The organism is Verrucomicrobiia bacterium (genome assembly GCA_035574275.1).
Taxonomy (GTDB): domain Bacteria; phylum Zixibacteria; class MSB-5A5; order DSPP01; family DSPP01; genus DSPP01.
On sequence record DATLYY010000064.1, the window covers coordinates 115,344 to 158,644 of the forward strand.

Here is a 43,301-nt window from a genome sequence, read left to right on the forward strand (position 1 = left end):
TGTTCTTATACTCGCCCTCTTCTTGGCCAATTTCCGCACCACCTTCATCTCGCTGACCGCCATGCCGCTCTCCTTGATATTTGCGGTTTTTGTGATGAAACTTTTGGACATCACTATCAACACGATGACCTTGGGAGGAATGGCGATTGCCGTGGGGGCCATCGTGGACGATGCCATCATTGACGTGGAAAATGTCTTCCGCCGTTTGAAAGAGAATGCCGCCCGCCCGGAAGGGGAAAGAAAACCGCTTATGCTCGTCATCTTTGAGGCCTCCAAGGAAATCCGCGCCTCCATCGTCATCGCCACGTTAATCATTATGGTCGTTTTTATCCCCCTCTTTTTCTTAAGCGGAGTGGAAGGGCGGCTTTTGCGCCCTTTGGGGATTGCCTACCTCACCGCCATAGCGGCTTCCTTGGTGGTCGCCTTAACCGTCACACCGGCTCTTTGTTCCTATCTTTTGACCGAAAAGACCTTTGGCCGGGCACCAAAAGACGGCTTTGTTCTGCGGTATCTCAAGCAACTTTACGGAGGAACGCTCGACTTTGTGTTGCGAAAACCAAAGGTCGTTTTGGGTGGAGCGGCACTGGCACTGACCGGTTCGCTTGTCTTTCTCCCGTTTTTGGGACGGGCTTTCCTGCCGGAGTTCAACGAAGGGGCATTTGTAATCAGCGTGGTAACTCTCCCGGGTACATCGTTGGCGGAATCCAATAGAATCGGCAACTTGGCGGAAGGCATCCTGCTTACCCATCCCGCCATTCAATCCACCGCCCGGCGCACCGGCCGGGCGGAGCTGGATGAACACGCCCAAGGGGCGAATGTCTCGGAAATAGAAGCCCGTTTTGAGTTAAAAGGCCGGACAAGAGAAAAGCTGTCGGAAGAGCTGCGCCGGGCCTTGAGCGTTCTTCCCGGCACCCACATCACCATCGGCCAGCCCTTGGGGCACCGCATCGACCATATGCTCTCCGGGACGCGGGCCAACATCGCGGTGAAAATCTTCGGCCCGGATCTGCACCGGCTGCGCTTTCTGGGGGAGCAGGTCCGCCGGGAAATGGAGCAGGTTTCCGGCGCGGCCGACTTGGCCGTGGAGCAGCAGACCGACGTTCCGCAAATTCGCTTGAAGGTTAATCGACCGGCCATGGCCCGCTACGGAATGAGTGTGGCGGATTTGGCCGAGGCGGTGGACGTGGCCTTCAACGGCCACGTGGTTTCACAGGTTCTGGAAGGGCAGCAAGTGTTTGATTTGCTGGTGCGGTTCGACGAAAACAGCCGGGGAAGTTTGGATAAAATCCGCCAGGCCCGGTTCTCCACTCCGACCGGCGTCAATGTGCCGATTACCGAGTTGGCGGCCATCACTTCGGAAAAGGGGCCGAACACGGTGAGTCGGGAAAACGTGCAGCGTAAAATTGTGGTTCAGGCCAACGTCTCCGGACGCGACCTGCGCGGGGTGGTGGATGACATTCGTGTCCGGATTGGCAAAAACGTCCGTTTGCCGGAAGGATACTTCGTCGAATACGGTGGCCAGTTCGAAAGCGAGCGGGAGGCCACGCGCATCATCACCTTGCTTTCTCTGGCGGCCATACTCATCATCGGCCTGCTCTTATACATAGAGTTCAATTCCTTCTGGACGCCGCTTTTAATTATGGTCAATCTTCCGCTGGCTTTGATTGGGGGAATTGTAGCCGTCTTTCTAAGCGGCGGGATAATCAGTGTCGCTTCCCTCATAGGATTCATTACCCTTTTTGGGATTGCCACCCGCAACGGCATCCTTATGGTTTCCCATTATTATCATCTTTTGGCGGAAGGAAAATCGCTGGAGGAAACCATCCGCCAGGGATCGATGGAGCGCCTAAGCCCGGTTTTGATGACCGCCCTGGCCGCCGGTCTGGCCTTGATACCGTTGGCGTTGGCGGGGGATAAACCGGGAAACGAAATTCAAGCCCCGCTGGCGGTCGTCGTTTTGGGCGGTCTTTTAAGCTCCACCACCTTGAATCAAATTGTAATTCCGGCTTTGTTTTATAAGTACGGTCGTCTTGATCGATTGTCTTCTTCCGCTTAACTTTGCTTTAAGGGTTGCATCCGCTTTATATTCACGGGGTGAAGGAGAAAGTCGAAACCAAGGCGGTCGCCACCAACCGCAAGGCGTTCCATCTGTATCATATTGAAGACAAACTGGAGGTCGGGATGGTTCTGGGCGGCACGGAGGTAAAATCCCTGCGGGCGGGGAAGGCGAACATGTCGGACGCCTACGCTATGATTGAGGAGGGGGAGCTCTGGCTTTATAATTTGCACATCTCCCCCTATGAGGCGGGTAACCGGGCCAATCCGGACCCGGTCCGCAAGCGGAAACTTCTGGCCCACAAGCGGGAAATTCAAAAACTTTTTGCCAAGGCCGCCCAAAAGGGATATACGCTCGTTCCCCTGCGCATCTATTTCTCCGAGGGACGGGCCAAGCTGGAGCTGGGGGTGGGGGTGGGAAAGAAACTTTTCGACCGCCGGGAAGCTATAAAAGAAAGGGATTTGCGCCGAGAAGAAGAAAGGGAGAGAAGAGGTAGAAGAGCATGAAAAAAGTTGCCCTATTGGCATTTGTGACCCTTTTCGCCGGCGGGGCTGTCTTGGCTGGCGAAGTCGAGTTTCAAAGGGGAGACCAGCGGGCCAAAATCCAGTCCGTCCGGCAGGGAGAGATGGACTATCTTTTGCTGAACGACCTTGCCTCTGCTTTGGGGGGGCAGACCAGCTTCGACCCGCCAAGCCAGAAGGCGACCTTCACGCTCGGCGGCCACACTCTCGAAATCACCGTTTTCTCCCCCTTCGTGGTGCTGGACAAAGTCACCTACAACCTGTCGTTTCCCCCCGTATTCGACCAGGGAACTTTCTGGCTGCCGGCGGTCACAACCATCCCGGTTTTGGAAAAAATGTGCGGCGGGCGGCTTTACTATTCCGAAAATGACAAGCTGCTGCGGCTGGAGGAGGCCGCCTCCAACATTCTGGATGTTTACGTCTCCCGCAAGCAGAACGGCACCCTTCTGGAAATCGTGACCGCCGAGGGGATGCAGGCCGAGACCTATCTTTCCTACCCCTGGCTCAACGTCACCATCTTCGGCGGGCGGCTCGTTCCCTCTGATTTCGACGGCCGGAAATTTCCCCCTTTGATTGCGGAAGTGCGTGCCTACCAGTTTGACAACTCGGCCCAGCTCGCTTTCCGGCTGGCCCGCGCCATCGGCAACTACCGCCAAACGCTGGCCACCGACCCCTTCCGGGTGCAGGTGGCGATGGAGGACACGGCCCAGATCGCCGAAACCTACATTCCTCCCACTCCACCGCCCAAGCCGAAACAACAAGCCCTGGCGCCGGTCATTAAAAAAATCGTGGTGGACGCCGGGCACGGGGGGGAGGATTTCGGCGCGATCGGCAAAAAGAAGACCAAGGAGAAGGATGTCTGTCTGGCAATTGCCCACAAACTGAAAAATATCCTGTTGGACGACGGCCGCTTTGAAGTGATCATGACCCGCGTGGACGATACCTTCATCCCGCTCGGTGACAGGACCAAAATCGCCAACGACGCCGGGGCGGATTTGTTCATCTCCATCCACGCCAACGCCAACCGGAAGCGCCACATCGCCGGCGTTACCACCTATTTTTTGGACGTGGCCCGCAACGACGAGGCCCGCGCCCTCGCGGTGGCGGAAAACGCTTCCATTCGCTTCGAGCAGGAGGAGGAAGAGGACTTCGAGGCGATGGATGATTTGTCTTTTATCTTGCTGGACATGGTGCAGAACGAGCATCAAAAGGAATCGGAGGAACTTTCCAAGCTGATTCAACGGGAGCTGGCCGATTCCCTTTTCATTCCGGACCGCGGCGTTGACCAAGCCGGATTCTTCGTTTTGAACCGGGCCTACATGCCCGCGGTTTTGGTGGAGACCGCCTTCATCTCCAACCCGGACGAGGAAAAACTGCTTCGCAAAAAGGAGTTTCAGGAAAAAATCGCCCGCGGCATTTACCGGGGGATACTGGCCTTCAAAGGAAAGGTCGAAAGACAGACGCCGTAAAAAACAGAGATTGGAGATTGGAAATTAGATTCCTACAACCGCGCGCCTGCCAAAAGGAGGGTGGTTTTTTTGCGACATTGCAGAGGAAAGGTTTGTAATGACAGAAAAAAGTAAACCAATTGGCGTCTTTGACTCCGGCATTGGCGGACTTACGGTCACCGCCGAACTGTTCCGGCAACTGCCGGAGGAAAAAATCATCTACTTCGGCGACACCGGCCGTTATCCCTACGGCGTGCGCAGCCAGCCGGTCATCCAGCGCTTTTCCCGGCAGGCGGTCCGCTTCCTTCTGGAAAAGGAAGCCAAGTTGGTTGTCGTGGCCTGCAACACCGCCACGGCAATGGCCTTGGAAGTTTTGCAGTCGGAATTCTCCGTCCCCATCATCGGGGTGGTGGAACCGGGCTCCCGCGCCGCTGTGGCCGCCTCCAAAAACCGCAAAGTCGGCGTCATCGGCACCTTGGGAACCATCCGCTCCGGCTCCTACGAACGGACGATAAAGCGGGCGGCCCCGGATATTCACATCTTTTCCCTCCCCTGCCCGCTTTTTGTGCCGCTGGCGGAGGAGGGGTTTGCCGACCATCGGGCCACGCTGCTTATCGCCGAGGATTATCTTGCCGCTTTCAAAAAACAGGGGGTGGATACGCTTGTTCTGGGCTGCACGCATTATCCGCTTTTGAAAAAGGTAATTGGCCAGGTGATGGGGCCCTCCGTCCGCCTGGTCGATTCCGCCGAGGAAACGGCGCGGGAAGTGAAGCAAGCGCTTGCCCGTTTGAATCTGTTGCGCCCGGACGGCCACCCGCAGCCGGAATACTACGTCTCCGACACGCCGGACAAATTCGTGGAAGTAAGCCAGCGCTTTTTGGGGGACAAAATCAGCCGGGCGGAGCTTGTCGACATTGAAAGGTACTCCGGCCAGCCGAAAACGGCGGTGATTGTATGAAGAAACTGTTTCTGGCCACCGGCAACGAGGACAAAATGAAAGAGATTTCCGCTCTTCTTTTGGACCTGCCCATCGAGTTGAAAACCTTCCGGGATTTTCCAGAACTGCCGGAAGTAGAGGAGACCGGCGCCACGCTCCGGGAAAACGCCTTCTTGAAGGCCCGCGCCTATTACTTGGCCACCGGGCTGCCGACCTTGGCGGACGACACAGGGCTGGAAATTGACGCCTTGGGGGGGGAGCCGGGGGTGTATTCCTCCCGCTTTGCCGGGCCGGAGGCGAGCTACGCCGAAAACGTGGCCAAAGTTTTGAGTTTTATGCAGGGAATCCGGGCCAAGGAGCGGAAGGCCCGCTTTCGGGCGGTCATCGCCATGGTTTTTTCCCCGACCGACGAGCGGTTTGTAGAGGGGCGGCTGGAGGGCTCCATCACCGTGGTTCCCATCGGCGCCGGCGGCTTTGGCTACGACCCGATTTTCTATGTGCCGGAGCTGGAAAGAACCTTGGCGGAGCTTTCGTTGGAGCAGAAGAACCGCATTTCCCACCGGGCCCGGGCTTTGGAAAAAGCCAAGCCGATTTTGGCCGAGTGGGCCAGAGATCCCGTACAAAACCCAGCGTAACCCTTTCATCAATGGAAAGGCAATTCGGCTTGACTTCCCTTTTGCCTTCGGTTTCCTTTAATGGCACGGTTCGACGCCGCGGCCGGTGTTTCCATTTATTTACCCCATCTGGTCCTCCGGCAGGCGGCGCCGGCCTAAAATTTCGGGGTGTGGCGCAGCCTGGTAGCGCACCTGCTTTGGGAGCAGGGTGTCGGAGGTTCAAATCCTCTCACCCCGAATTGAAGCAGGGATTAGGGATCAGGGATTAGAGAGTAGTGAAATGCCAAAGATAAATACGTATAAAGACCTGTTGGTTTGGCAGATGTCGCACGAATTGGCCAAAGAAGTCTTGGATGCTTGCGAGAAACTGAATGGCAGCGTTACCGCCAAAGAAATCGCCGGCCAAATGATTCGCTCATCCACATCCGTTCCCGCCAATATTGCGGAAGGGTTCGGTGGTCGAATTGGAAAAGAATATGTCAGTTTCCTGTTTCAGGCCCGGCGGTCTTTGACCGAAACGGATTACTGGATTTTGCTGGCTGCCGAACGGGGTTTGATTGACAAGAATAAAGCTGAGAAGTTGCAATCCGGTTATCTTGAACTGACCAAAATGCTGAACGCCATAATTCGTAAAATCGGAGAACGGGAAAGGAGGTAGTCGTTTTTCACTAATCCCTTATCCCCAATCCCTGATCCCTGTCTTAAAAACGCCCCCGTAGCTCAGGCGGATAGAGCAACTGCCTTCTAAGCAGTGGGTCGGCCGTTCGAATCGGCCCGGGGGTAAAAATTCAAAAGCCCCGTCCCTCCGGACGGGGCTTTCGTTTTTCATAGGGGCGAGGCATGCCCCGCCCTTACCTATCTTTCTTAGAAATCCGCTCCGAAGGAGAAGTAATGCCGCGGGGAGGAGGTTCGGTCGAAATCGGTCTTCCAGGCCATGTCCCAGCGCAACACGAACAATCCCAGATTCACGCGAGCCCCGAAGCCGAACCCGGACTTCAAATCCTTCAAACGGCTCCCTTCAAATTCCAAGGTGTTCGGGTCATCCGCGCCGGAAAAGGGCTGGAAGGCCTGTCCCTTGTTCCAGGCGGCGCCCGCATCCAAAAACATCACACCCTCTATTCGGCTCAAAATCATCGCCAGGGGAAAACGGGTCTGAAGCTGATCCACGAACGGGAAGCGGAACTCCAGATTGCTCAAAAAGTAGCGGTTGCCGGAAAGCTCGTAATAGTCAATCCCGCGCAGGGGGGTCACGACGCTCGAAGCGTAGAACCCTTCCGGCGTGTAGGCGAGTTGGTTGTCCACCGAGCTGGTAATCTGGTTGGTGGCGCCGCCGAGGAAGAACAGCTTGGGGGTTTGTCCGTAGGAGGCCCCGCCCGCCAGCCGGAAAACGAAATTGTACCGTTTCCAGAACTTCCAGTACTTGCGAAAATCCCCTTCATACGCGCTGTAGGAAATCCCCTTGTTGGCGGCCTTCGGCGCGTACTCGGCGGAAAGAATGTAGCGGTGGCCGTTGGTCGGCCCCACAATGCCCCATAGCACCACGTCGGAAACCAGCGAAAGATTCCCAACAATGAGCTGTCGGCTGCCGTCGTCAAACGGCGGGTCAAAATACTCCCGGTCAAAATTCAGGGCCGAAAGGGAGAGCTGGGCGCGGGTAAACTTTGAGAAAGGATAAGCGGCCTGCGCCAACGCCCCGTATACCTTGTCGGAAAAAAGCCGGTCGGAGGAGCCGATGGCGGATTGGTTGTCGATGTAGAAATTCTTGTAATACAAAACCCCCGCGCCGTACTCAATCCGCTTCTTGCTGTAGTTGTAGAAAAGCTGGAAGTTGGACTGGTCGATGGAGTTGAGCAAATCGGTCGCCAAAAAGAACTGGTGATCCCCCATCACGTCGGTCACGTACAGAATCGACTGCCCGCGCAGCCCAAAGAAAGTGTCGTACGAAAGCCCCCCCGCCACCACATCCGGCGCAAAGCGGGGGCTGTACTTTTTCTGCTTGTACTCCCCGTCCGGCAGCTTGGCCACTGCCGCAATACTGTCCCGGACCCGGTTGGTTACAAGGGTTGAATCGGTGGCGGAAGCGGCGGCGCTATCGGGCAAAGCCGCCAGGTCCTTGACTTCCGCTTTGGCAGTGTCTGCGGCTTGCGCGGTATCCTTCCTGTCCGGTTCGGCGGTGAAGACAAAGGAGCGGAAGGGGTCATCCTTTTTGACCTGGGTCGTGTCCTCCGTTTCGGCCGTGTCGGATGAGGCGGATGTTTTTGCTTCCTTATCCTCTTCCTTGGCCGCCTTTATCCGGGCCACAGCGGAGTCCCTTTCTTCCTGATCGAAGACGTAAAAGGGAGCGTTCTCCCGGCGGCTTTTGACAAAGTGGGTCAGCGGCAGCTCCTCCCCCGGTTTGGTGAGCGGCTTGGGATCTTTCAAAACAAAGATGTCGAATCCCCCCTTGTAAAAACAGGCAAATGCCAACCGGTCGCCGTCCTTCGACCAGCTCGGGTTGAAACAGCCGGTCAGAACGTTGGTCACCGGATAGGACTTCAGGCTGTCCATATCCATCACGTAAATGTTGTCCACCCCGGAAGGGTTGGCGGTGTAGGCCAGCCGTTTGCCGTCCGGCGAGAAAACCGGGCTTCGGTTGTTGGTGCCGTTCTTGGTCAAGGGGGTAATTGTGCCGGTCTCCGCGTCCCATTTAAAGAGGTTGTAGTAGCCGTACTTGAAGCTGTGGTGGTTGTAGGGATGGCCGTTTTCCACCGCCCGGTCGGAGGCGAAGACAATCGATTTCCCGTCCGGGCTGTAGGTCGGGTCGTAGTCTCCAAAGGCGTCGTTCGTCACCTGCGAAAGGGCGCCGGTCGCCAGATTGACTTCATACAGGTTGGTCTGTCCCGCTTTCATCCCAACGAAGACAATCTTGGAACCGTCCGGTGAATAGGCCGGCGAATAAAGCCCGTCCATCCCGAACTTGTAACGTTTATCCACGCCCCCTTTCACTTTGAAAATGGTGAGCGCGTCCTCCCCCTTGCTTTTGGTCACCAACGCGATTTTGGACCCGTCCGGCGACCAGGAAAGCCCCGAAACGTAGGAATGCAGCGACTCCAAATCGCCGGAGCGTTCCCCTTTCAGGATCTTTTTTATCCGCTTCCCGTCCGCCGCCGAAATCAGATACACTTCGGTGAAGTCGGAGCGATCGGTGAAAATGGCGATCTCGTTGCCGGTGGGGGAAAAGGAGGGGCGCTCGTTGAAATTCGAGCCGTCCTTTTCGTGATTGGTCAATTGCTTGGCAAACTCCCGCGGCTCTTTCCTTTGGTTCAGCTCCGGCCAATAGATTTTCTTTTGGGCCTTCACCCACTCGTCGTTGAAGGCGGACATCGACTGCCCGATGGCGGCCTTCAGCGCCCGGTCCATCGACAAATTGACCTTCCCCTTGGAGATAATCTCGGAAATCTTCTCCTCCCCATACTTTTGCGCGAGGTAAGTCAGAGCGGACTGCCCCTGCTTGTAGGCCAGAAAGCCGCCGACGTATTCCAAGGGCTGCAGATAGTTGTTTATGGTGGCGTCCCGCAAGACCATGTCGGCGAAGGGGTCCATCCCATAGCGGGAGGAGTACTCGGCATACCCCTCCGCAAACCACAAGGGAATTCTAAAGAAGGCCTGGCGCGAGAGAATCGAGCCGAAGGGGTTGGCGAAAAGCATGTCGAAAATCATGGCGTGCGTGAGCTCGTGATGCAGCACGTGGCGGAAATCCTCGTAGTTCCCCATAAAGGGCAAAACTACCCGGTTTTTGAACGACTCGGTGAACCCCCCCACCCCTTCTTCAATCAGCTCCGGCGTGACGTTGGTCTGCTGAAAGTCGTTATGGGACAAAAAAAGGATGACCGGCACCCGTTTACGGACGTCGTAGTTCAAGCTTTTGCGCACCTGCACGTAGGCGGACTCCAAAGAGGAGGCCGCAAATTTGGCCAGTTCGTAGCCGTTTTGGTAGTAGTAGATGTCGAAGTGTTCGGTCTGGATGTAATGCCAGTCGAACTTTTTGTAGTGAACCTTGTTTTTGCCGAAGTAGGTTTCCTGGGCGGATCCGATGGCAAAGGGGAAGCAGAGGGCGGCGGCGAGTGCGAGGGTGCGAAAAAGCTTCATTCGGTCATCTCCTTTTTTGGCCTGCCCTCAAAATCGCAACCGGTATGCCGTCTTTGTCCCTTTGTAAGTCGTTGAAATCCATTTCGCTATCTTTTTAACACCCTGCAAAGCCGGTTCGTTCCCGCACCCGAATATGCAAAACTTCGCTTATTGGAATATACGCTTTAAGGCTTACTTTGATAGCGTTTTTGGGGTCAGTCGGCCCGGGCCCGTTTGATTTCGGCCCCGAGATGGGAAAGTTTTTCTTCTATTCTGTGGTAGCCGCGGTCGACGTGATACACCCGCAAAATCTCCGATTTCCCTTCCGCCGCCAACGCCGCCACCACCAAGCCTGCGCCAGCCCGTATGTCGGAGGCCATTACGGTCGCCCCCTTGAGCGTTTCGACCCCGGTGATGGTCGCCTCATCGTGGGCGATTTCAATCTTCGCCCCCAGCCGGGCCAGTTCGGGAGCGTGGGTGAAGCGGTCCTCGAACACCGTTTCCCTAAGATGGCTGGTGCCGCTGGCCACCGTAGCCAAGGACATCATCTGGGCCTGCAAATCGGTGGGGAATCCCGGATAAGGGAACGTGACCACGTTGAAGGCCTTCAGACGGGCAGGGCCTTTGGCCTTGATGGCGTTTTTGTTTATTTCGAGGTGCACCCCCATCTCCGCCAGCTTGATTAAAACCATGTGCAAATGAGTCGGGCAAAGATTGGTCAATTCCACGTACCCGCCGGTGGCGGCGGCGGCGGTCAAAAAAGTCCCGGCCTCCAGCCGGTCCGGAATCACTTTGTGTTCGGCCGGCTCCAGTTTTTTGACCCCGGTGATGGTTATCTGCGTGGTTCCGGCCCCTTCGATTTTGGCCCCCATCTTGTTCAAAAAATTGGCCAAATCCACCACTTCCGGATCGCAGGCGGCGTTGATGATGGTTGTCTTTCCCTTGGCCAGAACGGCGCCGGTGATGATGTTTTCCGTGCCGGTGTGCGTCGGCCGGTCGAAAAAGATGGTGGCGCCGGAAAGTTCCTTTGCCTCGCCGATGACGTAGCCCGACTCTTCCTCGAATTTCGCCCCCATCCGGGAAAAGCCGTACAGGTGCAGATTGACCGGCCGCTGTCCCAACACGCACCCGCCGGGCAGCGAAACTTTGGCCTTGCCAAACCGGCCAAGCAGGGGCCCCAATACGAGGAAGGAGGCCCGCATCTTGCGCACCAGCTCATACGGCGCCTCCGTCTTGCTGACCCCGGAAGCATCCACGGAAAGCCGCTTGTGGGATAAATCCTTCTCCACTTTGGCTCCCAGATGCTCCATCACCTGCACCATCGTGGAAACGTCGGCCAGATCGGGAACGTTTTCGATGACGCACGTTCCCTTGTCCAAAAGTAACGAGGCGGCCAGAACCGGCAAAACGGCGTTCTTGGAGCCGTCGATTTCCACCGAGCCGGAAAGCTTCTTTTTGCCGAAAATTACAAACTTGTCCATGAGTTAATTGTTTTTGCGAAGCGTTTTTTGAAAGCCCTTGATTTTCACAGAAAAAGGAAGTTATCAAACATCGATTCAAAGTCAAGCCGCGCCCGCAAAAAAAATGCTAACGGATGATTTCCGCATACAGCCGGTCAAATTTTTCCGCCAGTTTTTCCGGGGAGAATTTTTCCGTATACGTCCGATGGCCTCTTTTCCCCATCCTCTGTCTCAAATCGGCATCGGCAAGCAGTTTTTTGAATGCGTGGGCCATTTCATCCGGATTATCGGGATCCGCAAGAAATCCGTTTTCGCCATCCGTGACGATGTCGGAAATCCCCCCCGAACGGGCCGCCACCACCGGTTTTTGAAAAAGAAAAGACTCGACCAAAACGAGGCCAAACCCCTCGTTTCTGGAAACAAGGGTCACAATTTCCGCCGCTTGGTAAAGCTTGCCCAATTTTGCAGGGGGCATTGAAGGCAGAAATTCCACCTTTTTTTCCAAATCCAGATTCCGCGCTTTGTTTTTCAGTTCCGCCTCCTTCGGCCCGCTACCAACGATTAAGAGCTTTGCCTCCGGAAATTCATTTGCTACCCGGACAAACGCTTCCAAAAGCATGCCCAGGTTTTTTTGCTCAATCAGCCGGGCCGGGCAGAGAATTATTTTTCCGGTTGCGTCCGCTTTTGGCTCTCTTTGCAGAACCTCTGGGTCGATGGGCATTGGAATTACTGCGATTTTCGACTCGGTTTCCGGGAAAAGGGAGACAAGTTCGTTTTTTAGAAAGCTTGAAACGACCGTAATTTTGGCTGCTCGGCCGAAAACCCGTTTGGCCCGGCCGCGCAAAAAGCCGCTTTTTTTCAAGAGCATCAAATCGGTGCCGTGCAGGGTGACGAGATAAGGCGTTTTCGAAAAAAAGGAATTCCAAAAGGCCACCACCCCGCCGGGTATCCACCAATGGGCATGCAGGAGGGCCGGTTTTTCCTTTTTGACCAGTTTTCTGGTTTTGAAAAAGAAGGCGGCCAGAAAGAAAAGAAACAGGATTTTGTAAAAAAAGCTTTTCTGCACCCGCTCGGCCATATCCCCCATATACGCCAGGGTCTCCCATTTTTCAAAGAAGTAGCGAAAACGGGAGATCTTGACTTTCCCCAACTCCTCTTCCGCCGCCAGACCGGTGGCGTGGGGCAGAAGAATGTGGATATCCCAGCTTTTTTTTGCGAGTTCTTGCGCCAGCGTGTTGATGTAATGGGAGAGCTCTTCCGATTTGAAGCGGAAAAAAGAATGACTTAGAAAAAGTACTTTTTTCCCCGGCACGGGCTTCTTGTCCGCTTTACCGGCCCGTTTCCGGTTTCAATGTCGGCGCCATCGCCACCTTCGCATACTTGGGGAAATTCAAAAGTTTCAAGCGGTGCAGCCGGTACTGCAAAAGCACCCAGAGAATGCCGAGCCCATACTTGACCGATTTCCAAAAACCGATGGAGGAGGCCTCCTTGAAATAGCGGGTCGGAATCGGCACTTCCCCAATCCGGTATTTCCCGGCCACGCACTGCACGATGATTTCCGAGTCGAAAACAAAATCGTCGGAGTTCAACTCCAAAGGCAAACTGGAGAGCAATTGCCGGCTGTAGGCCCGGAATCCGGAGTGGTATTCGCTCAACTGGTACCCCAGAACGATGTTGGCGAGGGTGGTGAGAAATATATTGGCGAAGAACTTCCAGTACGGCATCCCGCCTTCGAGCGCTCCCTTGCGGAAGAACATCCGCGAGCCGAAAACGGCGTCCGCTTTCCCCTCCAGAATCGGGGCGATGAGGCCGGGGATGTAGGTCGGGTCGTACTGGTAATCGGGATGCACCATCACTACCACGTCGGCCCCCCGTTTGACGGCCTCGGCATAGCAGGTTTTCTGGTTGCCGCCGTACCCCCGGTTTTTTTCGTGGCGGATGACCACCAGCCCCAGTTTTTCGGCCAGTGCCACGGTTCCATCCCGGCTGCAGTCATCCACCAGAATTATCTCATCCACCCAATCCCGCGGAATGTCCGCCACCGTCCGCTCGAGTGTCCGCTCGGCGTTGTAAGCCGGCAGAACGGCGGTGACCTTTTTGCTTTTATCCCTTCTTTCCAACATACCATTCCATCTGGTCGCCGAAATTGAGCGGCAGCATCAATTTTTTTAAAGACCGGTTCTTGCCCAGCTTTTCCATAAAAGCAAGATAACCCCCCAGCCGGTAAAAAAAATAGGCGGCTGAAAAATAGCGGGTGTGGGTTCTTTTCTCCACGACCCGAAAACCGGTTTCCGTAAGAATTTTCTCCAGCGTTTTGGGGGAGAAGTAAAAAAGATGCCCCGGGAGAATCGCGTACCACTTCTCCTTGGTCCGTTTCGCTGCAAAGCTTTCGATGTTGGGAGTGGTCAATACAAAAACGCCGTTCGGTTTTAAGATTTTTGTGACTTCCGAAAGAACTTGTCTTGGATCCGTCAAATGCTCGATGACATCCAGCATCGTTATGGCGTCAAAACTCTCCGGTTTCCAATTCAGCTTCTCCAGCGGCTGGTTGTAAATGGAAAGCCCGAACGTTTTTTCCGCATGCTCTTTTGACCATTTTGAGAACTCGATGCCCGCCGTCTCCCATCCCCGGCCTTTCGCCTCCGCCAAAAAAAAACCGGCCGAGCTGCCGATGTCCAAAATTTTCCCCTTGTTTGTAAGCCGTTCGATTCGTTCCAGAATTTTTCGCGACGCCTTCCGCCGTCCAGTTTCTTCTTCAAGATAAGTCGGGTCTGACTTGCTCGGTATGGCGGCAAACGCCTCCCGTTCCGCCTTCGCAAGCATCCAAAGCCCGCAATTTGGGCAGGCGTAGAGGTTTCCATGCCTGCCGGTGCGGTTTTCGGTGATGGCGTAGCTTTCCTCCTCCGGTTTGGTGGTGGACGGGTATCGCAGTTCGACCGGCGAGGCGCAGAGGTAACAAAGCTCCAGCGGGGAGGAAGCCATTACGAAGTTTTAGGGGGAAGTTCCAATAGATACAGCGTGCCGCCCGCCACCGGATAGGCCTTCAGAACCTTCGATTTTGCCAAAACGTCCGGATAGGTTTCCTGAAAAAATTGCGCCTCCCAACCCCCTTGAAAAATCAAAAGATGGGTCACCGGAAAGCGCTCCAAAACCTTTTCTTTGTGCAAATAGATCTGCATCGGCAAAGCCCTCACCGGCGCTTCAATCGTGGCGGAGGAAGACCACGGCCCCGCAACCATGCTACCCGTCGGCAGGTTCCTCAAATCCCGCGAAAGCTCCACTTCCTGATAGGTTTTGTTCTTCGACCAGCGGTTGTACTGCGAAAAATCGGAAATTATGCCAAAGAAGAGCAGAACGAGCACGAGAACCCGCGCGGGGAAAACCGAAACACCGGACTTTTTCGCTAGCTTCGAGCTTAACCACCACCACAATCCTAATCCTACGACGCCGACAATTACTGCTTGAGTGAGCAGCTTGCCGTAATTTTGCACTGTTTTCAAAAGGTCTTCAAACCAGATCTGCGGACTGGCGCTGAAGGTATCCACCAGCCCCGTAAAACTCGGATAATTGTTCAGCATAAAAGCGTACCAGGTGTAAAGCAGGTTGAAACTGAAAAGAATTACCAGGGGGGCTTTCAAAAGCAGGCCTGTTGCGGTTGGCTGGGCCGGCTTGAATCCCTCCTGCCAGAGTTCGACCGCCTTCAAGCTGGCCCAGAAAATCGTCGGCAAAAGAAAAATCATCTGGTACCGCAGGGGATGATAATTGGTTAGTGAGAGCATTATCGTTCCCGTGCAATAGCCCGCGAAAATGATAAACTTAAGCGAATTTTTTTCTTTCAGCCTGTCCCTAATATCCCCCACCCAAGCCAAAAGCCCCCAACAGGCGAGAAGAAAGACGATGGGTGCCCGGGCCGAAAGCCTGTCCCCTGTGCCGAGCGTAACAATGTTGCGGATGAAAACCCAGATATCCTCCGGCTTTCCCCCCGCCGATTCAATGGTGTTCGCCTTCACCATCAGCCGCGCCGGATAACCGAAGGGCAGAATAATTGTCAATACCCAGACAATTGGGCCGATGAGAAACCCGCTGGCAAAAAACAAAAGCGGCTTCCACCCCTTTTCCTTCAAGGGGGAGTCCGGCACGAAAAATTTTTGCCTTAATGCTTCGGCCACCAACACCGGCGCGAAAAAAAGCCCTGAAAGTTTGACAAAGAATATCGCCACGGAGGCGGAAAGCCCGGCCAAAAGAAACTGCCAGTTTTTGCGGGCCGGCAGCGTCCAGAAAAAAATCGAAAGCAGAACAAAAAACATCATCGTGGACTCTTCCAAAGCCAAGCGGTTCTGCATTATCCATAGAAAGTTGGTTGATGCAAGCAGGCTTCCCAAAAGCCCGGCCTTCGTGCCGCCTTCCCGTTTCAAAATGAAGAAGGTGAGAAGAATCGTCCCCAACCCGAAAAGCACGGAGATCATTCGTGCTTGGGAGAATCCGAAGCCGAAGAGCTTGAAATTGACGAACATTATCACGGAGAAAAGAGGGGAGACCGCCATCCGGAAAAAATCATCCAAAAGCCATCGTCCAAAAAGAACTTTATTCTTGGCGTTTTGCACCATAAACCCCTCGTCCGTATAGGGGGACAGGCTCCAGGTCAAATCCCGCGGAGCGTCGGCGGTCAAGCCGTTTATTCGCAGGAGAAATCCTACGAGAAGTATGAACCCCAAAAGAAGCCCTGCGGTTTTCGGAGAGATTTCTCTTGCCTGCGCCGATGAAACCGGACGAGCGGACTTGGGCTTTTTTTCGGCCATCGCGCCAGAATATAAGGGGGCAAGATAGAAGTCAAAGCGAAGAATTTTAACCGCAAGTAGGACCACTTCCTGAAAACTGCTTGACTTCTTTGCTTTCGGCATTAAGTTCCAACCGGTTCCTTTAAACCGGTCCTGTGAGGCCGGAAAGGAAAAGAATGCAGAAGGAAAGTCCCGTTTTAGACGAACGCCAAGTGGGCCGCGTATTGGCCCGGATTTCCCACGAAATTTCGGAACGCAACGCCGGCGCCAAAAATCTGGTTGTCGTCGGCATCCAAACCCGCGGCGCCCTTTTAGCCCGAAGATTAGCCAAACTGCTTTCCGAACTGGAAGGGCTTAAAGTTCCGGTTGGGGAAATGGACATCACCTTCTACCGCGACGACATCGAAACCCGCCCCGACCGACCGGTAGTCAAAAAAACCCACATTCCGTTCTCCATCGACGACAAAATCGTCATTTTGGTCGATGACGTTTTGTTCACCGGTCGCACGGTGCGCGCCGCCTTGGATGAACTGATCGATTTCGGCCGCCCCAAAGCGGTGCAGTTGGCCGTCTTGGTCGATCGCGGTCACCGGGAGCTGCCCATTCGCGCCGACTACGTCGGCAAAAACATTCCTACTTCCCAATTGCAGGAAATAATCGTCCGGGTCAAAGAGGCCGACCGGCAGGATTCGGTAACGCTGGCGGACAAAAAGAAGGGGCGGAAGTGAAAAAGTTTCCCCACAAACATCTTTTGGGACTGGAAGGATTGACGCGGGAAGAAATCGAGTTTGTGCTCGATACCGCCGTCACCTTCAAAGAGGTTCTGGAACGCCCGATTAAAAAAGTTCCCACCCTGCGGGGGTTGACCATCGTCAATCTCTTCTACGAGGCCTCCACCCGCACCCGCATCTCCTTCGAACTGGCCCAAAAGCGGCTCTCCGCCGACACGGTGAACTTCTCCCCCTCCGGCTCCTCGGTCAAAAAAGGGGAAACCTTGAAGGACACCGTGCGGAATTTGGAGGCGATGAAAATCGATATGGTGGTGGTACGCCACGCCTCCTCCGGCGTGCCGTACTTTTTGACCCGGTGTTTGGAATCCTCCATCATCAACGCCGGAGACGGCGCTCACGAACATCCGACGCAGGGGCTTCTGGACCTCTATACGATACGGGAAAAATACGGCAAAGTGGAGGGGCTGCGGGTCGTCATCGTCGGCGACGTCAAGCACAGCCGGGTGGCGCGCTCCAACATCTGGGGACTGAAGGCGATGGGGGCCTCCGTCGCCGTTTGCGGGCCTTCCACCCTTCTGCCGGTGGAAATGGAAAAAATGGGGGTCGAGGTTTACACCGATTTGAACAAAGCCCTCTGGGGCGCCGACGTGGTCAATGTTTTGCGTCTGCAACTGGAGCGTATGGAACGCGGCTTTCTCCCCACCCTGCGGGAATATTCCCGCTTGTTTGGTATTAACAAGGAACGGCTGGCTCTCTTGAACAAAAACTACACGATTATGCACCCCGGCCCGATCAACCGCGGCGTGGAAATTACCCCGGAAGTGGCCGACTCGCCGGAGTCGGTGATTTTGGCACAGGTCACCAACGGCGTCGCCGTGCGGATGGCCGTTCTGTATCTTCTCTCCGGCCAGCAGGAGGAAGCGGTTGCCTAAGAAATTAAAGAAAGAGGAAGGGCTTCCCCGCACCCCGGCGATCATCGCCGGCGGCCGCATCGTCGACCCCGCCTCCGGCATCGACCGGCCCGGCGACGTTTATCTCGAGAGCGGCAAAATCGCCCGGCTGGAATTTTCCAAACTCCTTTCAAAAAAATCGATTCAATCGTTCGGTTCGAGGGCGCTGGATGCTTCCGGGTTGGTCGTTTCCCCCGGGTTCGTCGATTTGCACGTTCATCTGCGCGAACCGGGCCGGGAGGATGAAGAAACGATTGTCTCCGGGACGAAGGCCGCAGCAGCGGGCGGTTTCACCTCCGTTTGCTGCATGCCGAATACCGACCCGCCGTTGGACAATCAGGAAAACATCCGCTTCGTTTTGGAACAGGCCCGCTTTGCTTACGCGCGGGTGTATCCCACCGGCTGCATTACCCAGGGGCGCGGGGGGGAGAAGATTGCCGAAATCGGGGATTTGTATGCGGCCGGGGCGGTGGCGGTCACCGATGACGGTTCGCCGGTGATGGATGCCTCCGTGATGCGCCTCGCTTTCGAGTATTCCAAAATGTTCGGCATCCCGGTTGTACAGCATGCCGAGGATATGAACCTCTCGCACGGCGGGATCATGCACGAGGGGTTTGTCTCCACCGTTCTGGGAATGCGGGGCATCCCGGCGGCGGCCGAAGAGGTCATCGTCGCCCGGGATTTGAAGCTTTTGGAAAGTTTCGGTGGCCGTTTGCACATCGCCCATCTTTCCACCGCCGGGGCGTTGGAACTCGTGCGGGAGGCGAAGAGAAAAAAACTGTCGGTCAGTTGCGAGGTCACGCCCCATCATTTGACCTTGACCGATGAGGAAATAAAAAAAAGTTTTAATCCCAACCTGCGGGTCAATCCCCCGGTGCGTTCCAAAAAGGATGTGGAAGCGCTGCGCGAAGGGTTGATTGACGGCACCATCGACGCCATCGCCACCGACCACGCCCCTCATTCCCGGGAGGAAAAGGAAGTGGAATTCGACGCCGCCCCCAACGGAATGATCGGCTTGGAAACCGCCTTCGGCATCGTTATGACTGAACTCGTGGCCAAAGGATATCTCTCGCTCGTGCAGGCCGTCGAAAAGCTTACTGCAGGGCCGGCAAAGGTTTTCGGTCTTTCGGGTGGCCGGTTGAAAGCCGGCCATCCCGCCGACCTCACCCTTTTCGACCCCAACCAAGGCTGGACGTATCGCGCGGCGGAAGGGTACTCCAAATCGATCAACTCCCCCTTCGACGGCTGGAGCTTCAAGGGCAAAATCGTCTCCACGTTGATGAACGGGAAAGTGATTTATCCATTTGAATCAAAATTAGAGGTCACGCCCCTCGGCCCACAGGACAAAATAAAAATCCGGGTTTCCGGAAGAAAAAAACAGAAAAAAAGATAAAACCCGCCGGGTAGCCCGGAGCCCCCGCTCCGGGTGGTATCGCATTAACGGAAGGAGGGAACCTGAACGCCGCTCACCTGCACCTGATAACCAATCATTTCCCCGTCGTCGGCACCCTTATCGCTTTTCTCGTTCTGCTTCTGGGCTGGGCGGGCAAAAAATCGGCCGTGCAAAAAACCGCCCTGCTTTTGTTCGTCTTCATCGGGCTCGTTTCCATCCTCGTTTACGTCTCCGGAACCGGCGCGGAGGAGATCATCGAAAAATTCCCGGGCATCTCCGAACGGGCCATCGAAGAGCACGAAGAATCGGCCGTCGTCACGCTGATTTTTATCGAGCTTCTGGCTGTGGCCGCTCTTATGGGTTTCGCCCTTTTCGGCCGCCGGGAAAACCTGCCGGGAGGATTTCTTTTGACCGTCGTGATTTTGACGGTTGTCGCAGGGATTCTGACTGCCAACACCTCCAATCTCGGCGGCAAAATCCGCCACCCGCAGGAAATGGGAGGAACTTTGCCTTCTGGCGAAGAACCAGAGACGGAGCAAAAAGAATAAAAAAACCGGAGGGCGCCGACCCGCCCTCCAGCCACTTTATCCGCCCGGTTCTTTTTTTTCTTGGAAGAACCGGCCGTTTTTAACCGTTTTACTCCATTCCTAACTGCAATTTTAATACCGGCTTAGCAGAAAACCGTCTTTATAAATAGACCCAAAACAGCCCCGCAACCCATTTAACTGCAACAAGATAGATGGCACACTTCATGCTTTCCAATTTTCCCGCGAAAAACCCCTTTGCATGGTGCAAATCCCCGCCAAAACTGTCGGCTTTCGGCAATAGTTAATCCGGTTTAGACTTTCTTTAGCTCATAGCTTTTCGCCGATTTTCGCCCTTTGGAAAAGGGCCAGTAAGCAATTTGTAAAAAGCGCCCGCCTCCCGAGATTCCGGCGTTGACAAAGAATGGGGCGTTTTTTACCTTGAAAATTTTGGAGCGAAAACTGGATGGCAAATTCGGAACAACTTCGCAACATCGGGATAGTCGGACACGGCGGGAGCGGAAAGACCTCCCTTGCGGAGGCGTTTTTGTTTTCCGCCAAGGCCACCACCCGGCTCGGGCGGGTGGATGAAGGGAATACCACGTCCGATTACGCCGCCGACGAGGTGGCCCGCAAAATCTCCATCTCCGCGGCGCTTCTGCATTTCGACTGGCAGGGGTGCAAGTTCAATTTGGTCGATATGCCCGGCTACGCCGATTTCATCGGCGAAGTGGCGGGCGGGCTTTCCGTCTGTGAAACGGCTCTAATTTCCGTCAACACCCAGGCGGGGCTGGAAGTCGGCGTGGAGCAGGTTCTGAAATACGCCGAGCGGTACAAAACGGCCAAAATTTTCTTCTTCAACAAACTGGACAAGGAACACACCGACTTTTACAAAACGCTGGAGCAGTTCAAAACGCACTATGGGAACGGCGTTTTGCCCTTCTTCTTGCCCATCGGCGCCGGGCCGAACTTTAAAGGGGTTATCGACGTTTTAGCCAACAAGGCCTTCAGTTACGAAGGGGGGCAGACCAAAGAGATTCCCATCCCCGCTTCGGAGGCCGGAAAAGTGGACGAAGCCCGGCAAAAAATTCTGGAAGCGGCGGCGGAATCGGACGACACACTTCTGGAAAAATTCTTCGATTCCGGCACGCTCACCGACGATGAACTGAAAGGCGGATTGCATCACGGCATAAAAGAGGGTAAAATCATACCGGTTTTGTGCGGCTCGGCCGCCAATTTGACCGGCATTGCCCAGGCCTTGGATTTTCTGGCGAACTATGCGCCGGCCCCCAGCGACTTTCCGGTAGTGGAAGGGACGCTTCCCGGCACGCCTCAAAAAATCGAACGCAAGACGCTGGCCTCGGAGCCGTTGTCCGCCCGGATTTTCAAAACCGTATCTGAACCGCATTTGGGGGAGCTATCATTTTTTCGCGTCTATTCCGGCAAGGTCGCCCCCGGCAACGACGTTTTCAACGCCAACCGCCAGACCAGCGAGCGAATCGGGCAGATTTATTTGATGAACGGGAAGGAACGCAAGGAGATAGGGGAGGTCGCGGCCGGTGATTTGGGGGCGTTCGTTAAGTTGAAAACGAGTCACACCGGCGATACTTTGTGCGACAAAAAAGCCCCCATTTTACTCCCGCCTTTGGAATTTCCCAAGCCGGTCATCAATCTGGCCGTCGTCCCCAAGCGGAAGGAGGACGAGGAGAAAATGGCCGTGGGGTTTGCCCGCCTGCACGAAGAGGACCCCACTTTCAACATGGCCTACGACGGAGAGATTCACCAAAACATTGTCCACGGGCAGGGGGAGCTGCATTTGGAAGTGATCACCGACCGGCTGAAACGGAAGTTCGGCATCGAAGTGGAATTAATCAAACCCCGCATCCCCTACCGCGAGACGATAAAGGCCCGCGCCGAGGTGCAGGGGAAGCACAAAAAGCAGTCCGGCGGCCGGGGGCAGTATGGCGACGTTTGGTTGCGCATCGAGCCCCTAAAACGCGGCGAGGGGTTCCAGTTCATCGACGAGGTGGTCGGCGGGGTGGTTCCCTCCAAGTACATTCCCTCGGTGGAAAAGGGGGTCATCGAGGCGATGCACGAAGGGGCCTTGGCGGGATATCCCGTGGTGGACGTGAAGGTCACCATTTACGACGGAAGCTACCACACGGTGGACTCCTCGGACATCGCCTTCAAAATCGCCGGGTCGCTCGCCTTTCGCACCGGGTTTATGCAGTGCCGGCCGGTGCTTTTGGAGCCGATTTACAACGTCGAAGTGGTGGTCCCAAGCGAATATATGGGGGACGTGATGGGGGATCTCTCCGCCCGGCGGGGAAAGATTTCCGGGATGGAGGCGGACGGCGGCTTTGAAAAAATACGGGCGCAGGTGCCGCTGGCGGATTTGTACAAGTATTCCACGGCGCTCCGCTCGCTCACCCAGGGGCGCGGCTACCACACCCGCAGCTTTTCCCACTACGAAGAAGTCCCGCGGGAAACCGCCGAAAAAGTCATCAAAGAATCCCAGGCCGAAAAAACCAACGGGAAATAAACCTCCCCTCCCTCGGCTCTCTCTCGGGACAAGTTAATCCCTTCCTTCGTAAGAAGGGTACAAAAAGAGCACCGTTCACTCCAAAGTTGCTGTGAATTTGGCAATTTTGCTTTCCCCGTGCTGGAACCCTATTGTTCGGAGGGGATTTTTTTGCCAAACAGCGTATAGAGCACTGGAAGAACGAGCAAGGTCAATGCCGTGGAGGTGAGGATACCACCGATGACCACGGTCGCCAGGGGCCGTTGAACTTCCGCGCCCACGCCGGAGGAAAGGGCCATCGGAATAAAGCCGAAGGCGGCCACCAAAGCGGTCATCAAAACGGGGCGCAGGCGGCTTTCGGCCCCCTCGCGCACCGCGGCGGACAGTTCCAGTCCCTCCGAGCGGAGGCGTTTGATTGTGGAGATCAGAACCAGCCCGTTTAACACGGCGACGCCGGAAAGGGCGATAAAGCCGACCCCCGCGGATATGGAAAAAGGCATTCCGCGGAGGGCCAAGGCTGCCACCCCGCCAACAACGGCCAGCGGCACGCCGGTGAAAATCAGAAGCGCATCCCGCACCGATTTGTACGTCCAGTACAGAAGTCCGAATATCAGAAGCAGCGCAAACGGCACCACCAAGGCGAGCCGGGATTTGGCCCGTTCCAAGTTTTCGAACTGTCCGCCGAAGCGGACGAAATATCCCTCGGGCAGTTCAATTTCTTTCTCAATTCTTCGGCGCAGTTCATCCACGAACGAACCAACGTCCCTGCCCCGCACGTTGGTTTGAACGACGATACGGCGCTTGCTCCACTCGCGGGTGATGGTGGAGCGGCCAGGGGAAAGGTTCGGCCTGGTCACCCGATCCAAGGTGACCAGTTCGCCGGTGGCGGCCTTAATCGGAATCCGCTGGATGTCCTCCGGCGAGCGCCGGTAGGATTCGTTCAAGCGGAGGGCCAAATCGAAGCGGCGCTGGCCTTCGTACACTTCGCCGACTTTGATGCCGCCAAAGCTTTCCACCACGTCCAGCACTTCGCGGGAAGAAAGGCCGAAGCGGGAGAGCCGCTCCCGGTCCACAGCTATTTGCAATTGAGGCTGGCCGGTCAACTGCTCCACGGAAACATCGGCGCTTCCCCTTACGTTTTCCGTCAAGCGGGCAATCTCTTCCGCCTTTTGCTCCAAGATGGCCAGGTCATCGCCAAAAATTTTGATTCCCACATCAGCCCGGATTCCGGCAATCATTTCGTTCACCCGCATTTCAATCGGCTGGGTGAAGATTCGATTCGCCCCGGGGAGATCTGCGAGCTCTTCGTCCATCGCCGCAACCAGCTCCGCTTGGTTTTTTGCTTTTTTCCATTTATCCCGATGGGTAAGGGTGATAAAAACGTCCGAAAGCTCCAAGCCCATCGGGTCGGTGGCCAGCTCGGCCGTGCCCGTGCGGGTCCAGATATGCTCGATTTCATCCGGGAATTCTTCCAAAAGGATCTTTTCAATCCGACTGCCATAGTCCACGGACTGCTCCAGCGAAACGCCGGCCAGGCGCACGACGTTAATGGCAATTGTCCCCTCACTCAAACGGGGGACAAACTCGGCTCCCAGTAATAAGAAAACGATAATGCCCACCGCCAGCAGAGCTGCGGCGGAAGCCAGAACGGCGCGCCCGTGCGCCAGCGCCCAGTTGAGAGCGGGGCGATACAACAGTTTTAACCATTCGACCAAACGGGGTTCCGATTCGCGCACATTTTTGCCAAGGAAGGCGGCAATCAAGGCAGGAATGACGGTGAAAGAAAGAAGAAGCGAACCGGCCAGAACAAAGGTGACGGTCAAAGCCATCGGGCGGAAGAGTTTTCCCTCCACCCCCTGCAGAGTAAGGATGGGGAGGTAGACGATAATGATTATCAACTCGCCAAAAAGGGTCGGTTTGCGCACTTCCAAAATGGCGTCGCGAATAACTTCAAGACGAGACGGGGCGGCGCCCGCTTGGGAAAGGCGACGAACGGCGTTTTCGACCTGAATCACGGAATTGTCCACTGCCAAGCCGAAGTCAATGGCGCCTAGGCTCATCAAGCTGCCGGTAATTCCGGCCCGCGACATCAAATCAAACGCAAAAAGCAACGAGAGGGGAATGGAGGAGGCGACGATGAGCCCGGCCCGGATGTTGCCGAGAAAGGCAAAAAGTATGGCGACCACCAAAACCGCGCCAAAAAAGAGGTTGTGTTCGACCGTTTTCAGCACATGATTGACAAGGTCCATGCGCTGGTAAACAGGTTTGACCACCACGCCTTCCGGCAGGGAGGTTTTGATTTCATCCAGACGACGGGCCAGTTTTTGGGTGACTTCCTTCGGATTCTGGCCGGTCAGCATAAAACCCAATCCCAAGACCGCCTCGCCTGCTCCATCATAGGTGGTTGCTCCCCGGCGCAACTCGTGGCCTATGACCACATCGGCGAAATCCCGGATGCGAATGGGCACCCCTTTGCGCGTTTCCATGACCAGTTCTTCAATTTCCTCCCTTTGGCTGACCATACCCAACCCACGCACCAACGTTTGCTCCCCCGCTTTGATCATCTGGCCGCCGGGGACGTTGCCCAGATTTTCGCGAAGTTTGACGGTAACGGTTGACAAAGAAATGCCGTACTGAGCCAGGCGGTTCGGGTCAACCAAAACATGATACTGTTTCTCATAGCCGCCCCAGGTGTTGACTTCCGCAACACCCGGCACGGATTGAAGCTGGGGTTTTATTATCCAATCCTGAATGGTGCGAAGTTCGGTTGGGTCTGCGGTTCTGCCCACGACGACATAGTGGAAGATTTCCCCGAGACCGGTGGAGATGGGCCCCAACTGGGGGGGCGGGACGCCATCCGGAAGCTCGACGCCGACCAACCGTTCGGCCGTCTGCTGGCGGGCTAAATAAAGGTTGGTTTCGTCACTGAAAATGAGAGTAACCTGTGAGAGGCCGTATTTAGAAATAGAACGGACTTCGGTAAGCCCGGACAGGCCGGCAAGCCGTCTTTCCAGAGGGAAGGTAATCTGGCGCTCCATTTCCTCCGGCGCCCAACCGGGAGCTGAGACGTTCACCTGCACCAAAACCGGCGTGGTATCCGGAAAAGCGTCGAACGGAAGCCGCCAAAGCGCCACCAATCCGGCAATGACCAATAGTCCAGCCAAACAAAGAACAAAAAACCGCTGGTGAATGGTAAATTCTATGAGCCGCTTGAGCATGCTGCTTTACGACGTCGGCTCGATACCGCAACAACCAGCGCCGATGTTGCTTTTTTTCAGTTCGGTTTTCAACAAATAGCTCCCCTTAACCACCACCGGTTCGCCCGGCTTAAGACCGCCCGCCACGCGGTAATGCTCCGGGTCGGCCGGTTCGATTTCCACCTTGCGGGGACGGTAGCGGTCCGGTGATTCCTCCACGAACACCACGTTGCAGCAGCCCTCCCATTGAACAGCGTCTTTGGGTACCACCACGGATTTGGTTTCCGAGCGAGTGTAGATGACCGCCCGGCCGAAGCGCCCAGGGGGGAGTTCATTGAAAGCGGAAGTCATTTTAGCCCGCACTTTGCCGGTGCGGGTCTCCGAATCCAGAAAACGGGCCACCCAGACGACTTTTCCCTGACTGGTTTGCCGGCCGGTGGCATCGGTCAGAAATTCCAGTTTTTGTCCGACTTTTATCTTACTTAGTTCCTCTTCCCGAACTTGCGCTTCCAGCCAAACCGAATTGCCGCTGGAAAGCAGGGCCAGGGCCGTTCCGGCGGGAAGAAGATTTCCCAGAGAAGCTTTGCGTTCCATAAACACCCCGCTTTTTTGGGCGCGCAAAAAGAATTTGGAAGTTATTGAACGACTTGCGGCGAGCGATTCAACTTCTGCTGTGGTCAGGCCGGCCGAACGCAAGAGTCCTTCGGCCCGGGCCAAGCTGGCGCGGGTTTCTTCGGCTTTGGCCTCACTCATTTCAAACGCGCTGGCGCTTACCAGATTTTTTTGTTTCAGTTGTTCCATTCGCTTCTGTTCCTTTTCCTGTACCGACCAGGCGGCGCGGGCTTCCAAAAGTTCGGCTTTCAAACCCGGCATATCTGGGGATTCCAATTCAGCCAGGATTTGGCCTTCCTCAACGGCATCCCCCGGTTTGGCCAGCCAGCGGGTTACCAGAGCAGGCACGGTAGTCGTTTGGATGGTGGTTTGGGTCTCGTCAAAGACAATTTCCGCCGGAGCTTCCACGGCGGGCGCAGTCTCGGCAGACAACGCCGGTTCGACGGTCAGCCCCGCGCGTTGGGCCGTTTGCACAGAGGCGAACTGGATGATGGCGCCGTCCGTGGCGCAACTGGTCTTGTTTTTCGGAAAGAAAATGGAAACCTCTGATTCCATATCCAACTGAAGCAATGCAGCCGGAGGCGGCTCCTGCGGAAATTTCAAATCCGGATTGCATAAGCGGCAATGGGATTCCGGCAGGGCGTGCTCCGCGCACCAATCGTTTTTAGCCTTGAAGGTTTCCATCAATTGCGGATGGCATTTGGTGCATTCCGACTCCGGCACGCGGTGTTCAGCGCACCAGTCGGCCATCCCGGACGGGATGGAGGAAGCGGCAACGCCGGATTTCTCCGGTGCGGACGACTCGTTCGTTTGGCCGGACCATTTCATGACCGCTACGGTAGCGACCACAGCAAAGACCACAAGGCCGGTTAGGCCGATAAATTTTTTAAGCATGACAAACTCCTTTCAAATTCAAAACCATTCCACGGTTGAAATACACTAAAACCGTGCAAGCAATTAACGGTAAAGGCCAAGCGTTCAAGCGAACGCCCGAATCAAGGACTACTTAGAAAGCCGGATTAGGCCTTGGGAGGGTGATAGATGGAGCGGAAGCTGGATTGGTTAGAGAATACTAAGTCCTGTAGTGAAATCTCTTGTTGAATTGGAGTGTGTTCAATGGATTCATAATTCCCGGAAGTAAATAGGAAATGGCCGCAGCAAAGGCCGCAGTCCTTGTTACCTGTATCCGAAACAGGGGAGGCAGGCCCATCCGTGCAGCCGTCCGACTGGCAAATGGCAATTGAAGTTTTTTCCATCGGGCAAAAACAGAAGAGGCCCTCCCCCAACCAAAGGGCTGCCATTACAAGAATCAGAAAAGCCCGCTTCGTCATCTTGCATACAAAATAAGTCAACCTCCTCGGAAGTCAACCTTAAAGTTTTACAATATTCTTGAACTTCGTGGAGAGATGGCCGGTGGAATTGCGGGCGTCGAAGATAAGACAACCTAATCCCCCCCTGTGAAAAAAGTTGCTATTTCGAAATTCGGGGTTATATTTTTGGGGAACTGTAGAGGAAGGGGGAAAGGACAGGTTATGAAAAAAGGTCTTTTGTTTTTAACGGGTATGCTCATTTTTGCGAGCGCCTTCGGCCAGCCAAAACCCACCGGTTTCGGGGATTTGAACCAGAAGCTGGTTTTCACCCCGGGGGCGGGACTAATTTTTCCCGTCGGGGATTTTGACAACGCCAACGATATGGGATTCTCGCTCGGCGGCGGGCTGGAATACTTTGTCTCCTCCCGTTTGGCGCTTTCGGCCAACTACGCCTATCAATCCTTTGGCGACCCGGCTCTGGGAGTGAACGGCGAAAGCTTTCACTTTCTGGGATTGGGGGCGCGCGGGCTGCTCTTCAAGGATGCACGGCTGAACCCGTACATCCGGCTGGCAGGGGGGCTGTACCAGGCCTCCGGGGCCTCCAAGGCGGGTATCAACGGCGGGCCGGGAATTTTGTACCGGGCCTCCGAAAACGTCGGGCTCTGGGCGGAAGGGAACGCCCATATGATTTTTGACTATGCTGCCGGCCCGGCCTCCAACACGGCCCATTTTCTGGGGGTCTCCGCCGGGTTGATGCTGACGATCCCCACCGGCAGGCAGAAATCGCAGGCGATCCGCCGCAAACCGGGAGAGCCGCCGCCGACGGCCATCAAGGAGGAAAAACGGCAGGAACCGGGGGTCTTGGCGCCGGCCGGAGAACCAGAGATGGAACTTGCGCCGGTCTATTTCGATTTCGACAAATACCATCTGCGCTCCGACGCGAAAGAGACGCTGGAGAGAAACCTTGAAATTTTGCGGCAAAATCCCGGCTGGAAAATCGAACTGGAAGGACACTGCGACGAAATCGGCACGGAAGAGTACAACATCAGTTTGGGCTGGAAGCGGGCCGAAGTGGTGCGGGAGTTTTTGGTCCAATCCGGCCTCGAACGGGACCGCTTCGCCACCATCTCCTACGGCAAAATGCGCCCGGCCTCGCTCGGGCTGGATGAGGCCGCCCGCTCCAAAAACCGCCGGGTGGAATTCAAAATCGTCGCCCGGTAGGGGTATCTTTTTGTTTCCCGGTATTTGCGGGGCGAACCGCCGGTTCACCTCTTTTTATTTGCCTTCCTCCCCGTATCGGGAAGAGGGGGAGGCGGTTAACCCCTCCCCAAAAAAGGGGTTGCCTTTTTGGAATTAAGGCGTATTTTTGCCAGACCTTGAACAGAGGAGGAGGAGATATGAGAAAAATTGTGTTAACGGTTCTGGCTGTGCTCTTGGTTTTTGCGGCGTTTGCGACCGCCAAGCCGAGGCCGTCCGGCTTCGGGACTTTGGACAAGACTTTGGTCGTCACGCCGACGGGCGGGCTGCTGTTTCCCACCGGCGATTTTGACAACGGTGCGGACATGGGCTTTTTGGCGGGGGGGAACCTGGAATACTTCGTCAATCCCCGGGCGGCCCTTTCGCTCAATCTGGCCTATCATTCATTCGGCGCCCCCACGGGGGTGCCCGACGGGGCCGATTTCTTTTTGATCGGCGGCGGCGCCCGCGGCCTGCTTTTTGACGACGCCAAAATCAACCCCTACGGGCGGGTGGCCGGCGGGCTCTACCAGGGGAACGACGAATCGAACGTCGGGGTGAACTTCGGGGCGGGGGCGCTCATCCGCTCCAGCAAAACGCTCGGCTTTTTTGCCGAGGGGGCCCTGCATTTCGTCTTTGGCGTCGGCACCGGGGCCAGCACCACGGTCAACTTTCTCGGTTTTACCGGCGGACTGGTCTTGACCATTCCCACCGGGAATTAGGAGTGCAAAAGCGCAAACCGTCTTTCTCCGGATGCGGGGGAAGACGGTTTCTTTTTTGATGCTCTACGGCGGCTTTCTTTGCTGCGGGTTTGAAGGGCTCTCCGTCCCGGCCGGTTTCGCCCGGTTCCTCCGGGAGAAAAAACCGGGCGGGGTGATTCTGTTTGCCCGCAACTACGAATCCCCGGCCCAGTTGAAGACCCTCTCGGCCGAACTGAAATCCTTCTCCGATACCCCTCCACTCATCATGGTGGATCAAGAGGGGGGGATGGTCGTCCGCTTCAAGGAGGGGTTTCCGGAACTGCCGCCCGCCCGCGCCTTCGGCGAAGGGCGGGATTTTGCCGGCCTTTCGGCCGCCTGCCGCCGGACGGCGGAGGCGTTGAAAGCCGCCGGGGTGGATATGAATCTTTCCCCGGTGGTGGACGTGGTCACCGATCCGAAAAACGAATATCTGAAACCCCGCACCTTCGCCGACGATCCGTTTCTTGTTTCCCAGATGGCCGCCTCGGCCATCGAGGCCTTCCACGCGGGCGGGGTTTTGACCTGCGCCAAGCATTTTGTCGCCTTGGGGGATTCGGCCAAAGACCCGCACCAGATTCTGCCGCAGTCGAACGCGTCGAAGGAGCAACTGGAGGTGGTTTTCTTCCCCCCTTTTCGTGCCGCGGTGGAAGCAGGGGTGGACTCGTTGATGTCCACCCATATCCGCGTCCCGGCTTTGGATGAAACCGTTCCGGTGGTCTTTTCCCGGACCGCCCTATCTCTGGCGCGGGTGGTTTTGGGTTTTGAAGGGCCGATTTTGTCCGATGACTTGGAAATGGGGGCCATCGCCGAAAGCTGGGGGGTGCCGGAAGCGGCCGTTTTGGCCCTTTCGGCCGGGAATGATATGGCTTTGGTCTGCCACTCCCTCGAGCAACAGGAGGGAGCTTTGGAAAAGATTGCCAAAGAGGCGGAAAAAAACGATGCTTTTGCCCGCCAGCTAACGGTCAGCCAAAAACGGTTGGAAGCCCTTCGGGCTAAACGAAGAGTATGAGTGCGCTTTTCGAACTGCTCCGGAATATAAACGCCGGCCGGAAAGTGGTTGGGTTGGGACTCATGTCCGGCACTTCGGCGGACGGGCTGGATTTGGCTTTGGTTGAGTTTTCCCCAAAAAAAACCCCCCGGTTTTTAAAGGGGAAAACGTATCCCTATCCGGCGGGCGTTCGGAAAAAAATATTGGAGTTTCAACAAACCCGCCAAATTTTTCCCGAAGAAGCGATTCTGTTTTCTCAATTTTTGGGAGAGGTCTGGGCCGGGTTGGTCAAGCGATTTTTGGCCGCAACCAAAGCTTTACGTCCGGACTTTGTCGCCTCCCACGGCCAGACCATCCGCCACCTTCCTGAATTTCGAAAATTTTTGGGAAAGCGGCTGCGGGGAAGCTGGCAGACCGGAGAAGCGGAGGTATTGGCCAAAAAATTGGGGCTCGTCGTCGTTTCCGATTTCCGCGCCGGCGACGTCGCCCTGGGGGGCTCCGGCGCGCCGTTGATGCCGCACGTACACCGGCATCTTTTCTCTTCCCCTAAAAAAGTTCGCGCCGTTTTGAATATCGGCGGCCTCGCCAATCTGACCTTTTTGGGGAAGAAATCGTTCTGGGCCTCGGATACCGGCCCGGGGAACTGCCTTTCCGATTACTTGGCGCAAAAGTTCTACGGGCTTTCCTGCGACGTTCGCGGCCGGAAAGCGGAGCAGGGAAGGGTATCGGAAAAACTTTTGGCCGCCTTGAAGGGAAACCGGTTCTTTCCCCGCCCGTTCCCCAAATCGACCGGCCGGGAGGATTTTTCTGCAAAATGGCTGGAGGGGATTTTGAGAAGTTTTCAAGGAATGAAAAAGGAAGACGTGCTGGCCACCATCGGGACCCTGACCACCTGGGGGGTGGCGGAAGCGCTCCGGCGCAACGCCCGCGAAAAATTGGGCGAAGTGTATCTGGCCGGCGGCGGGGCCGAAAATCTTTTTTTCTTAAACCAGTTGCAAAAAAACCTTCCCGGTGTTTCCTTGCACCCCGCCGGGGATTTGGGTTGGCCGGAGGAGAGCCTGGAAGCGGCCGGGTTCGCCCTCCTCGGCTGGTGGTGTCTCGCAGGCGTAAAAATTGGAGAGACCCCGGTTACCGGGGCTAAAAAGAGAGGCGTTTTGGGAAAGGTCTCGCAGGCATGAAGAAAATCACTTTGATACTTGGTTCCACGGCTCTTTTGGCATTCCTTGCGGGCTGCGGCAAGCCCCCCCGGATAGAAGAAAAACCGACCCCGGAAATCGCGGAGTTCGTCAAAGTCCGGCTGCCGGTAACGGGCGACCGTTTTGATGTCCGATCCGGCGGGGGATGGATTTTTCAATTGCACCGGGCCGACTCCTCCGAGGCCTGGTTCGAAACCGATTCCTATTTCCAAATCGGCCGCGGCAAACAATTCCTCTGGTTGAAGGAAAACGGCCAAAAGGATTTCGACTCCAACGTAGTCTGGACGCTTATGCGCCCCAGAAAGGAAGGCCAATTTATTCAATTTGACGGCCGAAACTACCGCGGAGAGTTCTGGGTGACCCTCGATTCGTTTGCCAACATCATCCTGGTCAACAAGCTCGGTCTGGAAGATTACATTAAAGGGGTGCTTCCCCCGGAAATCGGCAAGCGCCCGGCCAAGGAAATCGAGGTTTTGAAGGCGCAGGCGGTGGCGGCCCGCACCTACACGCTCTCCCATCTCGGCCAATATCCCGGCAAGCCTTGGGATATGGAAGCAGATTCGCGCGATCAGGTCTACTCCGGAATGGAAGCGGAAGACCCGGTCTGCTCGCGGGCGGTGGAGGAGACCGCCGGGGAGGCCGCCACCTTCGGGGGAAAATTCATCAACGCCTACTACCACTCCACCTGCGGCGGCAAGACCGACTACATCTCCTCGGTCTGGCCCCACAAGCCGCAGGAGTCCTATCTCGTTCCGGCCGATGACGACACTTTCTGCCTCTGGTCAAAAAACTTCTACTGGCGGGAGGGGCTTTCCCAGCGCTGGCTGGTGGATAAAATCTCGGCCTTCCTGAAGCAGCACGGCCGTCCGGAACTGGACAAGATCGCCCCGGTTGTCGATCTGGCCATCACCGAGCGGAACAGTTCCGGGCGGGTCCGGATTTTGACGGTGAAAACGGAGAAGGAGAGTTATCCCCTTCTGGCCGATTCCATCCGCTGGGCCTTGGGGCGGCCCTCCTCCCCCAGTGCGCAGGCGATTCTCCCCTCCACCCTTTTCGACGTGGAAACGTTCCGCTCCCGTGAGGAAATCCTGGACAGCGCCGTCATCACCGGCCGGGGAGCCGGGCACGGCATTGGGATGTGCCAGACGGGGGCCATCGGCCGGGCCCGCGCCGGGCAAAGCTACAAGCAAATTCTGGAGCATTATTACCCCGGCATCCGTCTGGAACGGGTGCGCCGCTTCGGCAGCCGGTAAAGGTTAATCCTTTAAATCTTTAAAGAGGCGGGCTTAGGCCCGCCTCTTTTTTCATGGAGAAGTAGAGGGGAGGGGGTTGGCCCTTTTCCGCAATTGCACCCATAAAACCAGACCGAAGGCAAACAGCAAAATCGCCATCCACTGGTTGTAGGTCCAATGCGGGGCGCCCAAATTCAAATACATCTCCGGTTCGTACGAACGGATAAACTCGATGAAGAAACGGAAAAGCGAATCGGCCATCAGCAAAATCGAGAAACCCGATCCGTCGAATTTTTTCCGTTTGTTGTGCCAGACCAGAAATCCGAACAGGATCAAACCGAAAAGGGAACTGTAAAGCTGGGTCGGGTGAATCGCCTGGGCGCCGAACTCGGCGTCCGGTATGGAGCCGGGGGGAAAAGTGACCCCCCAGGGGAGCGCGGTCGGCGTGCCGTAGCAGCAGCCGTTCAAAAAACAGCCGATGCGGGTCAAAAAAATGCCGAAGGCCACGGTCGGGGCAAAAATATCGGCCGTTTTCCAGAAGGGGAGCTTGACTTTGTGCATGTAGTAAAAACCGGCCGCCGTGGCCAAAATGACGCCGGTGTACAAATTCAACCCGGCAATGCCAAAGGTGCCGCTCTGGAAGGGGTTGAACGTGGCCGTCCAGTTCCCCTTGAACTCCTCGAGATGAAAAAGCACGTACCCCAGCCGCGCTCCGACGATTCCCGCGGCGATTACCAGAAAAGCAAGATTGGAAAGGGCGTTTACGTCCAGCCCCTCCTTGGCTCCCCAGCGGCGGATGAAGTAAAGCCCGATAAAAAAGGAGGCGGCCAAGGCCAGCCCGTAGGTGCGCAGGGCAAAGGGGCCGATGTGAAACAGTTCAGGACACATGCGGCCTCGAATAAAAGCTTTTGAGCCAGCGATTGGCAAGCCCGAAAGCGGCGGGAGCGATGGCCAGCCCGACGGCGACGTCCGAAACGTAATGAAACCGGCCGTACACCGTCCCCACCGCCAGACCCATCACAAAGGGAAGCAGAATCCAAAACCAGGTTTTGGCTCCGCGGTACAAGCACATCAAAACCAGAACGGCGACCGCCACGTGGCTGGAGGGCATGCAGCCGCCGTGAATGGCTCCTTTATCAATAACGAATTTTACAAGATGATAAAAGAGCGGGCCCTCGATTGGGGGTGGATGCAGATGAGGAATGTGATAGCGGGGCCCTTCCACCGGATAGAGCAAAAACAAAGCGTAGGAGATGAAAAACCCAATGGAGACGGAAAGCACCAGTTGCTGAAAGGCCTCCGTTTTCCGGTTGGCCCAGAGAATCAAGGCCCCCAGGGGGATGATAAAATAGTAGGAGAAATACCCCGCCATAAAAATTTCGGTCAGCCAGGCGTTGGCCCGCTCGGCCATCCATACGGAGGGGATTACGCCAGTCAGGTTGTACTCGAAATCAATAAGCTGCGCATCGAACCAGCGGTCGGTGAAAAGATGGACCAGATAGCCGGTCTCCTCATATAGAAAAGTGAATAGCAGAATCAGATACCCCCAGCGCAAAAGCCCCTTCAGGCCGGTTGCGCTTTCCTTCAAGGTGGCGGCCATAAGCAAAACGAGGCCGACCATGGCGCCGTGAAAGACCAAAAACCACCCCCAGTTGGGTAGCCGCTGATGGAAAAGCAGAATGGATACGCTCAAAAAGCCGAGATAGGCGAACAGCCCCCAGTCGATGGGGAGGAGGTAAAACCGTTTCCGCACCGGTTTTTGAATTTCCTTTTCCGTTACGGGCTGGCTAATCGCCGGCTCCAGTTTGGACTCCTTCCACCACCACGGTGATTTCCCCCTTGGGGGGATGACCCGAATAATATTCGACGAGTGTGCTCAACTCTCCGGTTCTGGTTTCCTCAAATTTCTTGGTCAGCTCCCGGGCCACGGCCGCGCGGCGATTGCCGAGGGATTGTTTCAACTCCTCGAGAAATTTCACAAGCCGGTAGGGGGACTCAAAAAAAACAAGCGTGGCGTCCAGTTCCCGCAGGGCTTCCAGCCGTTTTCTACGCTTTCCCGGTTTTTTGGGCAAAAACCCCTCGAACAAGAAACGGTTAGTCGGAAGACCCGAGGTTGTCAATGCTGCGAGGACAGCCGAAGGGCCGGGGACGGCGTAGACCGGGATTTCGTTTTGATGGCAGGCGTGCACCAGAACAAAACCGGGGTCGGAAACCCCCGGGGTGCCGGCGTCGGAAACCAGGGCGACGTTTTTCCCTTCCTTCAAAAGCTCCAGAATTTCCGGAGCTCTTTTTTCTTCATTCTGCTCGTGAAAAGAAATCAGTTTGGCTTTGATTCCAAGCCGGGCCAAAAGCCGGCCGGTATGGCGGGTGTCCTCGGCGGCGACGACGTCCGACTCTTTCAGAATTCGTTCAGCTCGATGGGTCAAATCTTCGAGATTGCCGATGGGGGTGGCGACCAAAAAAAGCGCCACCTACCGGCTCCAGTCGCGGGAGAGCTGAAAATCAATCCCCACCGTGCGGCGGGAAAGCTTGGCAATCGTGGGCAAGGCCCTCTTGTACTGGCTGGCGGCCACAATCTTTTCAATTTTCTTCACCGTTTCGGCTGGAAATCCGGCCTCGATGATTTCATCCGCGCGCCAACGTTCGTCCACCAGCAAATACAGTATCTGGTCAGCCAGCTCGTAGGTGAATCCGAGTTCCCCTTCCACCGTTTGCCCGGCCCACAAATCGGCCGAGGGTTTTTTCTTCAAAACGCTTTCCGGCACTCCCAAATAGGTCGCCAGCTGCCGCTCCTGTGTTTTGTACAAATCCCCCAGCGGATTTATCGAAGAAGCGGAATCCCCGAACCAGGTGCTGTAGCCCAGCATCGCTTCGCTTTTGTTGGAAGTTCCTATGACCAAGGCCCTTTCCTTCTGCGACTGGTCAAAAAGGATAATCATCCGGCAGCGGGCCATCACGTTCCCCCGGCGGACTTTGTCCGCCTCCGGCACCTGCTCCAAATAGGCATCCACCATGGCCGTAATCTCGATTTTCTGGCTTTTGATGCCGGTTTTTTTCACCACTTCCTCGGCGTCCGTGATGGAATGGGGACTGGAGGTCTTGTACGGCATCATAATTCCCAAAACGTTTTCCGGCCCGTACGCTTTGGCTGCCAGAAAAGCGGAAACGGAGGAATCCAGCCCGCCGGAAAGCCCGACCACCCCCTTGGAAAAGCCGAATTTCCCCGCTTCCCGTTTTAGAAAATCGACCAAAAATCCGGCCACAAAGACCGGGTCGATGGTCAAATCCACTTTCATCTTTTCACCTTGCGGCGTTTAGGGGCAGTTTTTTCTCTGGATAGTTTTGGAGGCTGCGCGGAGTGGTTGCCGCCCCGGATGCGCAGAAGCTCGTTTATGGCAAAATCCAGTTTTTCATCCCGGAGAAGCGGAGTCCGCAGGCGCGCCCGGCGCACTTTGCCGAGCGAGATTTCGGCCGTCTGCAGCGCTTCCTCGAAGTAGGGAAGCTTCATTTCCGGCTTGCCGGCCGGGTCTATGATTTCCGAGCCCCCCCAGAACCCGACGCCGTCCTCAAAGCCGACCCGGTTGGCGAAAATCCAGTAGAACCCGTGCAAATCGGAGTAAAACCGGTTCATTTTTTCCCAGATGGCGGAAGAGCCCATCCGGGCTTTTTCCTCCAGCCCGCGTGCCGTGCCGTTGGCGATGTTGGCCACCAAGATGGCGCCGTCCAGCATCAAAAGATACGGGCAAAACGAATGCCAGGCCTCCTCGCAGATTAAAAGGCCAAATCGCCCGAAGCGGGTGTTGAAGGCCGAAAGGGTGGTGCCTTCGCCGAAAAAGCGCCCCTCATCGAACATCCCGTAGGTGGGCAGAAATACCTTGCGGTGCATATGGACAATTTTGCCGCCATCCGCAAAACAGGCGGAGTTGTAATAGACGAAAGAAGGGTCTTCCTCCGCCAAGCCAAAAATGACGGCTATTTTTTCCGAGGCCTTCAGTATTTTCTGGATTTCCGGAGAATTTTTCCGCAAAGCCACTTCCGGCACCATATCCTTGAGCAGATAACCGGTGAGCGAAAGCTCCGGAAAAACCACCAAATCGGCCCCTTCGCTTTGGGCTTTGCCTATGGTTTCCAGATGCAGCTCCAGATTCGACTTCACGTCCCCCAGCTTGGGGGCAATCTGGGCCAGGGCGATTTTGACTTTGTCCGCCACGGCTCTAATATATGCTTCTTGCCGGGGATTGACAAAAGCCCCTTTGCCTCCTTTGTTTGGATGCAAACTAAAATAGAGAGTTTGCCTCGGTTGACGGTGTTATGAGAAAACAAATACTGATTTTGGTGGGTTTGAGTTGCCTTCTCTGCATCGCTTTGCCGATGTTTGGTGCTACCGCTCTCCCCGATGCGGAAAAAAGAGGGCAGGACAGTTTGCGGGCAGTGAGAGCACTGGCGCTTGTCAATTTTTACTCCCTTAATCCTGAAGTTCGCGTCGAGATTAATCCTGTAACTGGCGTTCCCGAAGACATGTGGGGAGATATTTCTCGGTATCAAACCAAATCTGACCCGGTCGAAGCGGCTTATGAGTTTTTTGAGCAAAACAAAGAGCTTTACGGAATAAACAATCTCCGGGAGGAACTAAAGCTTAAAGGAAAGGCCATGGACCAGTATGGAGGGATGGTCGAGTTCAAACAGCTTTATAAGGGGGTGGAAGTTAATCAAAGTTCCCTTCGCGCCTACTACACGCCTTCGGGAAAACTTAAAGGGATTATGGGCGGTTTTGCCCAGATTTCTGAACTTTCCCCCACCCCTACCATCGATTCCCTTTCGGCCATTGGGATAGTGAAAAGGGATTTGAACTATTCAGATGAAGAGGAAAGAAAAATAAAGGAATTATATGAGAGGCAATCAATTGGAGGAATAAAAATAGAGCGGTCGCTTCCTTCTGCCGCGCTCACGGTAAAACCGCTTGACGGAAAATATCATCTGGTTTGGGTGGTTCAGGTTCAAAAGGGGTATTTTGGCGACTGGCAGTATCTGATAGATGCGCATTCCGGCGATATTTTAGGCAAGGGGAATTGGGCGGAGGGGGAGCGTCATCCAAGGAGTTCTTCTCCGTGGGATAGTTCAGGTGCGCAGCGGCGAAAGAATATGGCTCCTGCGCCCAAGCCGGTTCCAGAAAAAGAAGTTCCCATTTTCAAGGCGGACAGCGCCCGGCCCATTCCGGAACTTCAGTTAAATAAACAAGATAACACTCCCGGGACTAAAAACCCGAGCGTATCGCCCCAGCCGGACATTTCCTCACCAACCCCGGTGCCGATTCGCAAGGGGAGTGGCCAGCTTTCCCCGTGTCAAGACCCCCGAATTTAGGACGCTTTTTCCAGCAGTTGTTCGTATCGTTCTCTGAACAACAGGGGCGGCATTTTGAGGGCGGAGTGGATTCGGGTGTGGTTGTATTGCCAGAGCAGGCGATCCTTGTAACCCTTGCACCTCCGATATGAACTGCGACAATCAGCCCCCTCCCGGTCCGGCGGATTTGGTAATTTTGCTGTGGAACCTCTATACGGGAGGCAACCCGCCAGGCGCTGGCTGCCCGCCGCCGTAGCGATTTTATCTCGACAAAAAGTAGATACCAGGTTTTAGACGGTTCCCAGTTCGGGGATTGACAAATGCCCTTCCGCCCCGTAGCTTTTGGCCAACCTAAAGAAAAGGAGTAGGGTATGGCTTCGGTGAACAAGGTGATTTTAATCGGCAATTTGGGGAAGGACCCGGATTTACGCTACACCCCGTCCGGGCAGGCGGTGGCCACTTTTTCTTTGGCCACCAACGACCGTTACAAGGACAAGGACGGACAGATGGTGGAGCGGGCGGAGTGGCACAACATCGTGGTCTGGGGAAAACAGGCGGAAACCGCCAAGGAGTATTTGAAAAAAGGGCGCCAGATTTTTGTGGAGGGGCGGATTTCCTACCGCACCTACGACGACCGGGAGGGGAACAAGCGCTACATCACCGAGGTGGTGGCCCAGCGCATCCAGTTTTTGGGACGGCGGGAAGAGGCGCCGGAGACCGTCCCCGCCGAGCCGGATATGGAAGCGCCGGGAACAGAAGAAGAGAACCTTCCCTTCTAAATGTTTTTGCTTAAAAAGCCGGTCTCGTCCAGTGTCTGGATTGGGCTGGCTTTGTTTTTTGTTTCCTTCGGGATTTATTGCGCCACGCTGGCCCGTACGGTTGGCTTTATCGATTCCGGCGAGCTGGCATGGGCCTCCGCCACGCTCGGCATCCCCCATCCCACCGGCTACCCGCTCTATACGTTATTAACCTACCTTTTCGTTTCGGCCCTTCCTTTTCTTGAGCCGATTGTGGCCATCAATCTTTTCTCCGCTCTTATTGTCTCCGCCGCGACGGTCGGTTTTTTTTTGTTTTAACTAATTTACAAACCGAGCTGGACTGGAAAAGAGAGGCCGCCGCGGGACTCGTTGCGCTCGCCGCCGCCACGTCTCCCATCTGGTGGTCGCAGGCCACCGGCAACGAGGTGTACGGGCTTAATCTTTTCTTTGTCACCCTCGTTTTTTTGCTTCTATTCCAGTTGTTAAAGGGAAACCACTTACCCCGGAATTTTCTTTTGCTCGCCTATATCTTGGGGCTGGCTTTCACCAACCATTTGCAAATCGTGCTTCTGTTTCCCACTTTGCTTTTACTCTTTCTCTTTCATCGTGGGTCGTGGGAGCTGAACCTGCGGAGTTGGATTTTGGCGGGTTTTCTGTTCTTCCTTGGGCTTTTGACCTATCTCTATTTGCCCATCCGCTCCGCAGCGGGCCCGCTCGCGGATTGGGGCGCGACTTCCGATTGGGGGAACTTCCTCCGCCACATCACCGGCTGGCAGTACCGGGTCTATATATTCGACATTCCGTTCGACCAAATGGTGGAGAACGGAATGGCCGCCCTTGGCACTGTTGCCACCCAGCTCAAATGGCCGCTTTGGATTTTATTTGCAGGATTGTTCTTCGTCCGGTTGCCGAACCGAAAAGTCCTGCTTCCCCTGCTGCTTTATCCGGTCATCATCCTCGTCTACAACGCCGGCTATGCCATTCCGGACATCGATTTTTACTACCTGCCGGTGATTTTTTGCCTCTTTATATTGGCCGGGGCTGGAGTTTTCGGATGGTTCTCCTATTTTTCAAAATTAAAAGAAGGGAAAGGAAAAGCCATAGCGGCCTTTTTGATTTTCCTTTCGGCTTCGACGGCTTATGCCGCCTTTTCCAATTGGGGAAGCGCCGACCAGTCCAAAAACCGATTTGCCCAAGAAGTAGTGGAAAATATTTACGCCTCGGCGCCGGATGGCGGGCTGGTTTTCACCGCGCAATGGGATCATTACTCCCCGTGGCTCTACAACCATTTTGCTCTGGGAAAAAGGCCGGATTTGAAAATACTGAATGTCAATCTGACCAACCGCTCCTGGTATCTCGATTTCCTTGCGCGCGCCCTGCCGGAAACCGTCGAGGGATTGGAGTCGAAAATGGATGCCTACCGCGCCATGGTGCGGGATTTTGAAACCGGAAGACCGATCGACACGACCCAAATCGAAGGTTTGCGCCAGACGATTCTTGCTTCCATGCTGCGCAAAGGTTACGCCTCCGGCCCGGTTTATTTCGACGTTGGCACGGGTTTCGACTCCGCGGCGGGCTGGTTTATGGCCCCGGAAGGGGCGCTTTTCCGGGCGTACGACCGGCCGGGTTATTATCCTTTTGAAACTCCGCCGCTCGGCTTTTCCCGGACGGAGTTTGCCGGCCTGCCGGAGGAGAAAATCATCCGCCGGGAAGTGGAAAGCTTGAACTGGATTTTGAATCTGCGGAAAAACTACGAAAAGATTTTCGGGCCTAAATCGCCTGCGGGAGATACAAGGAACCGGCCTTGAGCCAGGCCAGTTCCTTTTTATTGCCGAAATCCTCGGCGATTTTCAAAACCCAAAGCCGCAAAAGCTTGTAGTCGGCGGAAATTTCCGCCACGAGCGTATCGGCAATCTCCACCGCGCGCCAGGCGGGCTGGGGGGAAAACTCGACGCACAGAACATTCCCGGCCAGATTGGTCAGATACTCCTCCCCCTCGCGGCTGGCCGGAACGGGGAAAAAGGCGCGGGAGCGGCAGAGTTTCTGCGGCGGGAAAAGGCGCGGAACGGCCAGCCAGTTCTCCTTCGCTTGGCGGACTTCGATGTGCGCCAGCTCCCCCTTTTCGTCCAATTCGATCGACATCCGCTCCGCCTCCAGCGAATAGTGGAAACGTTTTCGGGGGCGGAAGGCGATTCCCAAAATCCCCTCGTGCGCCTCGTAAAAGCCGCGCGCCTCGGGAACGAACCAGCTCCCGCAAAAGGAGATTTGAAACGGCTTCATTTTTTGCGCAGTACGGAAAGCCGGTCTTTGGCCCGGCGGGACTCGGTGGAGGTGGGATACTGGTCGGAAAGCATGTCGTAGTAGCGGATGGCGATAGGGGGGTCTTTTTTCTCAAAAAGCTGGGCCGCCTTGAAAAGGGAGGTTGGGGCTTTTTCACTCCTTGGAAAATTCTGATAAACCAGCAAATACCGCCCCACGGCGGAGTCGGCCATCCCCTTGTTGTTGTACGCCTCCCCGATCCAGAAATGGCAGTTGGGGCCCAGTTCGGAATTCGGAAAGGTGGCCAGAAACTCCGCAAACCCGGCGATGGCCAGATCATACTTCCCCCGGCGGAAGTCCATAAAGGCGTTGTCGTAGAGCTGCTTGGGGTCCACCCCCGGGCTTGAGGAGCCGGGGCTGGTGGGGTCGTTCCCCTTAATCAGTGAATCGGGGGGGGGGCGCAAATTCTGCAAACGGGCGCGGAATTCCTCCCAGTTTTTGAACAGGTAATCGAACCGCCCGTTCACATCCTCCACCCGCCCGCTCACCACCTCCAGCTTGCGGGAAAGGTCGCGGATGGAGCTTTTCAGCTCGGCCCCCAGCTTTTGGTTTTCCTCCAGCTGGGCCTGATACGCCTTTTCCAAAGCCGCCGCTTTTTTCTGCAAATCGGCGTTGGCCTGCTTCAAGCTGTCCAGCTTGACGTCCATTGTATTCACCTGCCCCGGCGAAACGCAACCGGAGAGGGCCAGCGCCGCGGCGGCGGCCATCGAAAAGAGAAAAAAACGCGCGGACATCTACCGGTTCACAAACTCGGCGCGGCGGTTCTGCTGCCAGGAGGTCTCGTCATGCCCGAAGGCGACCGGGCGCTCCTTGCCGTAGGAGACCGTGGAAATCCGGCTGCCGTCTATGCCCAAATCCATCAAGTACTGCCGGGCGGCGGCGGCGCGGCGTTCGCCGAGCGCGAGGTTGTATTCCACCGTCCCCCGCTCGTCGCAGTGCCCTTCTATCAGAATCCGCATGTTGGGGTTGGCCTTCAGCACGCGGGCATTTTGCTCCAGTGCCGATTTGGCGTCGTCGCGGATGTAGTAGCGGTCGAAATCGAAATAAATTTTTTGAAAGCCCGACGGGGTCGGCTCTTCCGAAACTTCGCCGCTCGGAATCCGGCCGGAAGTATCCTGCGGCTCGGTGCGGGTTTCGGTTTGCGGGGCCGGTTTATCCGTCACGGGCTGGGCTTTTTTGCCGCAGCCGGAAACGTAGAATCCCATCACGGTAATCCCCAAAAGCAACAGTCCGATTCGCTTCATTATTCCCTCCATTATTTTGTTATACCCGTCTTGTACCGGTCAATATCCTTATATATATCGGCAAGTTACACAGCCGAAATTTAGGGCGAAAATTTATTTTTCCGCTCCCGGCGTAAAGAAAGCCGCCGAGGGAAAATTTGTCAATAGAAATCGGCGTTCTCCAAAAATCCCTTTGACAGGCCGGCCGGTTTGGATATTCTTCCACACGGGAACTTTATGGCGTCGGAATCGAACACCGGGAAGGAATTCACCGGGCCGCTCGGCCCGGACGCTCTTCTTCAATACCAGAGCGGCTCCATCGTCAGCCGGATGCTCTTAAAAAAGCCCTCCGGCACGGTGACCGCCTTTGCCTTTGATGAGGGGGAAGGACTAAGCGAGCACACCACCCCCTACGAGGCGCTCCTCATAATCCTCGACGGGCAGGCGGAGGTCACCATCGCCGGAACGGCGCACACGGTCAACTCCGGTGAAATGATTCTGCTCCCTGCGGGCATTCCCCACGCCGTCAAGGCGCTTAGCCGCTTCAAGATGCTCCTCGTAATGATTAAAGCGTAATGTTTGATAGGGGCGAGGCATGCCTCGCCCTTACAAAAACGAAGGGATTTTAGTTGCGAATTTGCGGAGAAAATAAAAAAAGCTCCCTGTGATTTTGGGGGCCTGCAAAATCGGGGGGATTTTGCAGGGGAAAATGCAACCTCTCCCTGACCCTCTCCTAAGAGGAGAGGGGACAAGACATTTGCTTTTAAGGGAAGGGAGGGGCGGAGCGTACGATCCGCCCCCTTTTTCCTTTCCTTTTTTGACCCTTTTGGCTGCCCTTGGGTCTTTGGGCTTTGGGTTCGCGGGATTGGGCGGCATGTGAAGGGGAGGCGCCACCTTCCCTTCAGTTCTATTGGGTTGGCGGCCTTTTAAAGAGGCCGCTGCCCTGCGCCGTTTACGCGGCGCTTTGGTGTTCTATTCCGGCTTTTTTTGGTTGGGCCGTCCGCCCCAAGCCCGGAACGGGCGGCGGCTTTTGCCGACGGGCCTTTTGGGCGCGCCTTATGGTGGCAAGCCGATGGAATGGCTTGGCCTCAGGGGCCGGGTGGAACTGCC

The 43,301-nt window shown here is 55.7% G+C and carries 38 protein-coding genes and 2 tRNA genes (1 of these 40 only partly in view); 23 read left to right on the forward strand and 17 right to left on the reverse strand.

What is annotated here, in order from left to right; genetic code table 11:
* From VNL73_09075 to VNL73_09110, 8 genes are all read left to right on the forward strand, one after another.
* Window positions 1–2,056: the 3' portion of an efflux RND transporter permease subunit gene (locus VNL73_09075; GenBank protein ID HXF49557.1), read on the forward strand. Its footprint begins 1,040 nt before the window's first position; 2,056 of the gene's 3,096 nt are visible here — the last part of the coding sequence; its start codon lies beyond the left edge, outside the window; the stop codon is at window positions 2,054–2,056.
* A gap of 14 nt (window positions 2,057–2,070) precedes the next feature.
* The gene (gene smpB / locus VNL73_09080) at window positions 2,071–2,562 is read left to right on the forward strand and encodes an SsrA-binding protein SmpB (protein ID HXF49558.1); all 492 of its coding nucleotides are present in this window, start codon (window positions 2,071–2,073) and stop codon (window positions 2,560–2,562) included.
* The gene (locus tag VNL73_09085) at window positions 2,559–4,046 is read left to right on the forward strand and encodes an N-acetylmuramoyl-L-alanine amidase (GenBank protein HXF49559.1); all 1,488 of its coding nucleotides are present in this window, start codon (window positions 2,559–2,561) and stop codon (window positions 4,044–4,046) included. The genes smpB and VNL73_09085 overlap by 4 nt, the downstream gene beginning before the upstream one ends.
* Before the next feature lie 97 nt (window positions 4,047–4,143).
* Window positions 4,144–4,983, forward strand: coding sequence for a glutamate racemase (gene murI / locus VNL73_09090; GenBank protein HXF49560.1), 840 nt, complete (start codon window positions 4,144–4,146; stop codon window positions 4,981–4,983).
* Window positions 4,980–5,597 carry an XTP/dITP diphosphatase gene (locus VNL73_09095; GenBank protein HXF49561.1) on the forward strand — a complete coding sequence of 206 codons (618 nt, stop codon included), beginning with the start codon at window positions 4,980–4,982 and terminating at the stop codon, window positions 5,595–5,597. The genes murI and VNL73_09095 overlap by 4 nt, the downstream gene beginning before the upstream one ends.
* Before the next feature lie 143 nt (window positions 5,598–5,740).
* Window positions 5,741–5,814, forward strand: a tRNA-Pro gene (locus VNL73_09100).
* 42 nt (window positions 5,815–5,856) lie between these two features.
* The gene (locus VNL73_09105) at window positions 5,857–6,234 is read left to right on the forward strand and encodes a four helix bundle protein (GenBank protein HXF49562.1); all 378 of its coding nucleotides are present in this window, start codon (window positions 5,857–5,859) and stop codon (window positions 6,232–6,234) included.
* A 51-nt stretch (window positions 6,235–6,285) separates the two neighbouring features.
* A tRNA-Arg gene (locus VNL73_09110) sits at window positions 6,286–6,359 on the forward strand.
* Window positions 6,360–6,440: 81 nt separating this feature from the next.
* On the opposite strand, the gene VNL73_09115 is transcribed toward VNL73_09110, so the two are convergent.
* The 6 genes from VNL73_09115 to VNL73_09140 all read right to left on the reverse strand — a co-directional run bounded on the left by VNL73_09115 (window position 6,441) and on the right by VNL73_09140 (window position 15,942).
* Entirely contained in the window at window positions 6,441–9,704 is a 3,264-nt protein-coding gene (locus VNL73_09115) for a BamA/TamA family outer membrane protein (GenBank protein ID HXF49563.1), read from the reverse strand.
* Between the two features lie 194 nt (window positions 9,705–9,898).
* Window positions 9,899–11,164: a UDP-N-acetylglucosamine 1-carboxyvinyltransferase gene (gene murA / locus VNL73_09120; GenBank protein ID HXF49564.1), complete on the reverse strand. Its 1,266-nt coding sequence runs from the start codon at window positions 11,162–11,164 to the stop codon at window positions 9,899–9,901.
* Window positions 11,165–11,270: 106 nt separating this feature from the next.
* A complete protein-coding gene (locus VNL73_09125) occupies window positions 11,271–12,455 on the reverse strand; it encodes a glycosyltransferase family 4 protein (protein HXF49565.1) in 1,185 nt (394 codons plus the stop codon).
* A gap of 16 nt (window positions 12,456–12,471) precedes the next feature.
* Entirely contained in the window at window positions 12,472–13,266 is a 795-nt protein-coding gene (locus tag VNL73_09130) for a glycosyltransferase family 2 protein (GenBank protein HXF49566.1), read from the reverse strand.
* On the reverse strand, window positions 13,247–14,125 hold the full coding sequence (locus VNL73_09135) for a class I SAM-dependent methyltransferase (GenBank protein HXF49567.1): 879 nt from the start codon (window positions 14,123–14,125) through the stop codon (window positions 13,247–13,249). Before VNL73_09135 ends, VNL73_09130 begins: the two co-directional genes overlap by 20 nt.
* On the reverse strand, window positions 14,125–15,942 hold the full coding sequence (locus VNL73_09140) for a glycosyltransferase family 39 protein (GenBank protein HXF49568.1): 1,818 nt from the start codon (window positions 15,940–15,942) through the stop codon (window positions 14,125–14,127). The genes VNL73_09135 and VNL73_09140 overlap by 1 nt, the downstream gene beginning before the upstream one ends.
* A 155-nt stretch (window positions 15,943–16,097) precedes the next feature.
* On the opposite strand from VNL73_09140, the gene pyrR reads away from it, so the two are divergent.
* From pyrR to VNL73_09155, 3 genes are read left to right on the forward strand one after another with little or no spacing between them, the layout of a single operon-like run.
* The gene (gene pyrR, locus VNL73_09145) at window positions 16,098–16,649 is read left to right on the forward strand and encodes a bifunctional pyr operon transcriptional regulator/uracil phosphoribosyltransferase PyrR (GenBank protein HXF49569.1); all 552 of its coding nucleotides are present in this window, start codon (window positions 16,098–16,100) and stop codon (window positions 16,647–16,649) included.
* A complete protein-coding gene (locus VNL73_09150; GenBank protein HXF49570.1) occupies window positions 16,646–17,584 on the forward strand; it encodes an aspartate carbamoyltransferase catalytic subunit in 939 nt (312 codons plus the stop codon). Before pyrR ends, VNL73_09150 begins: the two co-directional genes overlap by 4 nt.
* Window positions 17,577–18,995 carry a dihydroorotase gene (locus VNL73_09155; protein HXF49571.1) on the forward strand — a complete coding sequence of 473 codons (1,419 nt, stop codon included), beginning with the start codon at window positions 17,577–17,579 and terminating at the stop codon, window positions 18,993–18,995. Before VNL73_09150 ends, VNL73_09155 begins: the two co-directional genes overlap by 8 nt.
* Window positions 18,996–19,039: 44 nt before the next feature.
* Here the strand turns inward: VNL73_09155 and VNL73_09160 are convergent, their stop codons facing one another.
* Entirely contained in the window at window positions 19,040–19,168 is a 129-nt protein-coding gene (locus VNL73_09160; GenBank protein HXF49572.1) for a hypothetical protein, read from the reverse strand.
* Between VNL73_09160 and VNL73_09165 the strand changes: the two genes are divergently transcribed.
* Together VNL73_09165 and fusA are read left to right on the forward strand one after the other, a co-directional pair.
* Entirely contained in the window at window positions 19,163–19,543 is a 381-nt protein-coding gene (locus VNL73_09165; protein HXF49573.1) for a hypothetical protein, read from the forward strand. The genes VNL73_09160 and VNL73_09165 overlap by 6 nt on opposite strands.
* Before the next feature lie 442 nt (window positions 19,544–19,985).
* Window positions 19,986–22,061, forward strand: coding sequence for an elongation factor G (gene fusA, locus VNL73_09170; protein ID HXF49574.1), 2,076 nt, complete (start codon window positions 19,986–19,988; stop codon window positions 22,059–22,061).
* Window positions 22,062–22,189: 128 nt separating this feature from the next.
* On the opposite strand, the gene VNL73_09175 is transcribed toward fusA, so the two are convergent.
* Together VNL73_09175 and VNL73_09180 are read right to left on the reverse strand one after the other, a co-directional pair.
* On the reverse strand, window positions 22,190–25,258 hold the full coding sequence (locus VNL73_09175; GenBank protein ID HXF49575.1) for a CusA/CzcA family heavy metal efflux RND transporter: 3,069 nt from the start codon (window positions 25,256–25,258) through the stop codon (window positions 22,190–22,192).
* Between the two features lie 6 nt (window positions 25,259–25,264).
* Window positions 25,265–26,743, reverse strand: coding sequence for an efflux RND transporter periplasmic adaptor subunit (locus VNL73_09180; GenBank protein ID HXF49576.1), 1,479 nt, complete (start codon window positions 26,741–26,743; stop codon window positions 25,265–25,267).
* Window positions 26,744–27,381: 638 nt separating this feature from the next.
* On the opposite strand from VNL73_09180, the gene VNL73_09185 reads away from it, so the two are divergent.
* The 5 genes from VNL73_09185 (at window position 27,382) to VNL73_09205 (ending at window position 32,572) form a co-directional block, all read left to right on the forward strand.
* The gene (locus VNL73_09185; GenBank protein HXF49577.1) at window positions 27,382–28,380 is read left to right on the forward strand and encodes an OmpA family protein; all 999 of its coding nucleotides are present in this window, start codon (window positions 27,382–27,384) and stop codon (window positions 28,378–28,380) included.
* 176 nt (window positions 28,381–28,556) lie between these two features.
* On the forward strand, window positions 28,557–29,117 hold the full coding sequence (locus VNL73_09190; GenBank protein ID HXF49578.1) for a hypothetical protein: 561 nt from the start codon (window positions 28,557–28,559) through the stop codon (window positions 29,115–29,117).
* 58 nt (window positions 29,118–29,175) lie between these two features.
* Window positions 29,176–30,144: a glycoside hydrolase family 3 N-terminal domain-containing protein gene (locus VNL73_09195; protein ID HXF49579.1), complete on the forward strand. Its 969-nt coding sequence runs from the start codon at window positions 29,176–29,178 to the stop codon at window positions 30,142–30,144.
* Window positions 30,141–31,301 carry an anhydro-N-acetylmuramic acid kinase gene (locus VNL73_09200; GenBank protein ID HXF49580.1) on the forward strand — a complete coding sequence of 387 codons (1,161 nt, stop codon included), beginning with the start codon at window positions 30,141–30,143 and terminating at the stop codon, window positions 31,299–31,301. Before VNL73_09195 ends, VNL73_09200 begins: the two co-directional genes overlap by 4 nt.
* A complete protein-coding gene (locus VNL73_09205) occupies window positions 31,298–32,572 on the forward strand; it encodes a SpoIID/LytB domain-containing protein (GenBank protein ID HXF49581.1) in 1,275 nt (424 codons plus the stop codon). Before VNL73_09200 ends, VNL73_09205 begins: the two co-directional genes overlap by 4 nt.
* A 51-nt stretch (window positions 32,573–32,623) precedes the next feature.
* On the opposite strand, the gene lgt is transcribed toward VNL73_09205, so the two are convergent.
* Genes lgt through VNL73_09230 form a run of 5 tightly spaced genes read right to left on the reverse strand, consistent with a single transcriptional unit; the run spans window position 32,624 to window position 36,761 of the window.
* Window positions 32,624–33,439 (reverse strand): prolipoprotein diacylglyceryl transferase, encoded by an 816-nt coding sequence (gene lgt, locus VNL73_09210; GenBank protein HXF49582.1) that lies wholly within the window; start codon window positions 33,437–33,439, stop codon window positions 32,624–32,626.
* Window positions 33,429–34,304: a phosphatase PAP2 family protein gene (locus VNL73_09215; GenBank protein ID HXF49583.1), complete on the reverse strand. Its 876-nt coding sequence runs from the start codon at window positions 34,302–34,304 to the stop codon at window positions 33,429–33,431. Before VNL73_09215 ends, lgt begins: the two co-directional genes overlap by 11 nt.
* A gap of 34 nt (window positions 34,305–34,338) precedes the next feature.
* On the reverse strand, window positions 34,339–35,022 hold the full coding sequence (rsmI, locus tag VNL73_09220; GenBank protein ID HXF49584.1) for a 16S rRNA (cytidine(1402)-2'-O)-methyltransferase: 684 nt from the start codon (window positions 35,020–35,022) through the stop codon (window positions 34,339–34,341).
* The gene (locus VNL73_09225; GenBank protein HXF49585.1) at window positions 35,023–35,847 is read right to left on the reverse strand and encodes an NAD+ synthase; all 825 of its coding nucleotides are present in this window, start codon (window positions 35,845–35,847) and stop codon (window positions 35,023–35,025) included.
* Complete coding sequence (locus tag VNL73_09230; protein HXF49586.1) at window positions 35,844–36,761, reverse strand: nitrilase-related carbon-nitrogen hydrolase; 918 nt, start codon at window positions 36,759–36,761, stop codon at window positions 35,844–35,846. Before VNL73_09230 ends, VNL73_09225 begins: the two co-directional genes overlap by 4 nt.
* A 101-nt stretch (window positions 36,762–36,862) precedes the next feature.
* Between VNL73_09230 and VNL73_09235 the strand changes: the two genes are divergently transcribed.
* From VNL73_09235 to VNL73_09250, 4 genes are all read left to right on the forward strand, one after another.
* Window positions 36,863–37,912 (forward strand): hypothetical protein, encoded by a 1,050-nt coding sequence (locus tag VNL73_09235; GenBank protein HXF49587.1) that lies wholly within the window; start codon window positions 36,863–36,865, stop codon window positions 37,910–37,912.
* Window positions 37,913–38,262: 350 nt separating this feature from the next.
* Window positions 38,263–38,670 (forward strand): single-stranded DNA-binding protein, encoded by a 408-nt coding sequence (locus VNL73_09240; protein ID HXF49588.1) that lies wholly within the window; start codon window positions 38,263–38,265, stop codon window positions 38,668–38,670.
* Window positions 38,671–38,967: a DUF2723 domain-containing protein gene (locus tag VNL73_09245; protein ID HXF49589.1), complete on the forward strand. Its 297-nt coding sequence runs from the start codon at window positions 38,671–38,673 to the stop codon at window positions 38,965–38,967.
* 17 nt (window positions 38,968–38,984) lie between these two features.
* The gene (locus VNL73_09250; GenBank protein HXF49590.1) at window positions 38,985–40,457 is read left to right on the forward strand and encodes a DUF2723 domain-containing protein; all 1,473 of its coding nucleotides are present in this window, start codon (window positions 38,985–38,987) and stop codon (window positions 40,455–40,457) included.
* Here VNL73_09250 and VNL73_09255 read toward each other — a convergent pair.
* Genes VNL73_09255 through pal form a run of 3 tightly spaced genes read right to left on the reverse strand, consistent with a single transcriptional unit; the run spans window position 40,420 to window position 42,212 of the window.
* Window positions 40,420–40,929 (reverse strand): hypothetical protein, encoded by a 510-nt coding sequence (locus tag VNL73_09255; GenBank protein HXF49591.1) that lies wholly within the window; start codon window positions 40,927–40,929, stop codon window positions 40,420–40,422. The two genes, VNL73_09250 and VNL73_09255, sit on opposite strands and share 38 nt — an antisense overlap.
* Complete coding sequence (gene ybgF, locus VNL73_09260; protein ID HXF49592.1) at window positions 40,926–41,702, reverse strand: tol-pal system protein YbgF; 777 nt, start codon at window positions 41,700–41,702, stop codon at window positions 40,926–40,928. Before ybgF ends, VNL73_09255 begins: the two co-directional genes overlap by 4 nt.
* Window positions 41,703–42,212 carry a peptidoglycan-associated lipoprotein Pal gene (gene pal / locus VNL73_09265; GenBank protein HXF49593.1) on the reverse strand — a complete coding sequence of 170 codons (510 nt, stop codon included), beginning with the start codon at window positions 42,210–42,212 and terminating at the stop codon, window positions 41,703–41,705.
* A gap of 216 nt (window positions 42,213–42,428) precedes the next feature.
* Between pal and VNL73_09270 the strand changes: the two genes are divergently transcribed.
* Window positions 42,429–42,767, forward strand: a complete 339-nt coding sequence (locus tag VNL73_09270; protein ID HXF49594.1) for a cupin domain-containing protein — start codon at window positions 42,429–42,431, stop codon at window positions 42,765–42,767.
* Window positions 42,768–43,301: the final 534 nt, after the last annotated feature.

Excerpts from the sequence above, each read along its gene's own strand:
- VNL73_09085 (HXF49559.1), top strand. The coding sequence starts at position 2,559 with ATGAAAAAAGTTGCCCTATTGGCATTTGTGACCCTTTTCGCCGGCGGG.
- murI (HXF49560.1), top strand. The coding sequence starts at position 4,144 with ATGACAGAAAAAAGTAAACCAATTGGCGTCTTTGACTCCGGCATTGGC.
- VNL73_09095 (HXF49561.1), top strand. The coding sequence starts at position 4,980 with ATGAAGAAACTGTTTCTGGCCACCGGCAACGAGGACAAAATGAAAGAG.
- VNL73_09105 (HXF49562.1), top strand. The coding sequence starts at position 5,857 with ATGCCAAAGATAAATACGTATAAAGACCTGTTGGTTTGGCAGATGTCG.
- VNL73_09115 (HXF49563.1), bottom strand. The coding sequence starts at position 9,704 with ATGAAGCTTTTTCGCACCCTCGCACTCGCCGCCGCCCTCTGCTTCCCC.
- murA (HXF49564.1), bottom strand. The coding sequence starts at position 11,164 with ATGGACAAGTTTGTAATTTTCGGCAAAAAGAAGCTTTCCGGCTCGGTG.
- VNL73_09130 (HXF49566.1), bottom strand. The coding sequence starts at position 13,266 with ATGTTGGAAAGAAGGGATAAAAGCAAAAAGGTCACCGCCGTTCTGCCG.
- VNL73_09135 (HXF49567.1), bottom strand. The coding sequence starts at position 14,125 with ATGGCTTCCTCCCCGCTGGAGCTTTGTTACCTCTGCGCCTCGCCGGTC.
- VNL73_09140 (HXF49568.1), bottom strand. The coding sequence starts at position 15,942 with ATGGCCGAAAAAAAGCCCAAGTCCGCTCGTCCGGTTTCATCGGCGCAG.
- pyrR (HXF49569.1), top strand. The coding sequence starts at position 16,098 with ATGCAGAAGGAAAGTCCCGTTTTAGACGAACGCCAAGTGGGCCGCGTA.
- fusA (HXF49574.1), top strand. The coding sequence starts at position 19,986 with ATGGCAAATTCGGAACAACTTCGCAACATCGGGATAGTCGGACACGGC.
- VNL73_09175 (HXF49575.1), bottom strand. The coding sequence starts at position 25,258 with ATGCTCAAGCGGCTCATAGAATTTACCATTCACCAGCGGTTTTTTGTT.
- VNL73_09180 (HXF49576.1), bottom strand. The coding sequence starts at position 26,743 with ATGCTTAAAAAATTTATCGGCCTAACCGGCCTTGTGGTCTTTGCTGTG.
- VNL73_09185 (HXF49577.1), top strand. The coding sequence starts at position 27,382 with ATGAAAAAAGGTCTTTTGTTTTTAACGGGTATGCTCATTTTTGCGAGC.
- VNL73_09190 (HXF49578.1), top strand. The coding sequence starts at position 28,557 with ATGAGAAAAATTGTGTTAACGGTTCTGGCTGTGCTCTTGGTTTTTGCG.
- VNL73_09195 (HXF49579.1), top strand. The coding sequence starts at position 29,176 with ATGCTCTACGGCGGCTTTCTTTGCTGCGGGTTTGAAGGGCTCTCCGTC.
- VNL73_09200 (HXF49580.1), top strand. The coding sequence starts at position 30,141 with ATGAGTGCGCTTTTCGAACTGCTCCGGAATATAAACGCCGGCCGGAAA.
- VNL73_09205 (HXF49581.1), top strand. The coding sequence starts at position 31,298 with ATGAAGAAAATCACTTTGATACTTGGTTCCACGGCTCTTTTGGCATTC.
- lgt (HXF49582.1), bottom strand. The coding sequence starts at position 33,439 with ATGTGTCCTGAACTGTTTCACATCGGCCCCTTTGCCCTGCGCACCTAC.
- VNL73_09225 (HXF49585.1), bottom strand. The coding sequence starts at position 35,847 with ATGAAAGTGGATTTGACCATCGACCCGGTCTTTGTGGCCGGATTTTTG.
- VNL73_09235 (HXF49587.1), top strand. The coding sequence starts at position 36,863 with ATGAGAAAACAAATACTGATTTTGGTGGGTTTGAGTTGCCTTCTCTGC.
- VNL73_09240 (HXF49588.1), top strand. The coding sequence starts at position 38,263 with ATGGCTTCGGTGAACAAGGTGATTTTAATCGGCAATTTGGGGAAGGAC.
- VNL73_09245 (HXF49589.1), top strand. The coding sequence starts at position 38,671 with ATGTTTTTGCTTAAAAAGCCGGTCTCGTCCAGTGTCTGGATTGGGCTG.
- VNL73_09255 (HXF49591.1), bottom strand. The coding sequence starts at position 40,929 with ATGAAGCCGTTTCAAATCTCCTTTTGCGGGAGCTGGTTCGTTCCCGAG.
- ybgF (HXF49592.1), bottom strand. The coding sequence starts at position 41,702 with ATGTCCGCGCGTTTTTTTCTCTTTTCGATGGCCGCCGCCGCGGCGCTG.
- pal (HXF49593.1), bottom strand. The coding sequence starts at position 42,212 with ATGAAGCGAATCGGACTGTTGCTTTTGGGGATTACCGTGATGGGATTC.
- VNL73_09270 (HXF49594.1), top strand. The coding sequence starts at position 42,429 with ATGGCGTCGGAATCGAACACCGGGAAGGAATTCACCGGGCCGCTCGGC.